53 protein-coding genes (1 of these 53 cut by a window edge) are annotated in these 55,660 nt (G+C 70.2%); 27 read left to right on the forward strand and 26 right to left on the reverse strand.

Annotation, left to right across the window (positions count from 1 at the left end):
* Positions 1-230 precede the first annotated feature (230 nt).
* Positions 231-533, reverse strand: a complete 303-nt coding sequence (locus ACFVH2_RS23175; RefSeq protein ID WP_050066107.1) for a DUF4193 domain-containing protein — start codon at positions 531-533, stop codon at positions 231-233.
* A gap of 464 nt (positions 534-997) precedes the next feature.
* On the opposite strand from ACFVH2_RS23175, the gene cei reads away from it, so the two are divergent.
* A complete protein-coding gene (cei, locus tag ACFVH2_RS23180; protein WP_378427386.1) occupies positions 998-1,693 on the forward strand; it encodes an envelope integrity protein Cei in 696 nt (231 codons plus the stop codon).
* 21 nt (positions 1,694-1,714) lie between these two features.
* On the opposite strand, the gene ACFVH2_RS23185 is transcribed toward cei, so the two are convergent.
* Complete coding sequence (locus ACFVH2_RS23185; RefSeq protein ID WP_378427499.1) at positions 1,715-2,590, reverse strand: inositol monophosphatase family protein; 876 nt, start codon at positions 2,588-2,590, stop codon at positions 1,715-1,717.
* A 116-nt stretch (positions 2,591-2,706) separates the two neighbouring features.
* Between ACFVH2_RS23185 and ppgK the strand changes: the two genes are divergently transcribed.
* Together ppgK and ACFVH2_RS23195 are read left to right on the forward strand one after the other, a co-directional pair.
* Positions 2,707-3,516, forward strand: coding sequence for a polyphosphate--glucose phosphotransferase (ppgK, locus tag ACFVH2_RS23190; RefSeq protein ID WP_378427388.1), 810 nt, complete (start codon positions 2,707-2,709; stop codon positions 3,514-3,516).
* A gap of 119 nt (positions 3,517-3,635) precedes the next feature.
* A complete protein-coding gene (locus tag ACFVH2_RS23195) occupies positions 3,636-5,003 on the forward strand; it encodes an RNA polymerase sigma factor (RefSeq protein WP_378427390.1) in 1,368 nt (455 codons plus the stop codon).
* 65 nt (positions 5,004-5,068) lie between these two features.
* Here the strand turns inward: ACFVH2_RS23195 and ACFVH2_RS23200 are convergent, their stop codons facing one another.
* From ACFVH2_RS23200 to ACFVH2_RS23210, 3 genes are read right to left on the reverse strand one after another with little or no spacing between them, the layout of a single operon-like run.
* Positions 5,069-6,268, reverse strand: coding sequence for a cation:proton antiporter (locus ACFVH2_RS23200; protein ID WP_378427392.1), 1,200 nt, complete (start codon positions 6,266-6,268; stop codon positions 5,069-5,071).
* Between the two features lie 54 nt (positions 6,269-6,322).
* Positions 6,323-6,805 (reverse strand): cation:proton antiporter regulatory subunit, encoded by a 483-nt coding sequence (locus ACFVH2_RS23205; protein WP_378427394.1) that lies wholly within the window; start codon positions 6,803-6,805, stop codon positions 6,323-6,325.
* 39 nt (positions 6,806-6,844) lie between these two features.
* Positions 6,845-7,177 carry a DUF952 domain-containing protein gene (locus ACFVH2_RS23210; RefSeq protein ID WP_378427501.1) on the reverse strand — a complete coding sequence of 111 codons (333 nt, stop codon included), beginning with the start codon at positions 7,175-7,177 and terminating at the stop codon, positions 6,845-6,847.
* 226 nt (positions 7,178-7,403) lie between these two features.
* Between ACFVH2_RS23210 and ACFVH2_RS23215 the strand changes: the two genes are divergently transcribed.
* Positions 7,404-7,604, forward strand: a complete 201-nt coding sequence (locus ACFVH2_RS23215) for a hypothetical protein (RefSeq protein ID WP_378427396.1) — start codon at positions 7,404-7,406, stop codon at positions 7,602-7,604.
* 105 nt (positions 7,605-7,709) lie between these two features.
* Here the strand turns inward: ACFVH2_RS23215 and ACFVH2_RS23220 are convergent, their stop codons facing one another.
* Positions 7,710-9,431 (reverse strand): DEAD/DEAH box helicase, encoded by a 1,722-nt coding sequence (locus ACFVH2_RS23220; RefSeq protein ID WP_378427398.1) that lies wholly within the window; start codon positions 9,429-9,431, stop codon positions 7,710-7,712.
* 414 nt (positions 9,432-9,845) lie between these two features.
* Between ACFVH2_RS23220 and ACFVH2_RS23225 the strand changes: the two genes are divergently transcribed.
* Positions 9,846-10,949: a YihY/virulence factor BrkB family protein gene (locus tag ACFVH2_RS23225; protein WP_378427503.1), complete on the forward strand. Its 1,104-nt coding sequence runs from the start codon at positions 9,846-9,848 to the stop codon at positions 10,947-10,949.
* Here ACFVH2_RS23225 and ACFVH2_RS23230 read toward each other — a convergent pair.
* Positions 10,922-11,158, reverse strand: a complete 237-nt coding sequence (locus tag ACFVH2_RS23230; RefSeq protein WP_378427400.1) for a DUF3039 domain-containing protein — start codon at positions 11,156-11,158, stop codon at positions 10,922-10,924. The genes ACFVH2_RS23225 and ACFVH2_RS23230 overlap by 28 nt on opposite strands.
* 80 nt (positions 11,159-11,238) lie before the next feature.
* On the opposite strand from ACFVH2_RS23230, the gene ACFVH2_RS23235 reads away from it, so the two are divergent.
* The 3 genes from ACFVH2_RS23235 to ACFVH2_RS23245 all read left to right on the forward strand — a co-directional run bounded on the left by ACFVH2_RS23235 (position 11,239) and on the right by ACFVH2_RS23245 (position 14,252).
* Entirely contained in the window at positions 11,239-11,601 is a 363-nt protein-coding gene (locus ACFVH2_RS23235; protein WP_378427402.1) for a DUF3099 domain-containing protein, read from the forward strand.
* 27 nt (positions 11,602-11,628) lie between these two features.
* Positions 11,629-13,122, forward strand: coding sequence for a methyltransferase (locus tag ACFVH2_RS23240; protein ID WP_378427404.1), 1,494 nt, complete (start codon positions 11,629-11,631; stop codon positions 13,120-13,122).
* 158 nt (positions 13,123-13,280) lie between these two features.
* The gene (locus tag ACFVH2_RS23245; RefSeq protein ID WP_378427406.1) at positions 13,281-14,252 is read left to right on the forward strand and encodes a sigma-70 family RNA polymerase sigma factor; all 972 of its coding nucleotides are present in this window, start codon (positions 13,281-13,283) and stop codon (positions 14,250-14,252) included.
* A 141-nt stretch (positions 14,253-14,393) separates the two neighbouring features.
* Here ACFVH2_RS23245 and ACFVH2_RS23250 read toward each other — a convergent pair whose 3' ends face one another.
* Positions 14,394-17,015: a GNAT family N-acetyltransferase gene (locus tag ACFVH2_RS23250; RefSeq protein WP_378427505.1), complete on the reverse strand. Its 2,622-nt coding sequence runs from the start codon at positions 17,013-17,015 to the stop codon at positions 14,394-14,396.
* Between the two features lie 76 nt (positions 17,016-17,091).
* A complete protein-coding gene (locus tag ACFVH2_RS23255; protein ID WP_378427408.1) occupies positions 17,092-18,378 on the reverse strand; it encodes an acetoin utilization protein AcuC in 1,287 nt (428 codons plus the stop codon).
* 137 nt (positions 18,379-18,515) lie between these two features.
* Between ACFVH2_RS23255 and ACFVH2_RS23260 the strand changes: the two genes are divergently transcribed.
* The 3 genes from ACFVH2_RS23260 to ACFVH2_RS23270 all read left to right on the forward strand — a co-directional run bounded on the left by ACFVH2_RS23260 (position 18,516) and on the right by ACFVH2_RS23270 (position 21,356).
* On the forward strand, positions 18,516-19,202 hold the full coding sequence (locus ACFVH2_RS23260; RefSeq protein WP_378427507.1) for an iron dependent repressor, metal binding and dimerization domain protein: 687 nt from the start codon (positions 18,516-18,518) through the stop codon (positions 19,200-19,202).
* Positions 19,203-19,208: 6 nt separating this feature from the next.
* Positions 19,209-20,207, forward strand: coding sequence for a UDP-glucose 4-epimerase GalE (gene galE / locus ACFVH2_RS23265; RefSeq protein ID WP_378427410.1), 999 nt, complete (start codon positions 19,209-19,211; stop codon positions 20,205-20,207).
* 123 nt (positions 20,208-20,330) lie between these two features.
* Entirely contained in the window at positions 20,331-21,356 is a 1,026-nt protein-coding gene (locus tag ACFVH2_RS23270; RefSeq protein ID WP_378427411.1) for a phosphatidylinositol-specific phospholipase C, read from the forward strand.
* A 26-nt stretch (positions 21,357-21,382) separates the two neighbouring features.
* Here the strand turns inward: ACFVH2_RS23270 and ACFVH2_RS23275 are convergent, their stop codons facing one another.
* Positions 21,383-22,450, reverse strand: coding sequence for a DUF4192 domain-containing protein (locus tag ACFVH2_RS23275; protein WP_378427413.1), 1,068 nt, complete (start codon positions 22,448-22,450; stop codon positions 21,383-21,385).
* 114 nt (positions 22,451-22,564) lie between these two features.
* Positions 22,565-23,275, reverse strand: coding sequence for a sensor domain-containing protein (locus ACFVH2_RS23280; RefSeq protein ID WP_378427415.1), 711 nt, complete (start codon positions 23,273-23,275; stop codon positions 22,565-22,567).
* A gap of 251 nt (positions 23,276-23,526) precedes the next feature.
* Here ACFVH2_RS23280 and ACFVH2_RS23285 point away from each other — a divergent pair, with 251 nt between their 5' ends.
* The 4 genes from ACFVH2_RS23285 (at position 23,527) to ACFVH2_RS23300 (ending at position 29,778) form a co-directional block, all read left to right on the forward strand.
* Positions 23,527-24,474, forward strand: coding sequence for a proteasome assembly chaperone family protein (locus tag ACFVH2_RS23285; protein WP_378427417.1), 948 nt, complete (start codon positions 23,527-23,529; stop codon positions 24,472-24,474).
* Positions 24,475-24,587: 113 nt separating this feature from the next.
* Positions 24,588-25,625, forward strand: coding sequence for an alpha/beta fold hydrolase (locus ACFVH2_RS23290; protein WP_378427419.1), 1,038 nt, complete (start codon positions 24,588-24,590; stop codon positions 25,623-25,625).
* Positions 25,626-25,667: 42 nt separating this feature from the next.
* Positions 25,668-28,172, forward strand: coding sequence for a DEAD/DEAH box helicase (locus ACFVH2_RS23295; protein ID WP_378427421.1), 2,505 nt, complete (start codon positions 25,668-25,670; stop codon positions 28,170-28,172).
* A 91-nt stretch (positions 28,173-28,263) separates the two neighbouring features.
* On the forward strand, positions 28,264-29,778 hold the full coding sequence (locus ACFVH2_RS23300) for a multicopper oxidase family protein (RefSeq protein WP_378427423.1): 1,515 nt from the start codon (positions 28,264-28,266) through the stop codon (positions 29,776-29,778).
* An 18-nt stretch (positions 29,779-29,796) separates the two neighbouring features.
* Here the strand turns inward: ACFVH2_RS23300 and ACFVH2_RS23305 are convergent, their stop codons facing one another.
* Together ACFVH2_RS23305 and ACFVH2_RS23310 are read right to left on the reverse strand one after the other, a co-directional pair.
* On the reverse strand, positions 29,797-30,210 hold the full coding sequence (locus ACFVH2_RS23305) for a cupin domain-containing protein (RefSeq protein WP_378427424.1): 414 nt from the start codon (positions 30,208-30,210) through the stop codon (positions 29,797-29,799).
* Positions 30,211-30,239: 29 nt separating this feature from the next.
* Positions 30,240-31,277: a zinc-dependent alcohol dehydrogenase family protein gene (locus ACFVH2_RS23310; protein WP_378427426.1), complete on the reverse strand. Its 1,038-nt coding sequence runs from the start codon at positions 31,275-31,277 to the stop codon at positions 30,240-30,242.
* 154 nt (positions 31,278-31,431) lie between these two features.
* Here ACFVH2_RS23310 and ACFVH2_RS23315 point away from each other — a divergent pair, with 154 nt between their 5' ends.
* Positions 31,432-32,334, forward strand: coding sequence for a helix-turn-helix transcriptional regulator (locus tag ACFVH2_RS23315; RefSeq protein WP_378427428.1), 903 nt, complete (start codon positions 31,432-31,434; stop codon positions 32,332-32,334).
* A gap of 16 nt (positions 32,335-32,350) precedes the next feature.
* Here ACFVH2_RS23315 and ACFVH2_RS23320 read toward each other — a convergent pair whose 3' ends face one another.
* Complete coding sequence (locus tag ACFVH2_RS23320; RefSeq protein ID WP_378427430.1) at positions 32,351-32,788, reverse strand: DUF5997 family protein; 438 nt, start codon at positions 32,786-32,788, stop codon at positions 32,351-32,353.
* A 33-nt stretch (positions 32,789-32,821) separates the two neighbouring features.
* On the opposite strand from ACFVH2_RS23320, the gene ACFVH2_RS23325 reads away from it, so the two are divergent.
* Positions 32,822-33,568: a LysR family substrate-binding domain-containing protein gene (locus ACFVH2_RS23325; protein WP_378427432.1), complete on the forward strand. Its 747-nt coding sequence runs from the start codon at positions 32,822-32,824 to the stop codon at positions 33,566-33,568.
* 1 nt (position 33,569) lies between these two features.
* On the opposite strand, the gene ACFVH2_RS23330 is transcribed toward ACFVH2_RS23325, so the two are convergent.
* Positions 33,570-34,493: a LysR substrate-binding domain-containing protein gene (locus ACFVH2_RS23330; RefSeq protein ID WP_378427434.1), complete on the reverse strand. Its 924-nt coding sequence runs from the start codon at positions 34,491-34,493 to the stop codon at positions 33,570-33,572.
* 206 nt (positions 34,494-34,699) lie between these two features.
* Between ACFVH2_RS23330 and ACFVH2_RS23335 the strand changes: the two genes are divergently transcribed.
* From ACFVH2_RS23335 to ACFVH2_RS23345, 3 genes are all read left to right on the forward strand, one after another.
* The gene (locus ACFVH2_RS23335) at positions 34,700-35,287 is read left to right on the forward strand and encodes a peroxiredoxin (protein ID WP_378427436.1); all 588 of its coding nucleotides are present in this window, start codon (positions 34,700-34,702) and stop codon (positions 35,285-35,287) included.
* A gap of 2 nt (positions 35,288-35,289) precedes the next feature.
* Positions 35,290-35,817: a carboxymuconolactone decarboxylase family protein gene (locus ACFVH2_RS23340; protein WP_378427438.1), complete on the forward strand. Its 528-nt coding sequence runs from the start codon at positions 35,290-35,292 to the stop codon at positions 35,815-35,817.
* 106 nt (positions 35,818-35,923) lie between these two features.
* Entirely contained in the window at positions 35,924-36,598 is a 675-nt protein-coding gene (locus tag ACFVH2_RS23345) for a PhzF family phenazine biosynthesis protein (protein WP_378427440.1), read from the forward strand.
* Here ACFVH2_RS23345 and ACFVH2_RS23350 read toward each other — a convergent pair.
* Positions 36,595-37,470, reverse strand: a complete 876-nt coding sequence (locus tag ACFVH2_RS23350; RefSeq protein WP_378427442.1) for an alpha/beta fold hydrolase — start codon at positions 37,468-37,470, stop codon at positions 36,595-36,597. The genes ACFVH2_RS23345 and ACFVH2_RS23350 overlap by 4 nt on opposite strands.
* Positions 37,471-37,539: 69 nt before the next feature.
* On the opposite strand from ACFVH2_RS23350, the gene ACFVH2_RS23355 reads away from it, so the two are divergent.
* Positions 37,540-38,070, forward strand: a complete 531-nt coding sequence (locus ACFVH2_RS23355) for a MarR family winged helix-turn-helix transcriptional regulator (RefSeq protein WP_378427444.1) — start codon at positions 37,540-37,542, stop codon at positions 38,068-38,070.
* 15 nt (positions 38,071-38,085) lie between these two features.
* Here ACFVH2_RS23355 and ACFVH2_RS23360 read toward each other — a convergent pair whose 3' ends face one another.
* Both ACFVH2_RS23360 and ACFVH2_RS23365 read right to left on the reverse strand, forming a co-directional pair.
* The gene (locus tag ACFVH2_RS23360) at positions 38,086-38,658 is read right to left on the reverse strand and encodes a transglycosylase family protein (RefSeq protein WP_378427446.1); all 573 of its coding nucleotides are present in this window, start codon (positions 38,656-38,658) and stop codon (positions 38,086-38,088) included.
* Between the two features lie 367 nt (positions 38,659-39,025).
* Positions 39,026-39,715 carry a hypothetical protein gene (locus tag ACFVH2_RS23365; protein WP_378427448.1) on the reverse strand — a complete coding sequence of 230 codons (690 nt, stop codon included), beginning with the start codon at positions 39,713-39,715 and terminating at the stop codon, positions 39,026-39,028.
* A 17-nt stretch (positions 39,716-39,732) separates the two neighbouring features.
* On the opposite strand from ACFVH2_RS23365, the gene ACFVH2_RS23370 reads away from it, so the two are divergent.
* Positions 39,733-39,984, forward strand: coding sequence for a hypothetical protein (locus ACFVH2_RS23370; RefSeq protein ID WP_378427450.1), 252 nt, complete (start codon positions 39,733-39,735; stop codon positions 39,982-39,984).
* A gap of 21 nt (positions 39,985-40,005) precedes the next feature.
* Here the strand turns inward: ACFVH2_RS23370 and ACFVH2_RS23375 are convergent, their stop codons facing one another.
* Positions 40,006-41,199 (reverse strand): aspartate aminotransferase family protein, encoded by a 1,194-nt coding sequence (locus ACFVH2_RS23375; protein WP_378427509.1) that lies wholly within the window; start codon positions 41,197-41,199, stop codon positions 40,006-40,008.
* Positions 41,200-41,237: 38 nt separating this feature from the next.
* On the reverse strand, positions 41,238-41,939 hold the full coding sequence (locus ACFVH2_RS23380; RefSeq protein ID WP_378427452.1) for a Pr6Pr family membrane protein: 702 nt from the start codon (positions 41,937-41,939) through the stop codon (positions 41,238-41,240).
* A 73-nt stretch (positions 41,940-42,012) separates the two neighbouring features.
* Here ACFVH2_RS23380 and hrpA point away from each other — a divergent pair, with 73 nt between their 5' ends.
* Positions 42,013-45,921, forward strand: coding sequence for an ATP-dependent RNA helicase HrpA (gene hrpA, locus ACFVH2_RS23385; protein WP_378427454.1), 3,909 nt, complete (start codon positions 42,013-42,015; stop codon positions 45,919-45,921).
* A 53-nt stretch (positions 45,922-45,974) separates the two neighbouring features.
* Here the strand turns inward: hrpA and nrdR are convergent, their stop codons facing one another.
* Complete coding sequence (gene nrdR, locus ACFVH2_RS23390) at positions 45,975-46,463, reverse strand: transcriptional regulator NrdR (protein WP_378427455.1); 489 nt, start codon at positions 46,461-46,463, stop codon at positions 45,975-45,977.
* A gap of 108 nt (positions 46,464-46,571) precedes the next feature.
* Positions 46,572-47,048, reverse strand: a complete 477-nt coding sequence (locus ACFVH2_RS23395; protein WP_378427457.1) for a LysM peptidoglycan-binding domain-containing protein — start codon at positions 47,046-47,048, stop codon at positions 46,572-46,574.
* A 325-nt stretch (positions 47,049-47,373) separates the two neighbouring features.
* On the opposite strand from ACFVH2_RS23395, the gene lexA reads away from it, so the two are divergent.
* Positions 47,374-48,105: a transcriptional repressor LexA gene (gene lexA / locus ACFVH2_RS23400; protein WP_378427459.1), complete on the forward strand. Its 732-nt coding sequence runs from the start codon at positions 47,374-47,376 to the stop codon at positions 48,103-48,105.
* A gap of 64 nt (positions 48,106-48,169) precedes the next feature.
* Here the strand turns inward: lexA and ACFVH2_RS23405 are convergent, their stop codons facing one another.
* Positions 48,170-49,315 (reverse strand): acyl-CoA dehydrogenase family protein, encoded by a 1,146-nt coding sequence (locus tag ACFVH2_RS23405; RefSeq protein WP_378427461.1) that lies wholly within the window; start codon positions 49,313-49,315, stop codon positions 48,170-48,172.
* A gap of 108 nt (positions 49,316-49,423) precedes the next feature.
* Positions 49,424-50,713, reverse strand: a complete 1,290-nt coding sequence (locus ACFVH2_RS23410) for a uracil-xanthine permease family protein (RefSeq protein WP_378427462.1) — start codon at positions 50,711-50,713, stop codon at positions 49,424-49,426.
* Between the two features lie 154 nt (positions 50,714-50,867).
* Here ACFVH2_RS23410 and ACFVH2_RS23415 point away from each other — a divergent pair, with 154 nt between their 5' ends.
* Entirely contained in the window at positions 50,868-51,590 is a 723-nt protein-coding gene (locus tag ACFVH2_RS23415; protein WP_378427464.1) for a pyridoxamine 5'-phosphate oxidase family protein, read from the forward strand.
* Positions 51,591-51,596: 6 nt separating this feature from the next.
* On the opposite strand, the gene ACFVH2_RS23420 is transcribed toward ACFVH2_RS23415, so the two are convergent.
* A complete protein-coding gene (locus ACFVH2_RS23420) occupies positions 51,597-52,607 on the reverse strand; it encodes a PHP domain-containing protein (RefSeq protein WP_378427466.1) in 1,011 nt (336 codons plus the stop codon).
* Positions 52,608-52,655: 48 nt separating this feature from the next.
* Positions 52,656-54,362: a phosphoenolpyruvate--protein phosphotransferase gene (locus ACFVH2_RS23425; RefSeq protein WP_378427468.1), complete on the reverse strand. Its 1,707-nt coding sequence runs from the start codon at positions 54,360-54,362 to the stop codon at positions 52,656-52,658.
* Between the two features lie 143 nt (positions 54,363-54,505).
* On the opposite strand from ACFVH2_RS23425, the gene ACFVH2_RS23430 reads away from it, so the two are divergent.
* Together ACFVH2_RS23430 and ACFVH2_RS23435 are read left to right on the forward strand one after the other, a co-directional pair.
* Complete coding sequence (locus ACFVH2_RS23430; RefSeq protein WP_378427470.1) at positions 54,506-55,267, forward strand: DeoR/GlpR family DNA-binding transcription regulator; 762 nt, start codon at positions 54,506-54,508, stop codon at positions 55,265-55,267.
* On the forward strand, positions 55,264-55,660 hold the 5' portion of the coding sequence (locus tag ACFVH2_RS23435) for a 1-phosphofructokinase family hexose kinase (protein ID WP_378427472.1). Its footprint extends 614 nt past the window's final position; the window shows 397 of its 1,011 coding nt (coding positions 1-397); the start codon lies at positions 55,264-55,266; the stop codon falls past the right edge of the window. Before ACFVH2_RS23430 ends, ACFVH2_RS23435 begins: the two co-directional genes overlap by 4 nt.

The raw sequence follows: 55,660 nt of genomic DNA on the forward strand, positions 1-55,660 counted from the left end.
GTGGTTGTCATGAACCCGCGGCCCGGCCGCGCGGGCCGCCGCGCTCGACCGGACCTCACCTGGTGGACAAACCACTACACAGGCGGGTGCGCGGCCTGCATGCAGGCCGCGCACCGGTGTCTGTAGTGCGGTAGATCAGGGGGCCGGGACCGTGGTCCAGCCGGGTCGGACCCCATCGGACCCGGCCGTACACCGTTCGATCCGCGATCGTTGTTTCGTCGTCGCTGCCGTCAGGCAGCGCAGTCCATGCAGATCATCACGCCGTTGGCGTCGCTGGCGAGCCTGCTCCTGTGATGGACCAGGAAGCAGCTCGAGCAGGTGAACTCGTCGGCCTGCTTCGGCACGACCCGCACCGACAGTTCCTCGCCGGACAGATCGGCACCGGGCAGTTCGAAGGACTCCGCGGTGTCCGACTCGTCGACGTCGACGACCGCGGACTGCGCCTCGTTGCGGCGCGCCTTCAACTCCTCCAGCGAATCCTCCGACACTTCATCGGATTCCGAACGCCTCGGTGCGTCGTAGTCGGTTGCCATCTCGTCTTCCCCTCGTCCTCTCTTGTCAACTGTCCCCGTCCCCACGCCCGGTGGACGCGCCGCCCCATCAGCCGTGTGGCTTCACAACGTGCCAGAGCGCGAAATGGTGCCCGCAAGTTAGCGACGGAAAATATGATCCACACCACATTCTCCGCAACTTGGACACCTCCGGGACTCGCGTTCTGTCACCATCGGGCCGCCAGACAATAGCCGAACTCGGCGAAAATGTCGCTGTCGAATTTGCCGTTCCTCGAAAACCGTCTGACAATCGTCACAAACGTCGGCGCCAACCGAGACATTCCGGGCGTCCGGCCTCAATTTGTCGACGATCGGGCGAGCCCGCCGCGCGACGCGCCCATCCCCTGCCCGAGGCCCGGCACACACGTCTCTAGGCTGTCCTTCTCTACGCTGAGCGCACCTGCGTCAGCAGACCCGCCCCGAACACCGAGAGGTCAGGACGAATCGTGGTTTCACTGATCACCGAGGGTCGCTCCACCGACGACAACGGCCGGCCGTTCCCGCACCGGCGCGTCCTGCCGGTGATCGCGTTGATCTGCGTCCTCGCGGTGCTCGGCGCCGTGGTGTGGTTTCAAATCCTGACCAAGCCCGACAAGCTGTCGGCCCCGGTGGACTGCAATCCACCCTCGACGTCGAAGCCGCTCGACCCGGGCGACCCCGCACCCCAACCATTGGGCACCCCGGTCTCGTCGTCGACACTGCTCGAGGTCGAGCCGGCGCCGCTCGCCGCGACCAAGGTCCGAGTCTTCAACGCGAACGGCGAACGCGGCCAGGCCGTGCACGTGGCGTCCCAGCTCAGCGACTACGGGTTCGCGGCACCGCCGGACGTGCAGGCGGGCAACGACCCCGTCTACGTCGACCAGAACATGCAGTGCCAGGGACAGATCAGATTCGGGGCGAACGGCCTCGCCGCCGCGAGTTCGGTGTGGCTCATCGCACCGTGCGCCCAGCTGATCAAGGACGATCGCACCGACGACACCGTCGACCTCGCGCTCGGCACGTTCTCGCTCGGCGAGCTCAAGCCGAACACCGACGCCGAGGAGGTGCTGGCCTCGCTGAAGAACACCGCGCCCGGCAGCGCCGGCAGCGGCGCCCCGGTCGACCTCGGCCTGCTGAAGGCGGCCCGCACCGTTCGCTGCTGAGGCGACGCCAGGCGGACCGATTCAGTCCGGGATCGGGTCGAGCACGCCCAACTCGGCGAACATCGCGTCGAGTTCGGCCGCGATGCCCGGCGCCGCGGCCACCACCACCGCACCCGCGGCGCTCATCGTGTCCGGGCTCGGCAATCGGAGCACCGCGCCCGCCTCGGCCGCGATCAAGGCGCCGGCCGCCCAGTCCCACGGGCTCAGTCCGTGCTCGAAATGCGCGTCGACCCGACCCGACGCGACCATGCACAGGTCCAGCGCCGCCGACCCGATCCGCCGGATGTCGCGCACCCGCGGCAGCACACCAGCGATGAGCGCCCCCTGCCGGAGCCTGCGGTCACGTCCGTACCCGAAACCGGTGGCCAGCAACGACATCGAGACCTCGGACACCGGGTTGCACCGCAGCCGGTGTGCTCCCCCGACGGCCTCGTGCAGCACGGCGCCGTGACCGCGCGCCGCCGAGTACACGGCACCGGCGGCGACATCGACGACGGCACCGGCGACCGACTCACCGTCGATCTGTGCCGCCACCGAGACCGCGAAGGCGGGCACCCCGTAGAGGAAGTTCACGGTGCCGTCGATGGGGTCGACGATCCATCGCACCCCGTTCGTGCGGCCCGCCTCGCCGCCACCCTCCTCGCCGAGGATCGCGTCGTCGGGTCGCAACCGTCCCAGCAGGGCGCGGATCAGGTCCTCGGTCTCGGTGTCCACCACCGTCACGGGGTCGGTCGGGGTGGACTTCGTCGCGACCGCCTCCCCTGCCGCCGCGCCCGCAGGCCCGCCGTCGCCGACCGGACCGAAGACCTCGGGGCGGCGGGTGGCCACGTGCCGGGCCGCGGCGACGGCGACGGCGACGGCCACCGCGCGCAGTGCGCGTGGGTCGTCCGCCGGCACGTCCGAACCGGTGTCGACGAGATCGCTGAGGGCGGGGTGATTCTCGAAAAGCGGCACGCCCCATGGTGCCTGACGAGATCGCGGCCCGCAGCGCCCCCAGCCACTATCGTGACCGTATGGCGGACTCGACGATCGAACAGTCATCGGAACGCACGGCCGAGACGGCGTCGGGGGCGACGCGCCGGGGCTTCGGCATCGACGTCGGCGGCAGCGGCGTCAAGGGTGGCGTCGTCGACCTCGACACCGGCGCCCTCGTCGGTGAGCGGATCAAGATCCTGACGCCGCAGCCGTCCACCCCGGAGGCCATCGCGGCCACGGTCAGGGAGATCGTCACCCAGGCGCGCTGGGACGGCCCGGTCGGCCTGACGCTGCCGGCGGTGGTGACCGCGGGGGTCGCCCGGACGGCCGCCAACATCGACAAGTCCTGGATCGGCACCGACGCGTGCGCCCTGTTCGGCACCGCCCTCGGCGGCCGGCCGGTGACGGTCCTCAACGACGCCGATGCCGCGGGCATCGCGGAGGACCGGTACGGCGCGGGCAAGGACGTCGACGGCGTCGTCGTCCTGCTGACCTTCGGGACCGGGATCGGTTCCGCGATCCTCAACCACGGCGTGCTGCTGCCGAACACCGAGTTCGGGCACATGGAGGTCAGCGGCCAGGAGGCCGAGCACCGAGCCTCCTCGGCGGCCAAGGAGCGGCACGACTGGTCGTACAAGGAGTGGTCGAAGGAGGTGTCCCGGGTGCTCACCCGGATCGAGGACCTGCTGTGGCCGGACCTGTTCGTCGCGGGCGGCGGAATCAGTCGCAAGGCCGACAAGTGGATCCCGCACCTGACCAATCGGACACCCGTCGTGGCGGCGTCGCTGCGGAACACGGCGGGCATCGTCGGCGCCGCACTCGCCGCTCAGACCAGCATCGGGGCATGAGCACCCTCGGCGATAGTTACAATGGTGAGGCCGACGTCCAAGCCGGCCAAACTCAACTGACCTCTCCGCCGGAATAACTCTGGCGTGACGCCGCACGACTCCGTCACGAAAGGGCGTACGTGGCCGCCACCGAAACAAGTCAGACCGCCGAACCGAGCACCGAATCGGCGGCGACCACCGGCACCGCCCCCGCGAAGAAGGCCGCGGCGAAGAAGGCTCCCGCCAAGAAGACCCCCGCCAAGAAGGCTCCCGCGAAGAAGGCCGTGGCGAAGAAGGCTCCCGCCAAGAAGACCGCGGCGAAGAAGGCCCCGGCCAAGAAGGCCACCAGCAAGGCCGCCGATCCCGACGCGATGGACGAGGGTGTCGACGAAGCCGACATGGCGGACCTCGAGGTCCCCGAAGGCGATCTGACCGACGAGGTCGTCGAGGTCGTCGCCGTCGGCGAGGACGAGGAGGAGACCGCCGCCGAGGAGCCGTCCGAGAAGGACAAGGCCTCCGGCGACTTCGTGTGGGACGAGGAGGAGTCCGAGGCGCTGCGTCAGGCCCGCAAGGACGCCGAGCTCACCGCCTCCGCAGACTCGGTTCGCGCGTACCTCAAGCAGATCGGCAAGGTCGCCCTCCTCAACGCCGAGGAGGAGGTCGAACTCGCCAAGCGCATCGAGGCCGGCCTGTACGCCACGCAGCTGATGGCCGAGCACGCCGAGAAGGGCGAGAAGCTTCCCGTCGCCCAGCGCCGCGACATGAACTGGATCTGCCGCGACGGCAACCGGGCGAAGAACCACCTGCTCGAGGCCAACCTGCGACTCGTGGTCTCGCTGGCCAAGCGCTACACCGGCCGTGGCATGGCGTTCCTGGACCTCATCCAGGAGGGCAACCTCGGCCTGATCCGCGCGGTCGAGAAGTTCGACTACACCAAGGGCTACAAGTTCTCCACGTACGCCACCTGGTGGATCCGCCAGGCCATCACCCGCGCCATGGCCGACCAGGCCCGCACCATCCGCATCCCGGTGCACATGGTCGAGGTCATCAACAAGCTCGGTCGCATCCAGCGCGAGCTGCTCCAGGACCTGGGCCGCGAGCCCACGCCGGAGGAGCTCGCCAAGGAAATGGACATCACGCCGGAGAAGGTGCTGGAGATCCAGCAGTACGCGCGCGAGCCGATTTCTCTCGACCAGACCATCGGCGACGAGGGCGACAGCCAGCTCGGCGACTTCATCGAGGACTCCGAGGCCGTCGTGGCCGTGGACGCGGTGAGCTTCACCCTGCTGCAGGACCAGCTGCAATCGGTGCTCGAGACGCTCTCCGAGCGCGAGGCAGGCGTGGTGCGGCTGCGGTTCGGCCTCACCGACGGCCAGCCGCGCACTTTAGACGAGATCGGCCAGGTCTACGGCGTCACGCGTGAGCGGATCCGGCAGATCGAGTCGAAGACCATGTCGAAGTTGCGGCACCCGTCGCGTTCGCAGGTGCTTCGGGACTACCTGGACTAGTTTCCCGGTTCTCCCCTACCCGGATGCCCCGTCACCGTCTCGGTGGCGGGGCATCCTCCGTCGGGTCACTCCTCGGCGGCGACGGGCGCGGCGCCCGCGGGCGGCGCGGGCCGCAACACCAGCCCGGCCAGCGGCTCGACCACCCGGGCGGCGACCGGTCCGAGCACCGCCATCAGCAGCACGTACGCCGTCGCCAGCGCGGCCAGCTCCCCCTCGACCGCGCCTGCCGAGACGGCAAGCCCCGCGATGACGATGGAGAACTCCCCGCGCGCGACCAGTGCGGCACCGGCGCGGGCCTGGCCCATCCGGGCGACCCGCTGCCGGCGGGCAGCCCAGATACCGGTCAGCATCTTCGTCACCGTCGTGGCCACCGCCAGCAGCACCGCCCACGCGAGCACCGGCGGGATGGTGCCCGGATCGGTGTTCAGCCCGAACACCACGAAGAACATCGCGGCGAACAGGTCCCGCAGCGGCTCGAGGATCTGGGTGGCATTGCGGGCGGTCGAGCCCGAGATCGCGATACCGAGCAGGAAGGCGCCGACGGCGGCCGACACCTGCAGCGCCGAGGCGAATCCCGCCACCAACAACGCCGCGCCGAGCAGCTTGAGCAGGAACACCTCCTTGTCCTTGCTGTCGACGATCGCCGAGACGTGGTGGCCGTACCGCAGCGCCACGAGCAGCACCACCGCAAGGACCAGCAACGAGATCGCCATGGCCTTGAGACCGCCGAACACCCCCACACCGGCGAGGATCGCCGTCAGGATCGGCAGGTAGACGGCCATCGTGAGGTCCTCGAAGACCAGGATCGAGAGCACCACCGGCGTCTCGCGGTTGCCGAGTCGGCCCAGGTCCGCGAGCACCTTCGCGATGATGCCGGACGACGAGATGTAGGTGACGCCCGCCATCACCAGCGCCCCGACCGGACCCCAGCCGAGCATCAGCGCCACCGCGGCGCCGGGCGCGGCATTGAGCACGAGGTCCACCACACCGGCCATCCACGACTTCCGCATCCCGGTGACCAGTTCCGACGCGGTGTACTCGAGCCCGAGGAGCAGGAGCAGGAGCACCACCCCGATCTCGCTGGCCACGTGCCCGAATGCGCCGATGTCACCGAGTTGGATGAAGCCGCCCTCGCCGAAGCAGAGTCCACCGACCAGGTACAGCGGCACCGGCGACATACCGATGCGGCCGGCGAGTCGTCCGAGCACACCGAGGGTGAAGAACACCGCGCCCAGTTCCAGCAGCGCGAGCGCGGTGCTATCCATGAGCGCCTCCGACTGCCGGGTCGGGGCCGCGCCGTGCGCCCGGCGCCGGCCGGGTCATCCGTGGTGCAGGATCTTCGCCGCGCCGTCGAGTCCGTCCGAGGTGCCGACGGCGACCAGCAGATCGCCCTCGGTGAGGTTGAAGTCGGGGTTCGGTGACGGGTACACCTGGCCGGCGCGCATCACCGCGACCACGGAGACACCGGTGCGGGTGCGCATCGCCGTCTCGCCCAGGGTCCGGCCGTCGAACGGCGAGTCCTCGGTGATCGGCAACTGCCGGGTGGTGATACCGGGCAGGTCCCGGTGTTCCTCGCGCAGCTGCGCGACCAGTTGCGGCGCTCCCAGCAGGTTGCCGAGCACCGCCGCCTCGTCGTCGGTGAGCCGCACCGACGCCATGCAGGCGTCGGGGTCGTCCTTCTTGGAGATGATGAGGTCGGTACCACCGTCGCGCAGCGTCACCACGCCCACCCGGCGCCCGGTGGTCAGCTCGAAGTCCTTGCGGACACCGATTCCCGGTAGTGGGGTCACTTCCACGTTCATGTCTCAACGGTAGCGCTGTCACGACTGTCCGGTCGGAGGTCACCGAATCCGAGGGGCGCCGAACGCGCCGTCGGGGCCCGGCCGGTACGGCACGGCCGCGACGACAGCGGCGGCGGGCAGCGGCCCGTACAGATGTGGAAACCGCATCGACGCCGGATCCGTCGGCACTCCGGGTTCCCAGCGGAGTTCGGCGTCGAGCCGGGACGGATCGAGGTACAGCAGCACCAGATCGGTGCGCCCGGCGAAGTGCCTGTTGGCGGGCAGGTGCACCTGGGCGGTCGTCGACAGATGCACGAACCCGTCCGCGGCGAAGGTCTCCGGGACGCGGCGACCGGTCACCCGTGCCCGCTCCCACTGGTCGGCCGTGCACATGTGCACCAAGATCGGATCGCTCACCCCCGCAGGCTATCCGGCATCGGGAACGTGATCTGCGTCACCCGGTTCGCGGTGTTCGTTGTTAGTGAAACCACAAAGAAACGCCGACGGGAACAACTCTCGAATGCCAAACGTCTGACAGAGTGGATCCACCGCGCCATTCCGACGCGGCGGACCAGGCCCCAGGCAACCGGCTCGCACCGGAAGCCAGTACGGAGGAGTCATGCCCGGAACACTGACCAGCCCCCCGTTGACCGCAGCCGACCGGTGCGACCGGTGCGGTGCAGGTGCCCGCGTCCGCGCGGTGCTCACCTCTGGTGGAGAGCTTCTCTTCTGCCAGCACCATGCCAACGAGCACGAGGATCGACTCCGTGAGATGAACGCCACCATCGTGTCCGGCGCCATCGACGACGTGACGATCTAGGCCGTCAGCAAGTACCGGGCGACCCGACCGAGGTCCCCGAGAACGATCGCAGAGAGCCCGCACCGATTCCGGTGCGGGCTCTCCGTCGTCTGCCACGTCCGGCGTCTACCACCGCCGCAGCGTGGCGATCCGCTCCGTGAGCTGTTCCACCGTCGCGATCGCCGTCGGCGGTCCCCCGCACACCCGCCGCAGCTCACCGTGAATCCAGCCGTGCGGCTTTCCGGTGCGGTGATGGTTCATCGCCACCAACCCGTTGAGTTCCTTGCGCAGCTCGGCGAGCTTGGTCGCCGAGGCCACCCGGTCCGCGACCGCGGCCGGCGCGGCCACCGGCGGCGGAGCCTGCTTCTCGAGCTGGCTGGACTGCCGTTCCCGAAGCAGGGCCCGCATCTGGTCGGCATCGAGCAAGCCGGGCAGTCCCAGGTAGTCGGCCTCCTCGTCGCTGCCGGCGAAGGTCGCGGTACCGAACGAGGAGCCGTCGTAGATCACCTGGTCGAGTTCGGCGTCCGCACCGAGCGAGGTGAACGCCTTCTCCTCCTCACCGGCCTCGTCCTTCTGCTTGTTCGCGTCGACCAGCAGCTCGTCGTCGAGACCGTCCTTCTCCCGGTGCGGCTTGCCGAGCACGTGGTCGCGCTGGACCTCGAGCTGGCTGGCCAGGTCGAGCAACACCGGCACGGACGGCACGAAGACGCTCGCGGTCTCGCCCTTCGCCCGCGACCGCACGAACCGGCCGATCGCCTGCGCGAAGTACAGCGGCGTCGAGGCACTGGTCGCGTAGACGCCGACCGCCAGACGCGGGACGTCGACGCCCTCGGACACCATCCGCACCGCCACCATCCACGGGTCGGTGTTCGAGCTGAACTCGGCGATCCGCTTCGAGGCGGTCGGGTCGTCGGACAGGACCACCGTCGGCGGGCGTCCGGTGATCGTCTCGAGGATCTTCGCGTACGCGCGGGCCACCGTCTGATCCGTGGCGATGACCAGACCGCCCGCGTCCGGCATACCGCCGGTCCGCAACTGCGCGAGCCGGGTGTTCGCGGCTGTCAGCACGGCGGGAATCCAGTCGCCACTCGGGTCGAGGGCGGTGCGCCAGGCCCGCGCGGTCTGCTCGGCGTTCAGCGGTTCGCCGAGCCGGGCGCTGAACTCCTCGCCGGCGTTGGTGCGCCAGCGGGCCTCGCCCGAGTAGGCCAGGAACACCACCGGCCGCACGACGCCGTCCGCGAGCGCGTCGGAATAGCCGTAGGCGTGGTCGGCCTTGGACCGCAGCAGTCCCTCACGGTCCGGCTCGTACTGCACGAACGGAATGGCGCTGTCGTCGCTGCGGAACGGCGTTCCGGTCAGCGCCAGGCGCCGGGTGGCCGGGTCGTAGGCCTCCCGGATCGCGTCGCCCCAGCTCTTGGCGTCGCCGCCGTGGTGGATCTCGTCGAGGATCACCAGGGTGCGCCGGTTCTCGGTGCGCACCCGGTGCCGGGCCGGATGCGAGGCCACCTGGGCGTAGGTGACGACGACGCCGTGGTAGTCGGCGGAGGTCTGGCCGGTGGAGTTCGAGAAGTTCGAGTCCAGCGCGATGCCGAGGCGCGCGGCCGACTCGGCCCACTGGTGTTTGAGGTGTTCGGTCGGCGCGACCACCGTCACCTGGTCGACGGTGCGATCGCCGAGCAGCTCGGCTGCGACCCGCAGCGCGAAGGTGGTCTTACCCGCACCCGGGGTGGCCACCGCGAGGAAGTCTCGCGGTTTGGTCGCCAGATACTTCGCGAGGGCGCGGCGCTGCCACGCTCGGAGGGTGGCGACGGGTGCGGGGGGTGTCTGTTCGGAATTACCCGTGAGCACTGTCGCTTCCGCTCCTTACTCGACCGCTGTCGTGGTCCGATACCGTCCGGGCCGCCGGCGCCGCGCACCGATGTGCACGGTCGCTGCGCGGGCTCGCTCCGCCGACGAGCCTAACCCTGAGGGCCGACCTTCTCCGCATCCAGCGACCCGTCGGTGAGCCTTGTCGCAGCGTCGGCCGCGACACAGTTTCGCCGACACGGACACCACGGTGGTGGCGCGGCGCGGGCGGTCAGGGATGCTGGACGCATCATGAGTGAGCCGATCCAGGGGCAGCACGCGGGCGAATCGTCCGCCGTGCCGGTCGGCCAACCCGATGCCGTGCCCGAGCCACCGGTCGACGCGCCCGAGGCCGAATCCGGGCCCGCCACCCCCTCCCGCGCACGCGAATTTCGCCCCCTGCGCACGGCGTGGCGCGTGGTCACCCGCACCGCGGGCAAGGCCTGGGGGGACTCGATCTTCGGCAAGGCCGCGACCGCGGCGTTCTGGCAGACGCTGTCGCTGCCCCCGCTGCTGCTCGGCCTGCTCGGCTCCATCGGATACGTCGGCGGCTGGTTCGGTCCGAACACCGTCAACATCATCGAGTCGAAGATCATCACCTTCAGCCGCACTGCGTTCAGCGAGAACGTGGTCGACCAGATCATCTCGCCGACCGTCAACGACGTGCTCGGCCGCGGCAGACCGGAGATCGTCTCGGCGGGATTCCTGCTCTCGCTGTGGGCGGGGTCGTCGGCGATCTCGACGTTCGTCGACTCGATCGTCGAGGCACACGGGCAGAAGGACGCCCGGCATCCGGTCTGGCAGCGGATCTTCGCCCTGCTGCTGTACGTGATGTTCCTGATCGTGTCGGTGTTCGTGTTGCCGCTGGTCGCGCTCGGACCGACCCTCATCGGCCGGGTGCTGCCGGAGTCCTGGCACGCGGTGGGCTCGCAGGCGGTGGACACGTTCTACTACCCCGCCGTCGGCCTGCTGCTGATCGTCGGGTTGACCACGCTCTACAAGGTCGCCCTGCCCAAGTCGCTGCCGTGGCATCGCCTGCTCGGCGGTTCACTGCTGGCGGGGGTCTTCTTCATGGCGGCCAGCGCCATCCTGCGCCGGTACCTGACCTGGGTCACCGGGACCGGCTACACGTACGGGGCGCTGGCGACGCCGATCGCCTTCCTGCTGTTCACGTTCTTCCTCGGCTTCGCGGTGGTGCTCGGCGCCGAGTTCAACGCGACCATCCAGGAGTTCTGGCCCGCCCGGGCCACCCGAATCGAGCAGATGCGCGAGTGGCTGGCCGCGCAGGCCGCGACCGGCACGCCGGTCACCGCACCGATCGGGACCGTGACGAACCTCACCCGCAGGCTGGCGACGGCGCCGATCCGCATCACCGGTCCGGAGCGAGGTCGACACGAAGCGCCCGAGACCGAGGACACGCCCGAGTTCGACGCGGCACCCGCCGACGACACCGACGACGGGCCGGTGGCGTCATCACCGGCGCCGGCGCGGATTCACTCGCCGGGGCGCAACCCCTCGTAGATCTTCTTGCACTCGGGGCACACCGGCGAACCCGGCTTGGCGGACTTGGTCACGGGGAACACCTCACCGCAGAGGGCAACGACATGGGTGCCCATGACCGCGCTCTCGGCGATCTTGTTCTTCTTCACGTAGTGGAAGAATTTCGGGGCGTCGTCGTCGGTCGACTCGTCGGTCGTGGTGTCGGGACGTTCCTTGGTCACAGTGCTCACCCGTCCATGATGACGCATTCCGGGCTCCTTCGGCGAGACCCGGTAGTGCATTCGCCGACCTCGAGTGGAATGGTGGAGGCATGGCACCAGGTTCGGGATTCCACCACGAAGACGAGTCGGACGACGCGTCCCGGAACCCGATCCTCATCACCGACGCGGCGCAGTCCTTCGAGGAGCAGCAGCGCGCCCGGATCCGCAAGTACACGATCCTGATGGCGATCCGCATCCCCGCCCTCGTGCTCGCCGCCCTCGCGTACGGCGAGTGGCACAACGCCCTCATCAGCCTCGCGATCATCGGTGTGTCCATCCCGCTGCCGTGGATCGCGGTCCTGATCGCCAACGACCGTCCGCCGCGCCGATCCGACGAGCCCCGCCGCTACGACCCCGAGCGGCCGACTCGTCCGGCGATCGATTCACCCGGTCGGCGCACGATCGAGGGCTGAATCCACTCCGCCTGCAAGACTGTCCGCGTGAACCGCGAACTGCTCTCCCTCTGCGGCCCGCTGCGCGAGGCCCTGCATCGAACCGAGTACACCGCCGACGCCCTGCTCGACGCGCTCGGCGACGACGCGCACGCGGCGCTGGGCCGTGGCGAGCCCGTTCCGGTCCGTCGCGCCACCCGCGATGCCGGCGAACTGGGGCTGCTGGCCCGACTGTTCCTGCTCGGCGACGACTGCCCCGTAACCGACGTCGCGGCCGCGCTCGCGCCGGTGGACCTCGACCACGCGGTCGCCGCCGGACTGCTCGAACGCGACGGCGCGCTCGTGCGCGCCGCACTCGACCTGCGGCCGATGGACCTGGGCCGGGGCAACTACTGGGTGCTCTCCGACCTCGACGGCAGCATGCGGCCGCGCACGACGGCACCCGACCACGTGCTCGGGGTGGGCCACGCGTCGCTCTCCCTGCTGCGGGGCACGCCGACCGCCGCCACCGGCTCGGTCCTCGACATCGGCACCGGCTGCGGCATCCAGGCCCTGCACGCGGCCGGCTACGCGCAGTCGGTGACCGCCACCGACATCAACCTGCGCGCCCTCGACCTGTCCGCCGCGACCTTCGCCCTCAACGAGGTCGAGGTCGAACTGCACGCCGGCCCGTGGTTCGAGCCCGTCGCGGGCAGGCGTTTCGACCGCGTGGTCGCGAACCCGCCGTTCGTGGTGGGCCGGGCGCGGGTCGAGCACACCTACCGGGACTCCGGTCTCGACCTCGACGGCGCCAGCGAGCTGATGATCTCCCGGGCGGTCGACCATCTCGAGCCCGGCGGGACCGCCTCGATGCTGGCGTCCTGGCTGCACGTCGACGGCGACGACTGGCGCTCCCGGGTCGCGTCGTGGCTGCCGGCGCACGGGGTGGACGCCTGGATCGTGCAGCGCGACGTCGCCGATCCCGCCCTGTACGTGGGCACCTGGATGCGCGACGCCGGTCTCGACCCGCGGGATCCCGCGACCGCCGCGCAGGCCGAGGCATGGCTGTCGCACTTCGCCGAGAACGACGTCGAGGGCATCGGGTTCGGCTTCGTCTACCTGCGCCGCACCGACGAGGCCAGCGACGTGCTGGCCGAGGACCTGCGGCACGGCTACAGCGATCCTCTCGGCGACGAGGCGCTCGGCTACTTCGACCGGGTCGCGTGGCTGCGCGAGCGTGACGTGCTCGAGAACCAGTTCGTGGTGGCCGCGTCCACCGCGCTCGAACGGGTCTACCTGCCGGGCGACGAGGGCTGGCGCCAGGTGGTCGCGCGGCTGCACCGCGGTGACGGACCCGCCTGGCAGCACGAGGTGGACGACCTGGCCGCGGCGCTGCTGGGCGGAATGCGTGCCGAGGGCCTCGCGTTGAACGAGCTGGTCGAGCTGCTCGCCGCCGCGCACGGCGAGGGCGCCGAGCGGCTCGTCGCGGCATCGGTGCCGCTGGTGCACTCCCTGGTTCGGCACGGGCTGGTGTTGCCTGCCGATCTCGCGCCGGCCGGGTAGTCGCGGGCTCGTTCCCAGCCCGGTGTCTTCTCAGTAACTTCTCAGGACTGCTTTGGCATATGCGCAGGTCAAGCGCATTGTGACGCAGGTCGCCCGGGAACTTTGGCCGGTGGTGTGGCGTTGAGCCATATGAGACACCACCGATGAGGAGGCAGGTCATGACGAGCCCCACGACGACCCACCGAGCGCGTCCCAGCGCCGAGGATCTGGATGCCCAGAGCCCCGCTGCGGACCTGGTCCGCGTCTACCTGAACGGGATCGGCCGCACCGCGCTGCTGACCGCCGCGGACGAGGTCGAGCTCGCGAAGCGGATCGAGGCGGGCCTGTACGCGGCGCATGTGCTCGAGACCGGCAAGCGGCTGACCGCCGCCAAGAAGCGCGACCTGGCGACCGTGATCCGGGAGGGGCAGTCCGCGCGCAGCCACCTACTCGAGGCCAACCTGCGGCTCGTGGTGTCGCTCGCGAAGCGCTACACCGGCCGGGGCATGCCGCTGCTGGACCTGATCCAGGAGGGCAACCTGGGGCTGATCCGCGCGATGGAGAAGTTCGACTACGCCAAGGGCTTCAAGTTCTCGACCTACGCCACCTGGTGGATCCGCCAGGCGATCACCCGCGGCATGGCCGACCAGTCCCGGACCATCCGGCTGCCAGTCCACCTCGTCGAGCAGGTCAACAAGCTGGCCCGGATCAAGCGCGAGCTGCATCAGCAGCTCGGCCGCGAGGCCACCGACGACGAGTTGTCGAGCGAGTCGGGCATCCCGGTCGCGAAGATCGCCGACCTGCTCGACCACAGCCGTGACCCGGTGAGCCTGGACATGCCGGTCGGCAGCGACGAGGAGGCGCCGCTCGGTGACTTCATCGAGGACTCCGAGGCCACCTCGGCGGAGAACGCGGTCATCGCCGGGCTCCTGCACAGCGACATCCGCAGCGTGCTGTCCACGCTCGACGAGCGCGAACAGCAGGTGATCCGGCTGCGGTACGGCCTCGACGACGGCCAGCCCCGCACGCTCGACCAGATCGGCAAGATCTTCGGACTCTCCCGCGAGCGGGTCCGCCAGATAGAGCGCGAGGTGATGGGCAAGCTGCGTCAGGGCGAGCGGGCCGACCGCCTGCGTTCATACGCCAGCTGAACTCGCACCCCGAGCCGGTGGACTGACGGACACCCCGTCCACGGTCCACCCAGCGCGCCGGTCGATCCACCAGGTTCCTCCCCCCCTCAGGAGCCGGATCGGCCGGCGCACTTACGTTCAGCCGCCGTTACCTGCCTCGAACTACCGCAGCCGACGCGGGCCGAGATCGACGGGACTGGGCTCGGGGCCGATACGGACTCGCGCATCGGTGATCTCGGCGCCGGTCGCGCTGGCCAGTACCGGCTCGCACACGAGTTCCCGGACCTCGGGCAGGTCGTCACCGAGCGCGGAGATCCGCTGCACGAGGTCGACGAGCGCGGCCTTGTCGACGGGCGGGGCGCTGCGGTACCCGGACAGCAGCGGCGCGGCCTTCGGGGCGTCGATCAGTTCGGCGGCCTCGTCCTCGGTGAGCGGGAGCACCCGGTAGGCCCGATCGCCGAGCAGCCCGGAGATCAGCCCCCCGAGACCGAACGAGATCAGCGAGCCGAACGACGGGTCGTCCTGCATGCCGACGACGCAGCCGATGCCCTTCGTCGCCATCTTCTGCACGTACAACAGCGGATCCCCGGACGCGGCCGCGAGGTCGCGGTAGGCCCGGCGCACCCCGTCGGCGGTGTCCAGGTCCAGGCGGACACCGCCGAGGTCCGGCCGGTGCCGCCACTGTTCGCGGGTCGCCTTCACGACGACCGGGTAGCCGAGTGCCTCGGCGGCGGCGACCGCCTGTTCCTCGTCGGAGGCCGACGCGAACTGCGCGATACCGACGCCGTAGCAGGCGAGCAGTTCGGCGGCCTCGAAGTCGGTGAGCCAGCGGCCCTCTCCGGCCGCGCCGAGCCAGCCGTGCACGAGGCGCCGGGCGCGGTCGGTGTCGATCTGCTCCGGCCGCACGACATTCGAGGCGGGCTTCTCCCGCCACTGTGCGTACCGCCAGGACCGGGCCAGCGCGAGGGCGGCGCGTTCCGGGCCCGGATAGGAGGGCACCGACCCGCGGGCCGGGTTGCCGTCGGGACCGAGCACGGCAAGCACGTCCGGAATACCTTCGGCGGCAAGGAAGGTCGTGACGATCGGCTTGTCGTAGTCGCGGGCAGCGGCGCGCAACGCCTTCGCGTACGGCTCCGGGTCCATCGCGACCGGCGGGACGAACACCACGATCACCGAGTCCGTCTCGGGATCCTCGATCGCGGCGCTGACGGCCCCGGCGAACTGGTCGGGAGTGGCCTGCGGTCCGAGGTCGACGAGGTCACCGACGACGAGACCTTCGGAGCGGGCGGCGTCGGCGGCGAGCAGTCCGAGTGCGGAGGAGTTCCCGACGACGGCGAGGCGCGGCCCCGCGGGCAGCGGCTGGTAGCCGAACATGACTGCGCAGTCGAAGAGTTGGGCGATCGACCCGACCTGGATGACACCGGCCTGCTCGAACAGGTCGGAGACGATGGAGTCGTCGATCTCGACGCCGGTGGCCTTGAGCGCGGGCGGGACGGCGTGCCGACCGGACTTGACGGCGACGATCGGTTTGGTGCGGGCGACGCGGCGCGCGATCCGGGAGAACTTGCGCGGGTTGCCGAACGACTCCAGGTACAGCAGCACTACCTCGGTCTCGGGGTCGGTGTCCCAGTACTGCAGCAGGTCGTTGCCCGAGACGTCGGCGCGGTTGCCGGCGGAGACGAACGTGGACAGGCCGAGCCGGCGCCGGGCGGCCTCGTCGAGGATCGCGATGCCCAGGGCGCCGGACTGGCAGAAGAACCCGACCTTGCCCGGATGCGGGAGCACCGGGGCCAGCGTCGCGTTCAACTGCACCGCGGGTGTGGTGTTGGCGACACCGAGCGCGTTCGGTCCGACCAGCCGCATGCCGTGCGCGCGGGCGGCGTGCACGAGCCGGCGCTCGGAGGCGACACCGTCGGGGCCGGTCTCGCTGAACCCGGAAGAGAGGACGACGAGCGCCTTGACGCCCTTGGCGAGGCAGTCGTCGAGGACCGCGTCGATCGACTCCGCGGGCACGGCGACCACCGCGAGGTCGACGTCGTCGGGGATGTCGCGGACGGAGGTGTACGCGCGGACTCCGCGCACCGACCGGTGTTCGGCGTTGACCGGGTACACGGGTCCGGTGAAACCGGCGCCGAGCAGGTTCCGGAGCACGGCGTTTCCGACCTTCGCCGGGTCGGAGGACGCGCCGATCACCGCCACCGATTGCGGGCTCAGGAGGTTGCGCACGCTGCGTGCCTCGGTGGCCCGCTCGCGCGCGTTGCGGACCGTCAGCAGCGCCTCGGTGGGATCGATCGCGAACTCGAGCCGCAGCACGCCCCCCTCGAAGCTGCGGCTGACCTGGTACCCCGCCTCCCGGAACACGCTGACCATGTTGCGGTTCTCGGCGAGCACCTCCGCCACGAACATCGTCAGACCGTTCTCCGCGGCCGCGCCCGCGAGATGCTCGAGCAGGATCGGGCCCAGGCCCCGGCCCTGGTGCGCGTCCGCGACGACGAACGCGACCTCCGCCGACTTGCCGTCCCCGACGTCGAGCAGTCGTTCGTACCGCCCCACCGCGATGATCTCGTCCCCGAGGACCGCGACGAAGGCGACCCGGTCGCGGTGGTCGACCGTGGTGAACCGCACCAGATCCCGGTTCGACATGGTTGGGTACGGCCCGAAGTAGCGCAGGTAACGGGTCCGTTCGGACAGCTTGGCGTGGAACGCGACCAGCTTGTCGGCGTCCTCCGGACGGATCGGCCGCAGGTGCACCGCTCCGCCGTCGGCGGCGAGCACGTCCGCCAGCCAGTGCGCGGGGAACGACGGCCCCGGAGTCGATTCGGGAACCGGTGCCTGCGGCGCCGAATCGGGTGCAACGGGTTCAGTCACGGGGGTCCTCCGGGTCCATGCCGAGCAACGGGTAGCACGCCCGGCGGGTCGCGGCGATCGCCGCGTCCACCCGCACGAGCGCGCGGTCGAGGACTTCGGTGCCGGTCTCGGGCGTGCCGCCCGGTCCGTCCCACGGCAGGTAGGTCGCGTCGCCGCCGTCACTCATCGTCGAGGGCAGGTCGACGCTCGGCGCCATCGCGGCGACTCGGTCCCGCCACGGTGCCGGGATCGGCTGTGTGGGAGCGACTTCCCGATCCAGGGCGACGGCGATCAGATGGGTCCAGGCCCGTGGCACCACCCGCACCAGCCCGTACCCGCCACCCCCGACCGCGATCCACCGGCCCTCCGCGTACCGGTCGGCGAGGTCGCGCATGGCGAGGAACGCGGCCCGTTGGCCGTCCACGGTCAGGCTCAGATCGGCCAAGGGGTCCTCGCGATGGCTGTCGACCCCGCACTGGCTGATCACGATCTGCGGCTTGAACGCGGCGACCGCCCCAGGCACGACGGCGTGAAAGGCCCTGAGCCACACCGAGTCCACGGTCCCGGGCAGCACCGGGAGGTTGATCGAGGTGCCCTCCCCCGGACCCGACCCGACCTCACTGGCCCATCCCGTGTTCGGCCACAGCGTCGCGGGATGCTGGTGGATCGAGACGGTCAGCACCCGCGGGTCGCCGAGGAAGGCGTGCTGGACGCCGTCGCCGTGGTGGGCGTCGACGTCGATGTAGGCGATGCGGTCGAACCCGTTGTCCAGCAGCCACGAAATGGCGATGGCCGCGTCGTTGTACACACAGAACCCGGAGGCCCAGTCCGCCATCGCGTGGTGCATCCCACCGCCGATGCTGACCGCCCGACGGGCCCGGCCCGCGGCGATCTCCCGGGCCGCGGCGAGCGAGCCGCCCGCGAGGATCGCACTGGCCTCGTGCATGCGTGGGAAGATCGGGTTGTCCTCGCTGCCGAGGCCGTGCGGAGCCTGGTCGCCCTCGGCGCGAGCGTCGGCGAGACCCTGCACCGGCCCGCCTCCTGCCGCCTTCACCGCGGCGATGTACGCCGGGGTGTGGATGCGCAGCAGGTCGGCATCGCTCGCGGGCTCGGGCCGGACGACCTCCGCCCCCTCGATCAGCCCGAGCCCGCGCGCCAGCGACATCGTCAGGTCGAGGCGGGTGGGATTCATCGGATGGTCGGCGCTCCACCGGTAGTCGAGGTACTCCGGGCTCCACACGACGACCCCGTCGGCGCCGCGGCGTAGACCGCCGGGGCTGGGACTGGACATCACGGTCATGGACTCACGCTACTGGCGGGTGCGGGGAACGCGCGAGCGGCGGACGGTGTTGACGGCTGTGGGGTGGCGCCGCGCGAGTGGCGCGCCGATTCGAGGACACATCTAGGTAGAATCGGGCGAGACGAAGGGGCGTGAGCGTGAAGGATCTGGTCGACACCACGGAGATGTACCTCCGGACGATCTACGACCTTGAAGAAGAAGGCGTTGTTCCGCTGCGCGCTCGGATCGCCGAGCGACTCGAGCAGAGCGGACCGACCGTGAGCCAGACGGTGGCCCGGATGGAGCGCGACGGGCTGCTGCTCGTCGCGGGCGACCGGCACCTGGAGCTGACGGACAAGGGGCGTGACCTGGCGGTCGCCGTGATGCGCAAGCACCGGCTCGCCGAGCGGTTGCTGGTCGACGTGATCGGCCTCGACTGGGACCAGGTACACGCGGAGGCGTGCCGCTGGGAGCACGTGATGAGCGAGGAGGTCGAGCGGCGGCTGGTCGAGGTGCTCGACAACCCGACCACCTCGCCGTACGGCAACCCGATTCCCGGGCTCGCGCAGTTGGGGCTCAAGCGCCCGACGGACAACGGCGAGACGCTGATCCGGCTCACCGACGTGCCCCCGGGCACCCCGACCGCGGTGGTCGTGCGTCGGCTGGCCGAGCATGTGCAGTCCGATCCGGACATCATCGGCCGGCTCCGCGAGGCGGGCGTGGTTCCGGACGCGCGCGTGACCGTGGAGACGAAGCCGGGCTGGGTGACCATCACCGCGTCCGGCCACACCGGTATCGATCTTCCCGAGGAACTGGCCCACGCGGTCCAGGTCAAGAAGATCTAGCGGCGCATGCGACTTCTGGTCACCGGCGGCGCCGGTTATGTGGGCAGCGTGTGTGCGACGGTCCTGGTCGAGCGGGGCCACGAGGTCGTGGTCGTGGACGACCTGTCGACGGGCAACGCCGAGGCCGTCCCGGCGGGCGCGGAGTTCGTCGAGGGCGACGTCGCCGCACTGGCGGGCTCCGTTCTGGGCGACGGCTCGTCCGGTCCCCGCTTCGACGGCGTGCTGCACTTCGCGGCGCAGTCGCTCGTCGGCGAGTCGGTCGTCGAGCCCGAAAAGTACTGGCGCGGAAACGTGGTCACCACGCTCGCGCTGTTGGAGGCGATGCGGACGTCCGGTACCCCGAAGCTGGTGTTCTCGTCGACCGCCGCGACCTACGGCGAACCGGAGCGGACCCCGATCACGGAGGACGACCCGACCCGGCCGACCAATCCGTACGGGGCGACCAAGCTCGCCATCGACCACGCCATCACCTCGTACGCGAACGCGTACGGCCTGGCCGCGACCAGCCTGCGGTACTTCAACGTCGCGGGAGCGTACCGCGGCGCCGGCGAGAACCGCGTCGTGGAAACGCATCTCATCCCGCTGGTGCTCCAGGTGGCACTCGGTCAGCGCGAGCAGATCTCGGTGTTCGGTACCGACTGGCCGACTCCGGACGGCACCGCGGTGCGTGACTACATCCACGTCCTGGATCTGGCCGAGGCACATCTGCTCGCGCTGACGCAGGCGACGTCGGGTGTGCACAGCATCTACAACCTGGGCAGTGGCGCCGGTTTCAGTGTGCGCGAGGTCATTTCGGCATGCCAACGGGTCACCGGGCTGCCGATCGCGGTGCAGGACGCGCCCCGCCGCGCGGGCGATCCCGCGGTCCTGGTGGCGTCGAGCGAGAAGGCGATCGCCGAGCTCGGCTGGCGGCCCGAGCGCACCGACCTGGACGTGATCGTGGCCGACGCGTGGACGTACCTCCAGGAGCTCGGCGACCGCTCGCACGCGGCCCGTCGCGACTGACGGTTCCTTCGCCGAAGCAGTCCGCACGACCGCCGCGCCGTGCGATGCTGCAGGCCGTCCGTCGAGCGATCCGCACGATCGCCGGCGGACGGTCCGCATCCGTCCTCGGCAAAGGTACGTTCCATGGCGCCCTCCCCCACCCGTCGCAGATCCCCGCGCGCCCTCCTGATCGCGGCGCTGCTGCTGGCACCGCTGGCCCTGGTGTCCGCGCCGCAGGCTGCGGCCTCGTCGGCAGGCTCGACCGGATCGGCGGGGTCCTCGGCCGGCGACCGGCTCGCCGGCGCGCACGATCCCGACTGGATGAGGCGGCTGCCCGACGGCGCGAGCCTGGCCTCGCTGTCGATTCCCGGCACCCACGACACCATGACCGCCGGGGCCACGATCGTCTCGCAGACCCAGGACGCCTCCCTCCCCCAGCAGCTGGATGCGGGGGTGCGTGCCCTCGACATCAGGACCCGACACTTCCGAGACGCGTTCTCGATCCACCACGGCCCCGAATACCTGCACGCCAACTTCACCGACGTGGTCCGCGAGGTCGCCGACTTCCTCCGCGCGAATCCGACCGAGACGGTGCTGATGCGGATGAAGAGTGAGTCCACCGAGGCCGAGAACACGCGTTCCTACGAGGACACCCTGGATTGGTACGTCCACGACAATCCTGAAACCCGCGATCTGCTGCGCGAACACCTGTGGACCCCGCCCGCCGGGTACGACGGAGCGATCCCGACCCTCGGCCAGGCCCGCGGCAGGATCGTCATCCTGCAGGACTTCACGGCGACCACCGCGTTCGGACCACAGTGGGGCGGCAGCCGGATGGACATCCAGGACGACTACGTGCTGTCGGGCCTCGCCGACGTCACGCGGAAGTGGGACGAGGCCCGCGCCCAGTTCGACCGCGCCCGCGCCGGAGCACCGAAGACGCTGTACGTCAACCACCTCAGTGCCACCGGCGTACCGGATCCCGGCGCCATCGTGAGTGGTGCGCTCCCGGTCACGATCGCCGACGGCGCGCTCGGCGTCACCGGCATGAACGCGCGGGCACTGGACTACCTGACAGGAGCGGGCCGCGGTCGCACCGGCGTCGTCATGACAGACTTCCCGACCGCGGCCCTGGTGGCGGAGATCATCGCGCACAACGACTTCCGCTGATCGCCCGACGGCCCGCGGCGAGGCGGTCACCATCGCACCCGCGGTGGCATCCGCACGCCGATCTGCGCGGCGATCTCGCGGCCCGTGGTCGCGAGATCGCACACCGACTCGGGCCTGATCCCCTTCTGCAGTGCGTCGTCGAGCAGGGCCGCGAGCCGATGGTCAGGGTTCGCGAGGAGCGCGGCCGCGAAAGCGACCCCGGCCATCGGACCGTCACCCCTGGCGTAGGCGCTGAACCCGAACAGCGCGGCTGCCTCCGCACGGTCGGGGTCCGGGAGCGCCCGGGCCAGCGCGATCCACAACTGCTCGGCGGCGTCGGCCTCGTCGGTGACGGCGAGGCAGAGGAGGGCGTCCCGAACCCGGACGTCGGCAAGTGCAACGGCCAGGTCTGCGATGTCGTCGTCGGTGGGTGCCACCGCCGACGCGAGGTCCGCGATCCGGCCGAGCACGAAGTCGAGCGTCTCGCGCTGCGTCGGCGCCGTGGGCGCGGCGGCCCTGTCGTGGGCGCGGAGGATCAGGGTCACCAGCCGCTGCCGGTCGCGGGCCGGGCCCGGTTCGAGAATCGCCTCCAGTTCCTCCCGAGACCCCCTGATCGCCCTGCCGCAGAGCACCTGCGCGAGCGCCACCGCCGAGGCGTCCGGATCGGGCAGCACGCCTTGTCGCGGGTCGCCGAGCAGGCCTCGCCACCGCCGCCCAGCGGTGACCTCGCCGAGCACGTGTGCGCCGATCATCGGGATGCCGTGCTCGGCGAGGCAGGCCCCGAGTTCGTCGACCAGCGCGTTGTGGGTACCGCGCCGGTTGGTGCGTTCGTCGACGACCACCGCGACGACCGAGTCGACCTGCTCGCGCCCGCACACGAGTGCCATCCGGTCCACCCCCTCACGATCGGCGGGGCCGACTCCGCGGTCCGGCAGATCGTGGCGCATCACCGCCCGCACGACCGACGGTTCGTCGCCGCCGAGGCAGACGACGACGAGCGAGCGGCGCGGACGGAACCCGAGGAGTGCGGGAACTGCCGCGATCAGGTCGCCGGGGTCACTGATCCGGACCGGGCCGTGCGCGTCGGGGATCGGGTCGGGGTGCATGGTTGCCATGCACGAACAGTGCGACGACCCACCGTCACGCCCGCACACCGTTCCTGGGCCGACACGGGCGCCTGTGGATGGACCGGCGACGGTGTCCACAGACCCACGGCGGGCCTGGACAATTCAGGCCGCGCGGACCTTCTGCACCGCTTCGGTGAACACCTGGTCGAGCGTCGCCGAGTCCGGCTTGCCCGCGCCGAACGACATGTACGTCGCCGACACCCGCACGTCCGCGACCTGCCCGACGAGGGTGAGCATCGACTGCTTCACCTCGGCGCCGGCCTCGCCGGAGGTGACCGTCTGCCGCATCGCCATCGTGCCGTCCGCGGCGATCGGCGGACCGGGCAGAATCTTGGTGGTGACGTGAGCTGTCGCGCCGTCCTTGGTGGTGGTCACGTCGAGGCACTGCCCTATCTCCGCGGTCCTGGTCGCGAGCGGGCGGTCGACTCGGGTCAGTTCGACGGTGACCGTGGCCCGCTTGTCGTTGTCGGTGCCGACGATCATCGCGGTGGAGTCCGGTCCGTAGTCCTGGGTGGGCGGCTTGCAGCCGGCCGGATCCACCTTGGCGCCCGCGGGGATGCCGCCCAGGTCCGCGGCGGCCTGCGCGACGGCCTGGGGTGAGAGCACAATCGCCTGGTAGGGGGGCGGGAAGTCGGCGGGGGTCAGCAGCATCGAGTCCAGCGACGCGGCGATCCGGGCGCTCGTCCCCTCCGCCGACGCGGCAGGCTCCGCGACACCGGACACCGACGACGAACACCCGGCCAGCGACAGGGTGAGCGCGGCGAGACCGGCGACCAGGGTGCGGCGTTTCAACGTCAGTCCTCCAGTGCTCACAGGGCGTACCTCCCCCACTGTGCCACCACGCCGGCCAGGGCCACCGCAGGCCGGGTCCAGGTGTCGCCTCCCGGCTCCGGGAACTTCCGCACCGGCCTGGCCGTTTCGCTGTCGGCGCAATCATCACGGATCGGGAATGAACGCCGCCGCATGCCATGTTTTCCCAGTAACGGGCATGGGTGTGACGGGGTGCACGCCTCCTCGGCCGGTGAGGGACACTGGACGGGAACGAAGTATGCGAAGGGGTCACGATGGACGATCAGTCGAGGATGTACGAGCTCGAGTTCCCGGCGCCGCAGGTCTCTGCGAGCGACGGACGCGGGCCGGTACTCGTGCACGGGCTGGAAGGTTTCTCCGACGCCGGGCACGCGGTCAAGCTCGCCACCACCCACCTGCGTGAGAGCCTCGAATCCGAACTGGTCGCGTCGTTCGCGGTCGACGAGCTGATCGACTACCGCTCGCGTCGACCGACGATGACCTTCAAGGCCGACCACTTCTCCGACTACGACGAGCCGGAGCTCGCCCTCTATGCGCTCAAAGACACGGCCGGAACGCCGTTCCTGCTGCTCGCGGGGCTCGAACCCGACCTGAAGTGGGAGCGGTTCACCACCGCGGTGCGACTACTCGCGGAGCAGCTGGGGGTGCGCCGGACCATCTCGCTCGGCGCGATCCCGATGGCCGTGCCGCACACCCGACCGCTCGGGGTGACCGCCCACTCGTCCAACAAGGACCTGATCGGGGAGAACCAGAGCTGGTCGGGCGAACTGCAGATTCCGGGCAGCGCCTCGGCCCTGCTCGAGCTGCGGATGGCCCAGCACGGACACGAGTCGATGGGGTACTCGGTGCACGTGCCGCACTACCTCGCGCAGGCCGACTACCCGGCCGCGGCGGAGACCCTGCTCGAGAATCTCGGCGAGATCGCCGATCTGGAGCTGCCGCTGGCAGCCCTCGGCGAGGCCGCCGCCCGGGTGCGCGAACAGGTGGACGCGCAGATCACCGGGAACGACGAGGTCCAGTCCGTCGTGCAGGCGCTCGAGCGCCAGTACGACAGCTACGTCGCGGCGCAGGAGCAGCAGTCCACACTGCTGGCCGGCGATGCGGAACTCCCCAGCGGCGACGAACTCGGTGCGGAGTTCGAGAAGTTCCTGGCGGAGCTCGGCCAGGAGGGCAAGGACGGCGGTACCGAGCAGGGTCAGTGATTCCGTTTTACAGTTACCCCGCGCGGAGGGAACCCGAACTATACGATCGTCCAAATCATTAGCTCGGTGGGTCGGTCCGAGGACAGTCGGACCGACCGGCGACAGGAGTCGACATGAGTGCAGGACGAAAGCGCACCTTGCGCACGGTGCCCGACACCGAACCTCGCCTCGTCTTCCGGACCGTCCACGGCTACCGCAGGGCGGTCCGCGTCGCCGGTGACGGTCCGCCGCTGCTGCTCATCCACGGAATCGGGGACAACTCCTCGACGTGGAACGAGGTCATCCCCCACCTCGCGAAGAACTTCACCGTCATCGCGCCCGACCTGCTCGGACACGGACGATCGGACAAGCCGCGCGCCGACTACTCGATCGCCGCGTACGCGAACGGCATGCGGGACCTGCTCACGGTGTTCGGCTTCGACCGGGCCACCGTGGTCGGACATTCCCTCGGCGGCGGGGTGGCGCTGCAGTTCGCGTACCAGTTCCCGCAGATGGTCGAGCGCCTGATCCTGGTCGCTCCGGGCGGGGTCACCAAGGACGTCAACCCGGCACTGCGGTTCGCGGCACTGCCGGTGGCCAACCAGGCGCTGCGGCTGCTGCAGGTCCCGGGCTGTACGCAGGCGCTCGCACTCGCCGGCAAGGTCGTCGACCAGCTCTACCGCGGCCCGTTCAAGTCGATCGCGATCTTCCACGACGCCCCCGACCTGGTGCGGGTACTCAGTGACCTGCCCGACCCGACGGCGCGCGAGGCGTTCCTGCGCACCCTGCGCGCGGTGGTCGACTGGCGGGGCCAGGTGGTCACCATGCTCGACCGCTGTTATCTCACCGCGCGGCTCCCGGTCCAGATCATCTGGGGCGAGCGCGACGCGGTCATCCCGGTCAGCCACGCCTATCTCGCGCACTCGGCGCTGCCGGACTCGCGGCTGGAGATCTTCGAGGGCAGCGGTCACTTCCCGTTCCACGACGATCCGATCCGCTTCCTGCGGGTCGTCGAGGAGTTCATCGCCTCGACCACGCCGATGGAGTTCGACCCGGCCGCCTGGCGGCAGATGCTCATCGACGGTGTCGGCGAGGCACAGATCACCGGTACCACGGACACCCGCGAGGCCGTCCTGGGCGCGATGGGGGCGGACGAGCGCAGCGCCACCTGACCGCAGGCGCAGCAGGTCGGACATTTCACATAGCCTGTATCGGTGCTCCTCACCGATCTCGTCCCCGCCAGCCCCGATGCCGACTCGCTCTTCGACGCCTTCGCCGGGTGGGCGAGCGATCGAGGCCTGACGCTGTATCCCGCGCAGGAGGAGTCGCTGATCGAGGTCGTCTCCGGGGCGAACGTCATCCTGTCCACCCCGACCGGGTCCGGGAAGTCGATGGTGGCGATCGGCGCGCACTTCGCGGCGCTGGCACAGGGGCGACGCACCTTCTACACCGCTCCGATCAAGGCGCTCGTGAGCGAGAAGTTCTTCGCCCTCTGCGAGGTGTTCGGCGCGGAGAACGTCGGCATGATGACCGGCGACGCCTCGGTGAACTCGTCCGCCCCGATCGTCTGCGCGACCGCCGAGATCGTCGCGAACCTGGCGCTGCGCCAGGGCGCGGACTCCGACATCGGCCAGGTGGTGATGGACGAGTTCCACTACTACTCCGAGCCGGACCGCGGCTGGGCCTGGCAGGTCCCGCTGATCGAACTGCCGCACGCCCAGTTCCTGCTGATGTCCGCGACGCTCGGCGACGTGTCGTTCTTCCAGCAGGACCTGACCCGCCGGACCGGCCGGCCGACGACGGTGGTCGGCGGGACGGAAAGGCCGGTGCCGCTCACCTTCTCGTACGCGAAGACGCCGATCGGCGAGACGATCGAGGAGCTGGCGACCACCAACCAGTCCCCTGTCTACGTCGTGCACTTCACCCAGGCCGCGGCACTCGAGCGGGCGCAGGCGTTGACCAGCGTGAACATGTCCTCCAAGGACGAGAAGGCCGCGATCGCCGAGGCGCTCGGCGGGTTCCGGTTCACCACCGGGTTCGGAAAGACCCTGTCCCGCTTGGTGCGTCACGGCATCGGCGTCCACCACGCCGGGATGCTGCCCAAGTACCGGCGGCTGATCGAGAAGCTCGCCCAGGACGGTCTGCTCAAGGTCATCTGCGGCACCGACACCCTCGGCGTCGGCATCAACGTGCCGATCCGCACGGTGCTGCTGACCGGACTGACCAAGTACGACGGCACCCGCACCCGGCACCTGCGGGCGCGCGAGTTCCATCAGATCGCGGGCCGCGCCGGCCGCGCGGGCTATGACACCATGGGCACCGTCGTCGTGCAGGCACCGGAGCACGAGATCGAGAACTACCGGATGGTCGCGAAGGCGGGTGACGATCCGAAGAAGCTCAAGAAGATTCAGCGCAAGAAGGCTCCGGAGGGCTTCGTCTCGTGGGGCGAACCCACCTTCGAGCGCCTCGTCGCCGCGTCGCCGGAACAGCTCGTGTCCCGCTTCCGGGTGTCGAACTCGATGCTGCTCAACGTGATCGCGCGTCCCGGCAACTGCTTCGACGCGATGCGACACCTGCTCGAGGACTCCCACGAGTCGCGCCCGCAGCAACGCAAGCACATCCTGCGGGCGATCGCGTTGTACCGCGGGCTGCTGCAGGCTGGTGTCGTCGAACAGCTCGACGCCCCCGACGCGGACGGTTCGTGGGCGCGGCTGACGGTGGACCTGCAGCAGAACTTCGCGCTGAACCAGCCGCTGTCGCCCTTCGCGCTGGCGGCGATCGAACTGCTCGACGCCGAGGCCGTCACCTACGCGCTCGACGTGGTGTCGGTGATTGAGTCGACGCTCGACGACCCACGTCAGATCCTGATGGCCCAGCAGCACGCGGCCCGCGGCGAGGCGGTGCAGCAGATGAAGGCCGACGGCATCGAGTACGAGGAGCGGATGGAGCTACTCGAGGAGGTCACCTGGCCGAAGCCGTTGGAGGAGTTGCTCTTCCCGGCGTTCGAGACGTACCGCGGCGGGCATCCGTGGGTGGCGGAGTTCGCCCTGTCACCGAAGTCGGTGGTGCGGGACATGGTGGAGAAGGCGATGACGTTCGCCGAGCTGGTCAGCCACTACGGACTGGCCCGCTCCGAGGGCCTGGTGCTGCGCTACCTGGCCGACGCCTACCGGGCGCTGCGGCAGACGGTGCCCGACGCCGCGCGCACCGAGGAGCTCGAGGACATCACCGAGTGGCTGGGCGAGCTGATCCGCCAGGTGGACTCGTCGCTGCTCGACGAGTGGGAGCAGCTGACCAACCCGGGCGCGGAGTCCGACGACCAGCAGATCGCGTTCGGCGCCGACATCCCGCGCCCCGTCTCTGCGAACACCCGCGCGTTCACCGTGATGATCCGCAACGCCATGTTCAAGCGAGTCGAGTTGGCGTCCCGTCGGCGGTGGGACCTGCTCGCCGAGCTCGGCGACGGGTTGGACGCGGACGACTGGGCCGACCTCATGGAGCTGTACTTCGACGAGTACGACGAGGTCGGCACCGGCCCGGACGCCCGTGGGCCGCAACTGTTCAGCGTGTCGGTCGAACCGGAGCTGTGGCGGGTACGCCAGACCCTCGCCGACCCCGCCGGCGACCACGGCTGGGCGCTGCTGGCCGAGGTCAACCTCGCCGAGTCGGACGCGGCGGGCGAGGTGGTCTTCGACGAGTTCGAGGTCGTCGAGGGGTAGGCAGTGGTCCCGCGCACGAATCGGCGATCGGCCGGCCGGGCCCAGCGGCGTAACATCTGTTCGGGACGCCAGTCCGTCGAGAGGCCGGAGGATGCCGGATCGAGACACGTGGACGAGACCGCAGCAGGAGCCGCTTCTCGACGGCTTGTCCCGCCGACGATTCCTGCAGCTGGGCCTGGGCGCCACCGCGGTCGGCCTGGTCGCAGCGTGTTCCTCGTCTCCTGACGTCACCCCGGCCGCAGGTGCGGTGGGTCCGGATTCGAGACAGGTGCGCGACTTCGCCGCCGCACAGGAACGACGCTTCCCCGGGGGACGGCAGGTCGCTCAGACCTTCGTCGCGGCTCCGACCGAGGTGGACATCGGCGGCACGCGCACTGCCGCCTGGCTCTACAACGGACAGCTGCCCGGCCCGATCCTGCGCGCGAACGTCGGGGACCGGATCCAGGTGCGGTTGCGCAACGAGCTGCCCGATCCGACCACCGTGCACTGGCACGGACTCGCCATCCGCAACGACATGGACGGCGTGCCGGACATCACCCAACCCCCGGTCGGTGCCGGCGCCGAGTTCGTCTACGAGTTCGTCCCGCCCGACCCGGGCACCTACTGGTACCACACGCACGGCGACCTGCAGCGCGGCCGCGGACTGTACGGCGCGCTGATCGTCGACGATCCCCACGCCCACTCCGACTACGACGCCGATCTCGTCGTGGTGCTCTCCGACTGGCTGACCGATCGGACGCCGCAGCAGGCGTTCGACCGATTGCGCGGCGGGGCAATGGAATCGGCCCCGATGACCTCGACCGCACTCGGCGGGGATGCCGGAGACGTGCGTTACCCGGTGTATCTGCTGGGAGGCAGACCGCCCGGCGACCCGACCGTGTTCACCGCGAGGCCGGGTCAGCGCGCCCGGGTGCGACTGATCAACGCCTCCGACGACACGGCGTTTCGGGTCGCGCTCGGTGGGCACCGACTCACCGTCACCGACTCCGACGGGTTCCCGGTCGAGCCGGTCGACACCGACTCCGTGCTGTTGGGGATGGGCGAGCGCTACGACGCGGCGGTCACCCTGCAGGACGGCGCGTTCCCGCTGGTGGCCGCCGCCGAGGGCAAGGGCGGGCAGGCGTTCGCGGTGGTCCGCACCGGATCCGGCGCCGCTCCCGACCCCACCGTCTCCCCCGACGAGCTCCGTGCGGCGCCGCTCACGGTCGCCGGCCTGCGCGCCACCGCGGCGGTCCGGCTGCCGAACCGGAACCCGGACGTGACGCTGGGCGCCTCGCTCGGTGGGACGATGAACACCTACACCTGGACGGTCAACGACGAGGCCTACCCGAAGTACACCCCGCTCGAGGTGCACTCCGGGGAGCGGGCGCGGATCGTCTACTCCAACACGTCGACGATGTACCACCCCATGCATCTGCACGGACACACCTTCGCGGTCGCCCGGCCCGACGGCACCGGTCCACGCAAGGACACGGTCATCGTGCTGCCCGGGCAGACCATCGCCACCGATCTCGACACCGACAATCCCGGGCAGTGGATAACCCACTGCCACAACGACTACCACCTCGCCGCGGGGATGGCGACCATCGTCTCGTACCAGGCCTGACCCGAGTCCGGCGTGGCCTCAGCGCGTTCCGGCACGCGGGCCGTTGTACTCGGCGTCGGTGACCTTCGCACCCCAGCTGGTCTCGGTGCCGCCGTCGCCAGGTCCCTCCCACAGCGCGAGGTGGGTCATGAAGCGGTCCGGCGCCGCGCCGTGCCAGTGCTCCTCGCCGGCTGGGGTGTAGATCGTGTCGCCGGGGTGGGCCTCGACGACCGCGCCACCACGGGCCTGCACGAGGCAGATCCCGGAGACGACATGCAGGGTCTGCCCCAAGGCGTGCGAATGCCAGTCGGTCCGCGCGCACGGGGCGAAGCGAACCATGTTGGCGCGCATCCGGGACGGTTCGGTTCCCGCGTAGATGACGTCCCACCAGACGTCGCCGGTGAACCAGTCTCCGGGCGCCTTGGCTGTGGGCTGCTGCTTCAGAATTTCCATCGGGGCCTCCTTCGTTTCGACCGTCGCCGCTACGGGCGAACGAGCACCTTGAGCGCCTCGCGGTCGTCCATCGCGCGGTATCCCGCGGGCACCTCGTCCAGGCCGACGGTGCGGTCGAACACCCTGCCCGGCTGGATCTTTCCGTCCAGCACGTCGGGCAGCAGTTCCTCGATGTAGGCGCGCACCGGGGCCGGACCGCCGGTGAGAGTGACGTTCGGCCCGAACAGGCTGCCGAATCCGATCGGCGCCGTCTCGTACTGGGGCACGCCGACGCGACTGACGACGCCGCCGGGCCGGACCACGCCGATCGCCTGTTCGTAGGCGGGCAGGTGACCGACGGCCTCGAGCACGACGTGGGTACCGTCGCCGCCGGTGAGGTCCCGAACCTTGGCGATGCCTTCCTCGCCTCGCGCAGCGACGACGTCGGTGGCACCGAACTCGACGCCGAGATCCGTTCGGGCCCGGTGCCGGCCCATCAGGATGATCCGCTGCGCGCCGAGCCGCTTGGCCGACAACACCGCCATCAGCCCCACCGCGCCGTCCCCGACGACGGTGACCGTGGTGCGCTCGTTCACGCCGCCCTTGACCGCGGCGTGATAGCCGGTGCCGAGCACGTCGGACAGGGTCAACAGCGACGGCAGCAGCGCGGAGTCCTCGCCCACCGGCGCCGTGACCAGGGTGCCGTCGGCCAACGGCACCCGCACCGCCTCGGCCTGACCGCCGCCGATCCCGTTCGACGCCCAGAACCCGCCGCGCCGGCAGGAGGTGTGCAGGCCCTCCCGACAGAAGTCACACGTCCCGTCCGACCAGGCGAACGGGGCGATGACGAGGTCACCCCTCGTCAGGGTCGACACCTCGCTGCCGATCTCCTCCACGACGCCGACGAACTCGTGGCCCATCGGTGACCCCTCCGGAGTCGGCGGCATGTTGTGGTAAGGGTGAAGGTCGGACCCGCAGACGCAGGCCCGCACCACGCGCACGATCGCGTCCGTCGGCTGCTGCAGGGTGGGGTCCGGCACGTTCTCGACTCGCACGTCGCCTGCGCCGTACATGATGGTTGCCCGCATGATGTCCCTTCGTCGCCTCGTGGTGTCGATCCCCGCCTCGCGGCGACCGGCTGCCTTCGAGTCAACGTCGCGGCACGGTGCTGCGGGAGTGCCTGCCGTTCCAGGTAACGCCAGTACCCCCCTCGCCGGTGTCGGCGCCAGTACCGTGAAGGGCATGGACCGCCGGGCCGAGATTCGTGAATTCCTCAGCTCCCGCCGCGCCCGCATCACCCCGGATCAGGCCGGCCTGCCCGCCTACGGAGGCAATCGCCGCGTCAAGGGACTGCGCCGCGAGGAGGTCGCGTTGCTCGCCGGCGTCAGCATCGACTACTACGTCCGCATGGAACGCGGCAACCTCACCGGAACGTCCGACAGCGTGCTCGAAAGCCTTTCCAGGGCACTACAACTCGACGACGCCGAGCGCGACCACCTGTTCGATCTCGCGCGCGCCGCCGGCCCCGCCCCGTCGCCACGGCGTTCCGCGGCGAAGGGCGGCGTGAGCCCAGCGGTCCAGCAGGTGCTCGACGCGATCACCGACGCCCCCGCGTGGGTCCGCAACGCCCGCCACGACATGCTGGCCGCCAACCGGATGGCGCGCGCGTTGTACGCGCCGCTGCTGGCGGACCCGCGCCGGCCGGCGAACACCGCCCGGTTCATCTACCTGGACCCCGCCTCCCAGGACTTCTTCGTCGACTGGGACCGGGCCGCCGACGACATCGCCGCAATGCTGAGGTCCGAGGCGGGCAAGAACCCGCACGACAAGGCGCTGACCGAACTCATCGGTGAACTGGCCACCCGCAGCGAGGTGTTCCGCAGTCGATGGGCCAAGCACAACGTGCGCTTCCACCGCACCGGGATCAAGCGGCTACGTCATCCGGTCGTCGGCGACCTCGACCTGAACTTCGAGGCGATGGAGTTCCCGGCAATCCCCGGGTTGACGCTGCTGGTCTACACCGCCCCGGCGGGCACCCCGACCGCGGACTCGCTCAGGCTCCTCGGCAGTTGGGCCGCGACTCAGGACCGTCCCGACCGCGCGATCGACACCGAGGGGTCGCCGCCACCGTCGCCCGGACGGTGACGGCTCGACGCGAGGGTCAGTCCGCGTTCGGGTGGTGAATCGGCTTCGCGAACCGCTCCCGGCGGTTCGACTGCTCACGCTTGGCCGCCTGCTGCTCCCGAATCCGCTTCTCGTCCTTGCGGACCTCCACCAGCGAGGCGCGCTCGGCGCGCAGCCAGTCCGGCTGATCGGCGAGCAGTGCGTCGATCTGACCGGTGGTCAGGGCGTCGGTGACGCCGCCGCGGGCGAGGCCCGCGATGGAGACGCCCAGCTTGTCGGCGACGACGTTCTTCGGGTGCGGGCCGTCGGCGCGCAGATCCTGCAGCCACTGCGGCGGGTCGGAGCGCAGCTCCGCGAGCTCCTCGCGGGTGACGACCCCGTCCCGGAACTCGGCGGGGGTCGCCTCGAGGTACACGTCCAGCTTCTTCGCGGCCGTGGCCGGCTTCATCGTCTGGGGTGTCTTCTGCGCACTCATGGGTCCCAGCCTAACGAGCGGTAGCCTGACCGAATGACCGAGCCCGCTGCACCCGCCCCGTTCCGGCTCGCGTACGTCCCCGGGGTGACCCCATCGAAGTGGGTGCGGATCTGGAAGGAACGGCTGCCCGAGGTTCCGCTCGAACTCACCACGACGACGGCGGCCGACGCCGCGGCAGTGCTGCGCGAGGGCGCCGCCGACGCGGGACTGGTGCGGCTGCCCGTCGACCGGACCGGGCTCAGTGTGATCGCGCTGTACGCCGAGACGCCGGTGGTGGTGGTGCCGAAGGACCACCTGGTCACCGCGGCGGATGCGGTCACGCTCGCCGACCTGGCCACCGAGGTCGTGCTCCACCCCCTCGACGACGCGCTGGACTGGGACGCACTGCCGGGCCGGCCCGCGGCGCAGCGACCCGACACCACCGCGGACGCGATCGAACTCGTCGCCGCGGGCATCGGGGTGCTGGTGGTCCCGCAGTCGCTGGCCCGCCTGCACCACCGCAAGGACCTCACCTATCGGACGGTCACGGATGCGCCGGAGTCCCCGGTCGCGCTGGCCTGGCCGGAGGACGCGACCACCGAACTGGTGGAGGAGTTCGTCGGCATCGTGCGCGGACGTACCGCGAACAGCTCCCGGGGCCGCGGTGCCGACGAGCCGGCGCCGAAGCGCACGGCGGCACAGAAAACCGCCGCCAAGCAGGCACGCGCCGGGCGGTCGGGCACCCCCGATCGTCGAACCCCCAAGGGCGGCAAGCGGTCCGGGGGCCGCGGCAGGCGCTGATTCACCCCTGCGGCGTGCCCGGCGCCACGGACTTCACCAGCTCCGCCAGCCGCCCGAACTTCTCCGCCCGGCCGCTCGACGCCCGGAAGACCAGCCCGATGGTGCGACCCGGCGCCGGTGCGGCGAACCGCGCGGTCTCGAGGTCGCCGCGGGCGGTCTCGACCGCCACCGCCGATTCCGGCACCAGGGTCACGCCGAGTCCGCCCGCGACGCACTGCACCACGGTGGTCAGGGAGGTGGCCCGGGTGTCGCCGGAGACGGGGTGCGCGTCCACCGACCGGCACAGGTCGAGGGTCTGATCGCGCAGGCAGTGTCCTTCGTCGAGCAGCAGCAGCGGCAGCTCGTCCAGCACGTCGAGGCCCAGGTCGGTGCGACCGGCAAGCTCGTGCCCGGTCGGCACGACTACCACGAACTCCTCTGTGTACAAAGGTATTTCGACCATCCCCGGCGCCTCGGACGGCAGCGCCAGGACCGCGACGTCGAGCGCCCCGGCGCGCAGCGCCTCGAGCAGTCGGGCGGTCTGGTCCTCGACCACCTGCGGCGTCACCGCCGGCATCTCGACACGCAGCGCGGGCAGCAGCGTCGGCAGCACGTACGGAGCGACGGTCGGGATCAGTCCGATCCGCAACGCGCCGGCGAGGGCGTCACCGACGCCGGCCGCGGTGGCGACGAACCCGTCCGCCGCCTCGGCGATCACCTTCGCCTGCGCGAGCAGTGCGGAACCGGCGGGCGTCACGAGCACCCGCCGGGTGCTGCGCTCGATCAGCTGCACCCCGAGGCCGTTCTCGAGTGCGGCCAGGGCCTGCGAGAGTGTGGATTGGCTCACACTCAATCGCGCTGCAGCCGTGCCGAAGTGGCGATACTCGGCGACCGCGACGAAGGCACGCAGCTGTGAGAGTGTCGGCTGATAAGTCTGATCGGACATACTTATCAGTATAGTGACATCTATCGCCTTTACCTTTTGAAAGGTTTCGGGCACTATGGAGTCGTACCAAGGAACGCCGGTCGCGGAGCTACTCGAGTCAGCCCGCACGACCCGTTCGGCGGTATCCCGACAATCCAGCGTTCGCCCGCCAGGCGGCGCTGTGCGCGAAGAGATTTCCAAGTCACCAACCAGGAGGACGACACAACATGGCTCTGCTGACCATCGGCGACCAGTTCCCGGCGTACAACCTCACGGCCGTCATCGGCGGCGACCTGTCCAAGGTCGACGCCCAGCAGCCCGACGACTACTTCACCACCGTCACCAGCGACGACTACGCCGGCAAGTGGCGCGTCGTCTTCTTCTGGCCGAAGGACTTCACCTTCGTCTGCCCGACCGAGATCGCCGCCTTCGGCAAGCTCAACGAGGAGTTCGCGGACCGCGACGCGCAGGTGCTCGGCGCCTCCGTCGACAACGAGTTCGTGCACTTCCAGTGGCGCGCCCAGCACGAGGACCTCAAGACCCTCCCCTTCCCGATGCTCTCGGACCTCAAGCGTGAGCTGGCCGAGGCCACCGGCGTCCTCAACGCCGACGGCGTCGCGGACCGCGCCACCTTCATCATCGACCCGAACAACGAGATCCAGTTCGTGTCCGTCACCGCCGGGTCCGTCGGCCGCAACGTCGACGAGGTCCTGCGCGTCCTCGACGCCCTGCAGTCCGACGAGCTGTGCGCCTGCAACTGGAAGAAGGGCGACCCGACCATCGACGCGGGCGCGCTGATGTCCGAGGGCGTCTGACCATGTCCGTCGAGAACCTGAAGAACTCCCTCCCGGAGTACGCCAAGGACCTCAAGCTCAACCTGAGCTCGCTGTCTCGTTCGACCGAACTGAACGAGCAGCAGCTCTGGGGCACCTTCCTCGCCTGCGCGGCCGCCACCAGGTCGGCGACCGTGCTCCGCGAGATCGCGGAGGAGGCTGCGGACGTTCTCTCCGCGGAGGCCTACAACGCCGCCCTCGGTGCCGCGTCGATCATGGGCATGAACAACGTCGCCTACCGCGCGAAGAGCTTCCTCGGCGACGAGTTCGCTCAGGTGCGAATGGGCCTGCGGATGAACATCATCGGCAGCCCCGGCGTCGAGAAGGCCGACTTCGAGCTCTGGTCCCTGGCCGTGTCCACCATCAACGGTTGCCACGACTGCACCGCCGCGCACGACGCCGTCGTGCGCAAGGAGGGGCTCACCAAGGAGCAGGTCTGGGAGTCCGTCAAGGTCGCCGCGACCCTGCAGGGCGTGGCCCAGGCGATCGTCGCCGCCGAGACCCTCGCGTAAGTACGCAGCTTCGCTGCCTGTGCGCGCCGTGCACCCCCGTCGGGGTACACGGCGCGCACAGCCGTTTCCGGGGTCCGGCCGTTGCGTACAGCGGTATCGTTCCCACATGAGCATCGAGGTAGCCGTCGTCCGGGTGTTCACCGATCCCGATGGGCGGCACGGCAATCCACTCGGCATAGTCGACGCCGCCCTGGTCGCGCCGCCGGATCGACAACAGCTCGCCACCGACCTCGGATTCAGCGAGACCGTCTTCGTGGACCTGCCCGAGCCCCGCGCGACCGTGGCGACCGCCCGGATCTTCACCCCGGCCACCGAACTCCCGTTCGCCGGTCATCCGACCGTCGGGCTGTCGTGGTGGTTGCGCGAGCGCGGACTGCCGGTCGACACCCTCGAGGTGCCCGCGGGTCCGGTCGCCACCAGGGTCGAGACCGGGACGACCTGGGTGCGCGCGAAGGCGGACTGGGCACCCGAGTTCGTCTTCCACGCGGCGCCCGATTCGGCCGCCGTGCAGGCGACCCGCGCCGCCGCCTTCGAGGACGGTCCGCACTACGTGTGGGCCTGGGCCGGCGAGGGCGCGATCCGCTCTCGGATGTTCGCTCCGTCCCTGGGCGTCGCCGAGGACGAGGCGACCGGTGCCGCCGCGGTCCGGATCACCGACCACCTGCGGCGGAACCTGCACATCACGCAGGGACGCGGCTCGCACATTCTCACCCGCTACTCCCCCGACGGCTGGATCGAGGTCGGTGGCCGGGTCCACCCGCAGGACTCCGTGCGGGTCTAGACGTCGAGCGCATCTAGCAGGGCCGCATTCACCTCCGCGGCCGGGCTCATCGGCATCGTGTGGTGGGTGGCCCCGTCGATCACGCGGGTCCGCAGTCCCGGCGCTGCCGCCGCGATCGCCGTCGCCACTCGCGCGCTGTCGTGCACCTTGCTCCGACCCGCGAGAATCACCGACGTCTCCGCCCGCAGACCGGCGAGCGCTGCCCGGGTCGGACGCTTCGGGACCACCGTCTTCGACTTGGGGAACGACGCCGCCCCACAGGCGATCAGGTCCAGCCAGCTCGCGTCGACCTCGAGGTGCCCCGTCTCCCACCCGACGAGGTCGCGTTCACGCTTCTCGGTCGGCTCGAGTAGCAACGGAACGGCGCGGGCCAGGTACCCCGGGCGCATCCCCGCGAAACACGAGTTCGGGTCGAGCAGAACCAGTTTCCGCACCCGGGCCTGGCGGTCGAGGGCGTAGGCGAGCGCGATCATCGCTCCGTACGAGTGGGCGACGATGCTGAACGTCTCCAGGCCTGCACCGTTCGCGACCGTGTCGAGCCAGTCCAGCAGGTCGTCGACGGTTCGAATCGCCCGTCCGCCCGCGACACTTCTACCCGCGTCACCCATCAGATCGACCGCGACGACACGGTACCGGTCGGCGAGCGCCCCGACGTTCTCGAACCACACGGCCGAGGTCGCACCGCCCCCCGGCAACAGCAGGACCGGCGGGGCGCCCACCGGGCCGCAGACGTTGACCCTGGTCGTGCCGAACTCCGACTCCAGGTCGCGGCTGACCACGTCGGCAGGCCACTTCTCCAACACGCGGTCGTATTTCCGGAAGAACTCGATCCCCATCGGGCTGGCCGCGAAGTCGAGCACCGACAGCGACATCCTGACTCCTCACCGCTCATAGTTCGATAGATCGAGATACTAGATCAATCGAGACAGTATGGTGTCGGGATGGGAATCGAGGATCACCGACCCGGCCAGTCCGCCGACGTGGTGCACCGGCTGCGCGCGCTGACGGTCGATCTGCACCTGCTCGGTGCGGAGTTCGCCCGAGCCAACGACCTGCACCCCACCGACATCCGCGCACTGATCTGCCTCCTCGACGCCGAGCGTCGAGACCACCCCGCGACTCCGGGGCTACTGCGGCAGGAACTCCGCCTCAACTCGGCATCCGTCACCGCGGTGATCGACCGCCTCGAACGGGCAGGACACGTCCGCCGCCAACGGGACCCCGGGGACCGGAGAAGGGTCTTGATCGAGGTCACTCCGGCGGCAGTCGAACTCGGGCAAGCCTTCTTCGGCCCGACTATCGCACGCGCGACTGCCGCCATCGACGGCTACAGCACTCACGAGATGCTCACGGTGCTCAGGTTTTTGACGGACATGCAGCACGCCGTCGAAACCACGCGAGGGGCCCCGGCGGCGAACAACTCGCCTCCAGGGCCCCTCGGCCGCGTGTCCCCCGAGGGGGACGGCACCTGAATTGATCAGACTCGGTCAGAGCGCGAGCGCCTGACCGGGGAAGATCAGGTCGATGTTCTGCACCTGCGAGGCCAGCTTCGACAGGTCGACGCCGTGGTCGGCGGCGATCTTCGAGAGGGTGTCGCCGAGCTGGACGACATAGGTCGACGCGCCGAGGGTCTGGACCGGCGCGGACGCGGCGACCTGCGAGGCGGCCTGCTGGACCGGCGTCTCGGCCGGGGCCTGCGCGACGGGCTCGGACACGTCCGAGGCGCCGGAGGTCAGGTACTGACCGCACACCGGCCACGCGCCGACGCCCTGGCCCGCGAGCACGTTCTCCGCGACACGGATCTGCTCGGCCTTGCTGGCGTTGCTGGCGCTGCCGGAGCCGCCGTAGGCGTTCCAGGTGCTCTGGGTGAACTGCAGGCCGCCGTAGAAGCCGTTGCCGGTGTTGGTGGACCAGTTGCCGCTGCTCTCGCAGTTCGCGACGCCGTCCCAGTTGTGGCCGGCCGCGGAGGCGGTCCCGGTGCTCATCGCGAAGGGAATGGCGACCAAAGCGCCGGTGGCGACGACGGCGCCGACGGCGCGCTTGATGGTGAAGCTGTTCATTCGGGTAGATCCTCTCCATTCCCGCCGGCATCCTGGAACTCGGGCGACGCTGTGCGTCGGCCGCGCTAGTGAATCCGTTCCGCTCCCGCCCCGAAGGATTTCGGGAGTCCGGACCGCGGGGCAGGATCGGGCGGTGGCGGGCCGGCGTGGCCCGGTCGTTTCGGGCCGAGGACGACCGTAGGCGATTGTCACGAGATGGTCACGGGGCGGCGTGTCGCCGAGACATTCCGTGACCGGCGACCTATTTACGGCGTCAACCCAGCGCACCGCGGCGATTCCCCGCGAACCGTACCTCGCGGTCTGCGTACAAAAGTGTGACGACCGACACGGCCGAAAAGTGGCCCCGGTCACCAGATAATGCGGGAGATCAGCCCCTCGGAGCGAGCCCAGCAGCCAGATCCGACTCGCTGAGCACTACCTCGATCTCGCCGCCCAGCCGAACGCCCTCGACCAACGGAAGGCGATCGCCACTCCAGAACCGCCCGGGGTCGTACCAGTTGGTCTTCCGGCGCTCGGTCAGCAGCCCCATCGCCTCGTACGTCCGAGCGACCACCTCGGCGCAGTACGCGCTCTCGAGCCCCGCGGCCTGCTCCGCGTCGCGCCGCGTACGCAGGGACGGAAGCCTGCCACCGAACCAGCGGGAGGCGAGTTTCGCGGTGGACGGGAACGGAGTCCCGTCCAGTCGCGCAATGGTGCGCATCAGCTCGTCCTCCTGGCCGCGGGTGACCGGGCGGTCGAGTTGCCGCAACCACCCGCGCTGGCCATACCTGGCGCCCCACACCTGCACGGCCGCCCGGAGGTCGTGCAGCTGCACCCCGCGCTGGAACCGGCCGGTCCACATGTCCTGCAACGAGTGCCCGAGTTCGGCGTGCCACATCAGCGGCGGCATGTCGTCGAGCACCACCGACATGCCCACGTGATTGACAGGACTGTTGGTCAGCGTCTGGATGGCCCGGTCGGCGCCGGAGTGTCCGCGGAAGATCCAGATGTCGCCGGTTCGGGTGGCGTCCACCGCCACGTCCAGGCTCACCTGCGATTCGTGCATCCGCCGACTCATGCACCTAGCCTAATTCCATGCGACTCAACGCCAGTGCACTGTGGAAGCTGGTCGGACTCGCCGGTGTGGTCGGCGTGGCCGCGACCGGCGCGCTGGCCGTCCGCGCCGACCGCAAACGCCGCGCGTACACCCCCGACGAGGTCCGCTCGCGGCTGCACGCACGATTCGCGCAGGCGACCACCGCCGCAGACGCGCCGAGGGTGGATCTCACTCCCGTGAAACCCACCCTCGTGCAACGCTTCTCGCGCCCGCTGCGACGCAGGCGTTGAAGGAGGCTGTGCGCGGAGCCCCTAGCCCAGCGCGGCGGCGATGCCCGCCGCCATCTCGGCGACCTGCTCGTCGGTCATCACGAAGGACGGCGAGATCTGCATCGCTCCGACACCCGCGGCGCGACCCGAGATGCCGTGCTCGCGCAGCGTCTTCACGAAGGGCAACGCCTCGGCCGGATCGGCCAGCTGGATCGCGGCGACCGCCCCGATCCCGCTGCGCACCTCCTGCACCCGCGGATGATCGGCCAGCGGCGAAAGGTGCTCGTGCAGCGAACGTTCCAGTCGCGCGGACTCGGCGAGCAGGTTCTCCCGCTCGAGGATGTCCAGGTTCGCCATGGCGGCGGCGGCCGCGCCGGCGTGGCCGCCGTAGGTGTAGCCGTGGCGCCACCAGACCCCGCCGGCGAAGAACGGCTCCGCCACCCGCGGCGCGATGAACACCGCACCCATCGGGACGTAGCCCGACGTCAGGCCCTTGGCGGTGGTGACCATGTCGGGCTGCAGGTCGAACCGCGTGGACGCGAACCAGGAGCCGCCGATCCGCCCGAAGCCGGTCACGACCTCGTCCACGACGAACAGGATGTCGTGGTCGCGGCAGATCTCCCGCACCTCGGTCAGGTAGCCCTCGGGCGGCAGGTAGATCCCGCCCGCGCCGATGATCGGCTCGCAGAAGAACGCTGCGATCGAATCGGCGCCCTCGCGCTCGATCAGCTCGAGCAGGCTCTTGGCGTTGTCCCACTCCACCGTCCGCGCGTCCGGCATCAGCTCGCCGTACCCCTCCCGGTTGACCGGGATGCCGGCCAGCGCGGTGCCCGCGACGTGCATGCCGTGGTAGGCCTTCTGCCGGCCGACCACGATCTTCTTGCCCGGCTTGCCCATCTCGTGCCAGTAGCGGCGGGCCAGTTTCGCGGCGGAGTCCACCGAGTCCGACCCACCGGAGGTGAAGAAGATCTTGCTGCCGGGCACCGGGGCGATGGCGGCGAGCCGCTCGGCCAGCGCGAGGGTGGTCTCGGGGGCGAAGTCGCCGAAGTTGGAGAAGTGCGCGATGGTCGACAACTGCTTGGCGACGGCATCGGCGATCTCGGTGCGGCCGTGCCCGACGTTGGTGAACCACAGCCCGGCGGTCGCGTCGAGATAGCGGGTGCCCTGCTCGTCCCAGATGTAGGCGCCCTCACCGCGGCTGACGACGAACGGACCGTCGCCGCTCACCGCGCCCATGTCCGCAAATCCGTGCCACAGTGCCTGGCTGTTCGTGCTCACGCCTCGACCTCGCTCTCGCCGCTCTCGATCTCGTCCGGTGTCAACGGACGCTTGTCGCTACCGTATCGCCAGCGCCGGGCGAGCCTGCCCGCGGCATTGACCGCCAGCGCCATGAGCACGAACGCGACCAGGAGAACGACCAGCCCGATCGCCATCTGCAGGTAGCCCTGGGTACGGGGATCGATGAACGGGTACGGGTACCAGTCGACGACGGGACCCCGGGTGAGGGTGTACACGCCGTACACGAGCGGGAACCACAGCCAGGTGACGGCCTGCCGGTCGGTGATCCGCACCCGGGGTGGATTGAGCACCCAGTCCGCCAGCAGGACGAGGGGTAGATACCGGTGCATCGTGTCGTTGATCCACTTGTCGTTCAAGGTGACGTCGATGTTCGCGAGCAGAACCGCGTAGATGATTCCCGTGATGACCATGTAGAGCGTGGCGGCACCGCGGAAGAGCTGCCACCGGGTGGACTGCGGGTCGACGAGTCCGCCGACGAGCAGGGCGACGACCCCGAGCACATTGCTCAGCACCGTGAAGTAGCTGAAGTAGTTCGACGTGGAGAAGGAGTCGACGTCGATGTTCCGCAAGGGGATCCACGCGAGTGCGACGATCCCGAAGATCGCGATTGCAACGCGCAGTGCGCGATAGATCGGAGGGGTGTGGGCGCGAACCGCGGTCTGGGTGATAGCCGTCACCCGCAGATGTTCGCACGCGGTGGGCTCGGCCAGCGGTATTTGGGTGGCGACGCTTCGGTACCCTGGACCGAGCATGTCCACCACATCATCGGCCGATCTGCCCGCCGTCGACCGGCGCGAGCTCAAGCGACGGCTCACCGACCTCACCCTCCGCGACGAGCACCGGCTCCGACGACGGCTGGACCGCGCCAGGACGCCCGAGGACCTCGCCGCCGTCGCCGCGGAACTGCCCCGCGCGCAGGCGCGGATCGCCACGCGCCGAGCGCAGGTCCCGACGACGAGCTACCCGGAGGCACTGCCGGTCAGTGCCCGCCGCGACGACATCGCCGCCGCCATCGAATCGCACCAGGTCGTGATCGTCGCCGGCGAGACGGGTTCCGGCAAGACCACCCAGATCCCCAAGATCTGCCTCGACCTCGGCCGCGGCGTCCGCGGACTGATCGGGCACACCCAGCCGCGTCGACTCGCCGCCCGGACGGTCGCCGAGCGGATCGCCGAGGAGCTCGACACCCCGCTCGGCGAGAGCGTCGGCTACACGGTCCGCTTCACCGACCAGGTATCCGACGGCACCCTGGTCAAGCTCATGACCGACGGCATCCTGCTCGCCGAGATCCAGCGCGACCGACTGCTCCGCCGCTACGACACCCTGATCATCGACGAGGCGCACGAGCGCAGCCTCAACATCGACTTCATCCTCGGGTACCTCAAGCAGCTGCTGCCCCGTCGACCCGACCTCAAGGTGATCATCACCTCGGCCACGATCGATCCGGAACGCTTCGCCGAACACTTCGCCGTCGACGGGGTGCCCGCGCCGATCGTCGAGGTGTCGGGCCGCACCTTCCCCGTGGAGATGCGGTACCGGCCGCTGACCGTGCACGTCGGAGAGCAGACCTTCGACCGCGACCCCGTCGACGCCGTCGGCGAGGCGGTCGAGGAACTGCTCGCGGCAGGCGACGGCGACATCCTGGTGTTCCTGTCCGGTGAACGCGAGATCCGCGACACCGCAGACGCGTTGCACGAACGCAAGATTCGCGGGCTCGACATACTGCCGCTGTACGCGCGACTGTCCGCCGCCGAGCAGCACCGAGTGTTCGAGAAGCACACCGGCCGGCGAGTGGTGCTGTCCACCAACGTCGCCGAGACCTCCCTGACCGTGCCCGGCATCCGCTACGTGATCGACCCCGGCACCGCCCGCATCTCCCGGTACTCGGTGCGCACCAAGGTGCAACGGCTGCCGATCGAGGAGATCTCGCAGGCCTCTGCCCGCCAGCGCGCGGGACGCTGCGGCCGCGTCGCCGACGGCATCTGCATCCGGCTGTACTCGGAGGAGGACTTCGAGTCGCGACCGGAGTTCACCGAACCGGAGATCCTGCGCACCAACCTGGCCTCGGTGGTACTGCAGATGACCGCACTCGGCCTCGGCGACATCGCCGCCTTCCCGTTCGTGCAGCCGCCCGACCCGCGGGCCGTGCGCGACGGCGTCGCCCTGCTCGAGGAACTCGGCGCGATCGAGCCCGCGGGCAAGGACGGCGTCGCCGAACTGACCGCCGTCGGACGCGAGCTCGCCCAACTGCCGGTGGACCCACGGATGGCCCGGATGCTCGCGCACGCGCACGCCACCGGCTGCCTGCGCGAGACGCTCGTCATCGTCTCGGCACTGTCCATCCAGGACGTCCGCGAGCGGCCCGCCGAACACCAGCAGGCCGCCGACGAGAAGCACGCCCGCTTCGCCACCCCGGGCTCGGACTTCCTCGCCTACCTGAAGCTGTGGGACTACCTGCGCGAGCAGCGCCGGGAGCTGTCGTCGAACCAGTTCCGGAAGATGTGCAAGACCGAGTTCCTGCACTGGCTGCGGATCCGGGAATGGCAGGACCTGCACGGCCAGCTCGCACAGATCACCCGGAGTCTCGGCTGGAGCGTGGCCGACACGGACGCCGCACCGGACTCGGTCCACCAGGCGCTGCTGTCGGGACTGCTCTCGCACATCGGCCTGCGCGAGGGCGACAAGCGCGACTTCCTCGGCGCCCGCGGTGCCCGGTTCGCGGTCTTCCCCGGCTCCTCGCTGTTCAAGAAGCCGCCGCGCTGGGTGATGGCCGCCGAACTCGTGGAGACCTCCCGGCTGTGGGGCCGGATGGCGGCGGGCATCGAACCCGAGTGGGCCGAGAAGCTCGCCCCGCACCTGGTCAAACGGACGTACTCGGAGCCGCACTGGTCGACCAAGCGCGCCTGCGCGATGGCGTACGAGCGGGTGACGCTCTACGGCATCCCACTGGTCGCCAAGCGGGCGGTCACCTACAGTGCCATCGATCCGGAGGCCTCCCGCGAGCTGTTCATCCGCCACGCGCTGGTGCAGGGCGAATGGCAGACCCAGCACCAGTTCTTCCACCGCAACCGGGCACTGCTCGACGACGTCGAGGAGATGGAGACCCGCGCCCGCCGCCGCGACATCCTCGTCGACGACGAGACCCTGTACGAGTTCTACGACCAGCGGGTCGGCGCGGAGGCGGTGTCCGCCAGGCACTTCGACACCTGGTGGAAGAAGGCCCGACGGGCCGATCCGGAGCTGCTGACGTTCACCGCCGCGCAGGTCGTGAACCCGGACGCGGCCGGCGTGCTGGGCGGGGACTACCCGAACACCTGGCGCCAGGGCGACATCTCGTTCCCGCTGACCTACCAGTTCGAGCCGGGCACCGAGGACGACGGCGTGACCGCACGGATTCCGGTCGCGGTGCTGGCCCAGCTGCGCTCCGTCGGGTTCGACTGGCTGGTGCCGGGCATGCGCGAGGAGTTGGTCACCGCACTGATCAAGTCGCTGCCGAAGTCGCTGCGGCGCACCGTGGTTCCGGCACCCGACTTCGCGAAGGCGGCACTGTCGGTGGTCAAGCCGCGCACCGAACCGCTCACCGTGGCGATGGCACGCGAGCTCACCCGGATGGCGGGAACCCCGATCGCGCCCGCCGACTTCGACCCCTCGGCGCTGCCCGAACACCTGCGGATGACCTTCGTCGCGGTCGATCCCGGCGGGAAGGTCCTCGGCCGCAACAAGAGCCTCGACGCGCTGCGGGCCCAGCAGTCCTCGCGGGTCGCCGCGGCTGTGTCCAAGGCGACCTCGACCACCGAGCGCCCCGCCGCGACGGTGTGGACCTCCGAGACCCTCGGCTCGCTGCCGGAGTCGGTCTCGCGCAACCTCGGCGGGCAGAAGGTCGTCGGGTATCCGGCCCTGGTCGCGGAGCCGGGCGGCGTCGCCGTGCGGGTGCTCAGCACACCGGCGCAGCAGCGGCGGGCGATGCGCGAGGGCACCCGTGCGCTGCTGCTGCGCGCGATCCCGACGCCGACGAAGTCCGCCGTCGGCGGGCTCGGCACCCGGGACCGGTTGGCGCTGAGCCAGAATCCGCACGGCAGCGTCGAGGCCCTGGTCGAGGACTGCCGCGCGTGCGCGGTCGACGAACTGATGGATGCGCACGGCGGTCCGTCCCGTACCCCCGAGGGATACGAGAAGCTGCAGGCCGCGGTGCGTGCCGATCTCCCCCGACAGGTCGCGGTCCTGGTGCGTCTGGTGGTTCCCGTGCTGGCGCGCACCCAGCAGTTGCGGGTCCTGCTCGACCGGACCGGTGGCGAGGCCGCGGACGACGTGCGTGAGCAGTTGGACTCGCTGGTGTACCCGGGATTCGTCGCGGACACGGGCTCATCGCGCCTGCGCGAGTTGCCCCGCTACCTCGACGCCGCGATCAAGCGACTCGAAGCCCTGCCCGGCTCGGCGATGCGCGACCGGCAGTCACTGACCGTGCTCGACGGCGTCTACGAGGACTACGGACGGCTGCTCTCCCGGCTCGACGAGCGGCGGCACCACGACCCCGACGTGGACGCCGTGCGCTGGATGATCGAGGAACTGCGGGTCGGGCTGTTCGCACAGTCGCTGGGCACCCCGTATCCGGTGTCGGACAAGCGGGTTCGCAAGGCGATCGCGGCCATCACCCGGTAGGGCGTCACTCGGCAGACGTTCACCCGGTACGCGTCTGCCCGGCGGGCCGCCCGTCAGGCGGGGTTGTCGCCTCGTGCCTCCGCGGCGGCGACGTCCTCGCGGTGCACGCGCAGGTCCTTGATCTCCCGTTCGAAGTCCTCCGCGGAGCTGAACGAGCGGTACACCGAGGCGAACCGGAGGTAGGCGACCTCGTCGAGGTCACGAAGCGGACCCAGGATCGCCAGGCCGACCTCGTTGCTGGGGATCTCCGCGGACCCGCCGGCACGGACCGTCTCCTCGACCTTCTGGGCGAGCTTGTAGAGCGAGTCGTCGTCCACCGACCGACCCTGGCAGGCACGCCGCACCCCGCGGACCACCTTCTCGCGGCTGAACGGCTCGGTGACACCGCTGCGCTTGACCACCGACAACACGGCGGTCTCAACGGTGGTGAAACGCCGACCGCACTCGGGACAGGATCGCCGGCGGCGAATCGCCTGACCCTCGTCTGCCTCCCTGGAGTCAACGACGCGCGAATCTGGATGCCGGCAGAACGGGCAATGCATGGCGAGTCCTTCGTCTGAACCGAGGTGCCCGACTAGTCCACTGGATGTGGCGGGGCCAACAAGGTTCGAGAATACCGCCGCGCGACGCGCCGCTGCGCGTATCCCCACTCAGCCCACCGGCACCACGAGCGATTGACCCGGCTGCAGCCCGGCGCCACCGAGGGCATTGAGGTCGACGATCCGCTCGACCACCTGGCTGACGGGGTACTCCGGCGCAACCCGAGCAGCGATCTCGCTCAGCGACTCGCCCCCGCGCACCTGCACGACCTCGGTGCGGCCGGGAACGGCCTGCGGGTTCGAGCGCAACTGCGCGACTCCGAGCAGGCCGACCACGACCAGCGCCGTTAGCAGCACCCCGACGACCGTCGATCCGAATCCGCCGTCGCGCCGCTCCACCCCGTGCGGGGCACGCGAGACCGCGATCCGCGCCCGGCCGTACTCGAGCGGCCTGCCGCCGGGCCTGCGATCGGCCACCTGCCGTCGGACCGGCCGCAGGTCGCCGACCCGCTGCGACGCCATCCGCCGACGCTCCACCTCGTCGCGACCGCCGGAGTACGCGTAGCCACTGTCCATCGCAACGCTCATCAGAACCTCCTCGATGTTCCCGGGAGTCGGTGCTCGCGGGGAGCACTCCCGACTCCCGGATACCTGCCAAGTCCGGGTGTTCGATCAGGCGTTCGAAAGAACGCATGTTCGATTTCTACCACGCCGGTCCGACAAAGTCTCGTGTTGCGCCGACTTGCGTCGAACAGATGTTTGATACGCACGGGTTTTCGAGCTAGATTCGTGGAAGAAGCCACACCAGTCACACCAGCAGCACCGGACAACCCAGCCAGCAACCAGACAGCGCATTCGACGACGCGGCGTCCGACCACCGCGGCGCGTGTGAAGAGACCTCAGGAGGCTCTCCATGAAGGACGACAGCTCCAGCGACGACTCGGCGGCCGTTCGCGGCACCGCCGACCTCACGGCGGGGCTCACGGATCGACAGCGCCGGGTCCTGGACGTGATCCGCGCGTCGGTCAGCGAACGCGGGTACCCGCCGAGCATCCGCGAGATCGGCGACGCCGTCGGACTGACGTCGACCTCGTCGGTGGCTCACCAGTTGCGCACCCTCGAACGGAAGGGCTTCCTGCGCCGCGACCCCAATCGTCCTCGCGCCGTGGACGTTCGCGGCCTCGACGACGGCGTGGCCGCCGCGGACACCGAGGCCGGTTTCGAGCAGGCTGCTGCCGCGGGCGCGGACACCACGGACAGTCAGCTTCCGAAGCCGACCTTCGTGCCGGTCCTGGGCCGGATCGCGGCGGGCGGACCGATCCTCGCCGAGGAGGCCGTCGAAGACGTGTTCCCGCTCCCCCGCGAACTCGTCGGCCAGGGGTCGCTGTTCCTGCTCAAGGTCGTCGGCCAGTCGATGATCGACGCGGCCATCTGCGACGGCGACTGGGTGGTCGTGCGCCAGCAGTCCGTCGCCGACAACGGCGACATCGTCGCCGCCATGATCGACGGGGAGGCGACGGTGAAGACCTTCAAGCGGACCAAGGGCGAGGTCTGGCTGATGCCGCACAACCCGGTGTTCGAACCCATCCCGGGCAACGACGCAGCGATCCTCGGCAAGGTCGTCACGGTGATCCGCAAGATCTGAGCGGGCCGGGCACACGAAACGGGCCGCGGCGGGATTTCCGCGGCGGCCCGTTCGCACGTCTCGGTCAGCCGAGGTTCAGGCCCCGGCCGATGATCTCCTTCATGATCTCCGTGGTGCCGCCGTAGATCGTCTGAACACGAGAGTCCATGTAGGCCTTGGCGATCGGGTACTCGCGCATGTAGCCGTAGCCGCCGTGCAGCTGCAGGCACCGGTCGATCAGCTTGACCTGCTGCTCGGTGGTCCACCACTTGGCCATGGCGGCCTCCTGGACGGTGAGCTTCCCGTCGTTGAGCTGTTCGATGAACTTGTCCACCATGATCCGCACCGCGGTGGTCTCGGTCGCCAGCTCGGCGAGCACGAAACGGGTGTTCTGGAAGCTGCCGATCGACTTGCCGAACGCCTTCCGGTCGCGGCAGTACTGGATCGTCATGTCCAGGCAGGACTCCATCGCGGCGGCCGCGACGACGGCGATCGACATGCGCTCCTGCGGCAGGTTCTGCATCAGGTAGATGAAGCCCATGCCCTCCTCGCCGAGGAGGTTCTTGCCGGGCACCCGGACGTCGGTGAAGCTCAGTTCCGCGGTGTCCTGCGCCTTGAGGCCGATCTTGTCGAGGTTGCGGCCGCGTTCGAAGCCCTCCATGCCCCGCTCGACGACGAGCAGCGAGAAGCCCTGCGCACCCTTCTCGGGATCGGTGCACGCCACCACGACCACCAGGTCGGCGTTGATGCCGTTGGTGATGAAGGTCTTGGAGCCGTTGAGGATCCAGTCGTCGCCGTCCTTGACCGCCCGCGTCTTGATGTTCTGCAGGTCGGAGCCGGTGCCGGGCTCGGTCATCGCGATGGCGGTGATGATCTCGCCCGAGCAGAACCCGGGCAGCCAGCGCTGCTTCTGCTCCTCGTCGGCCAACTTGAGCAGGTACGGCGCGACCACGTCGTTGTGCAGCATGAATCCGACACCGCTGAAGCCACCGCGGGTGGTCTCCTCGGTGATGACGGCGTTGTAGCGGAAGTCCTCGACCCCGCCGCCGCCGTACTCCTCCGGCACGGCCATGCCGAGGAAGCCCTGCGCACCCGCCTTCTTCCAGACCTCGCGATCGACGATGTTCGCCTCTTCCCACTTGTCGTGGTTGGGGGCGACCTCCTGCTCGAGGAACTTGCGGTAGGACTCACGGAAGAGAAGGTGTTCGGGCTCGAAAATCGTGCGTTCCATCAATGCTCCTGTGTGATCGACGTACCTGCTTTCACGCTATGCCGCAGCGCTGGAGCGGTGTATGACCCGAACGATCGCAAAGTGTGACCCGGCGCGCACCGGGGAGCGTCACCTGCGCAGTCGTGCCAGCGCCCGCATCAGCGGGTACCCGACCAGGATCCCGACCGAGCCCCACGCGATGCCGCCGAGTTCGACGGAACCGACGGCGAGCGTGAGGTTGCCGATGCCGGCGACGATCGCGGCGGCCACCACGGTCAGGTTCACCGGGTCGGTGAAGTCGACCTTCGCCTCGGTCCAGATCCGAACCCCGAGAATGCCGATCAGGCCGTAGAGCACGAGCGTCGCGCCACCGATGACGCCGTCCGGCACGGTGAACACCAGTGCGCCGAACTTCGGCGAGAACGCCAGCACGATCGCCGTCGCGGCGGCGACCCAGTAGGCGGCGGTCGAGTACACCCGCGTCGCCGCCATGACGCCGATGTTCTCCGCATAGGTGGTGGTGCCGGAGCCGCCGCCTGCCCCCGCGAGGGTGGTCGCGAGCCCGTCCGCGAACAGCGCGTCGCCCGCGACGTCGTCGAGCGAACGCCCGGTCATCGCCGCGACCGCCTTGACGTGGCCGACGTTCTCCGCGATCAGCACGATCACGACCGGAAGCGCGAGCGCGATGGCCGACCACTGGAACGTCGGACCGCGCAGGTGCGGCACCCCGATCCACGCGGCCTCGCGCAACGCGTCGAGGCGGTCGGTGGCCAGTGCCCCGGTGACGGCGGCGAACACCCAGCCGACCACCACGCCGACCAGGATGCCGAGGCGTCCGAGCAGCCCGGGACCGACGGCGGTGACGACGAGGATCGCGACCAGGGTCACCGCGGCGACCAGGGGCTGCGCCTCGAACGACCCGACCGCCGCCGGAGCCAGGTTCAACCCGATCAGCATGACGACGGCGCCGGTCACGACCGGCGGCATCACCGCGTCGAGCACCCGGGCCCCGGCGAGTTTGACCAGGACACCCACGAGCATCAGGACGACACCGACCGCGAGGACCGCGCCGAGCTGCGCCGCCGGGCCGTCCGCCGCGGACGCGGTGAGCGGGGCGATGAACGCGAACGACGAGCCGAGGTAGCTCGGCACCCGGCCGCGGGTGATCAGGAGGAACAGCACGGTCCCGATGCCGGAGAACAGCAACGTGGTGGTGACCGGGAAGCCGGTGATGGTCGGGACCAGCAGCGTGGCCCCGAACATGGCGATCACGTGCTGCATGCCGATTCCGACGGTGCGGGGCCAGCTCAGCCGTTCCTCGGGGGCCACCACGGCGCCGTCGGCGATCGCCTTGCCGTTGCCGTGCAGGACCCAGCCGAACCCGGCGGCCTTGGTTGCGGTCGTCTCTCGCTTCGTCACGGAGGCTCATGGTAGGCCGTGGCGAGGGTTCTCGACCCGCCGACGTGGTCGCACCGGGTGCGTGGGCAGGATCCGCTGCGGCGTACCGGCCACCCGGCTAGCGTTACCGCATCGTCCGACCAAGGCGGGCGTGTCCCAAGTGCATAGGAGTCCCATGACAATTCGTGACACCGTGGGGAGTGTCGGCGAACATGAGCTGCAGGACGAGTACGGAACCACCGAGCGCGCGGCCCGGTTCTACTCGGATCAGGTTCTCGCCCACCTGAATCCGACGATGATCAACTTCGCGAGCAGGCAGGAGATGGCGTTCGTCGCGACCGCCGACTCCCGCGGCGAGTGCGACTCGACGTTCCGGGCGGGCGCCCCCGGTTTCATGCACGTCATCGATCCGCACACCCTCGCCTATCCCGAGTACCGTGGCAACGGCGTGATGGCCAGCCTCGGCAACATTCGGGAGAACCCACACGTCGGGATCCTCATGATCGACTTCGTCCACGATCTGATCGGCCTGCACGTCAACGGGACCGCCCGGATCGTCGAGGACGGCGACCTGCGCGCGCAGGTGCCGGACCTGCCCGAGGACCACGGCACCGGCCGCACGCCCGAACGCTGGGTGGTGGTGGATGTGGAGGAGGCGTACATCCACTGCCGCAAGCACATTCCGCAGATGGCGCCGGTGGCGCGCAACCGGTCCTGGGGCACCGACGACGTCCGCCGCAAGGGCGGGGACTACTTCGACGCCAAGGCGACGCCGCGCACGGTACCCGCCCGGCCGAAGAAGACGGTGAAAGCGAAGCAGCCCGCGCCACGCAAGGCCAGGAAGCCCAGGAGGGCCGCGACGCGGGTCCCGCCCGAACAGGTCATGGCCGAGCCGTAGCCAGGGCTACTCGCGCGTCCAGGCGAGCAGTTCGTCGACCGGCCAGGTGTTGATCACCCGGTCCGCCGGAACACCGGAGGCCTGGGCCCGTTCGCAGCCGTAACCCTGGAAGTCGAGCTGGCCCGGTGCGTGCGCGTCGGTGTCGATGGAGAACAGCACACCGCGTTCGAGGGCCGTCGCGATCAGCCGGGCAGGCGGGTCGCGGCGTTCGGGTCTGCTGTTGATCTCGACGGCGGTGCCGAACTGCTTGCATGCCTCGAACACGACCTCGGCGTTGAACGCCGACTCCGGCCGCGTCCCGCGCCTGCCCTCCACGAGCCGGCCGGTGCAGTGACCCAGCACGTCCACGTTCGGGTCCGCCACCGCCCGCACCATCCGTCGGGTCATCGCATCGGACTCCATCGCGAGCTTGGAATGCACACTGGCGACGACGATGTCGAGCTCGGCGAGCAGGCCGGGATCCTGATCCAGCGTTCCGTCGTCGAGGATGTCGACCTCGATCCCGGTGAGGATGCGGAACGGCGCGAGCTCGGAGTTCAGTTCCGCGACGACGTCGAGCTGGCGGCGCAACCGCTCGGCGGACAGCCCGTTGGCGACCGTCAGCCGCGGGGAATGATCGGTCAGGGCGCAGTACTCGTGCCCGATCAGCGCCGCGCGCCGCATCATCTCGGCGATCGGACTGCCGCCGTCCGACCAGTCCGAGTGGGTGTGCAGGTCCCCGCGCAGCGCGGCCAGCAGTTCGCGGCCGCCCTCCCCGATCCGCTGGGCCTTCGACTTGACCTCGGTCAGGTACGCGGGCACCTCCCCGGCCCAGGCCTGCGCGATGACCGCGGCGGTCTTGGGCCCGACTCCGCTGAGCGCCGTCCAGGTGTCGGTCCGCCCGAGCCGATCGCGCTGCTCCGGCGAGAGCGCCTCGACGACGTCGGCGGCCCGTCGATACGCCTTGACCCGGTGGGTTTCGGCGCGGGCACGCTCGAGCCAGAAGGCGATCTCGCGCAACGCCTCGACCGGGTCCATGGCTTCATCGTGGGCCATCACGCCGGGCCGTGCCACCGCATCGGGCCGCTACCCGCGCAGAATCTCCGCCGCCCGCGTTCGCGCGGTGTGCGGATCCGCCGCTCCCAGCGCCGCGTCCGCCGCGCGGCGGCAGGCGTCCAGGTCGACCTCGGACAGTGCGCTCCCGGTGGCCGCGATCGCCGATGCCGCCATGGACAACGAGGCGACGCCGACACCCGCCAACACGCACGCGAGCAGCGGGTCGGCCGCCGCCTCGCCGCACACCCCGACGGCCTTGCCCGCCCGGGACCCGTCGGCGACCGTGCGGGCCACCAACGCCAGGACCGCCGGCTGCCACGGGTCGGTCAGCGCCGCCAGCGGCGCCGACAACCGATCCGCGGCCATCGTGTACTGGGTCAGGTCGTTGGTCCCGAGCGACAGGAAGTCGACGTGCTCGAGGATCCGGTCGGCCATCAGGGCCGCGGCCGGGATCTCCACCATCACACCGGGCACCAGGGACCGGGCCCGGGCAGCGGTCGCGAACTCGGCGGCCTCCGCTGCCGTCGCGATCATCGGGGCCATCACCAGCACCGACGCCGGGCTGTCCAGTGCGGCCAGCGCGATGGCGTCGAGCTGCCGGTCCAGGATCCCGGGGTTCGCCGCGGCGATCCGGTAGCCGCGCACGCCCAGGGCCGGGTTGGGTTCGTCGACCGGCCCGGCGAAGCGCAACGGCTTGTCCGATCCGGCGTCGAGGGTCCGCACCACGACCTTGCCGCCGGCGAACGCGTCGAACACCTCGCGATAGATCAGGGCCTGCTCCTCCACGGTCGGTTCGGTGTCCCGGTCCAGGAACGCCAGCTCGGTCCGCAGCAACCCGACTCCCTCGGCCGCCGACGACGCCGCGGCACGGGCGCTCGCGCCGTCCTGCACGTTCGCCAGCACCGCCACCGGGTGGCCGTCGCGGGTGCGTCCGGGGCCCGTCCACGACTCGGTTCGGCGTCGGACCTCCGCGGCGTGGGCGGCTGCGGCAACCGCCCGTTCGGGTGCGGGCTCGACCTCCACGAGTCCGGCCTCGCCGTCGACCAGCACCACCGCGCCCGGCTCGACCGCGTCCAGTCCGGCGACGGCCACCACGCAGGGAATGCCGAGCTGGCGAGCGATGATCGCGGTGTGGCTGGTCGGACCGCCGAGTGTGGTCGCGATGGCGAGGACCCGGGCCGGATCGAGGACGGCCGTGTCGGCCGGAGCGAGGTCCGTCGCCAGCAGCACCGACGGGACCTCCGGAGTGGGGATGCCCGGCTCGGGCGCGCCGGCGAGTTCGGCCAGCACCCGGTCCCGCACGTCCAGCAGGTCTGTCACCCGCTCTGCCATCAGCCCGCCCAGCTTGGTGAATGCAGCGACGAACTGCTCGGTCGCCGCGGCGACCGCGGACTCGGCGCGCTCGCCCCCGTCGACCAACGACCCGGCCGCGCCCAGCCACCCGCGGTCCGTAGCCATCGCCGCGGTGGCGCGCAACACCTCGGCGCCCGCCCCGGCGACCGCGTCGGCGCGCGCCAGCAGCCGGGTGGACACCGTTTCGGCGGCCGCCAGGAATCGTTCCTTCTCCGCCGGACGGTCGGCCGCGGGCAGGTCGGCGCGCCGAGCGGGGACCGGCGGTCGCGCGCCGGGCCTGATCACCGGCCCGTACCCGGCTCCGGGTACCACGGGCGTCCCCGCGAGCACCCCCGGACGGCCGTCCACCTGCGGCGTTGCATCGCCCACGTTGGATCCCGACATGCTCACTCCTCGGTTCGAACCCACGCTGCCTCCCGCATCACTCGACACAGGCACTGTGCCGAGGATTACTCGAAACCCTTGACATGTCAACACACTCAGGCGTAAAACAACATAAATCAACATTTATTCGGGCAGGAGGCCACATGTACGCGGAAGAGCGGCAACAGGCGATCGCGGGCCTGATCGGCCAGCGCGGTCGCGTCTCGGTCACCGACCTGGCGGACGCCTACCAGGTGACCACCGAGACGGTCCGACGCGATCTCGCTGCTCTCGACCGACTCGGACTCATCCGCCGGGTCCACGGCGGGGCGGTCTCCGCGTCCGCGATCACCATCGGCGAAACGGGTCTCGGCGAGCGCGAACACAGCCACGCGCAGGCCAAGGACCGGATCGCCGCTGCCGCCCTGGCCTACCTGCCCGGCCAGGGCGGCAGCATCGCCCTCGACGCGGGCACCACCACGGTCCGGATGGCGCCACTGCTGCCCACCGACCGGGACCTGACGGTCGTCACGAACTCGATTCCGATCGCCGCGAGGTGCGCCGGCCAACACAGCCTGCAGGTGCTCGGCGGCCGAGTCCGCGGCGTCACCCAGGCGGTGGTCGGCGACCAGGCCGTCACGACTCTGGCCGGCCTGCGGGTGGACGTCGCGTTCCTCGGCACCAACGCCCTGACCGCCGGACACGGGCTGTCCACGCCCGACCTCGACGAAGCGGCCGTCAAGCGGGCGATGGTGCGCTGCGCGAACCTCGTGGTCGTGGTGACCGATTCGAGCAAGATCGGACGTGAGGACCTGGTGAGCTTCGCGCCGCTCGACGGCGTCGACGTCCTGGTCACCGACGCGGACCTCGAACCGCGAGACCGTGCCGAGTTCGAGGGCCACGGCGTCGAGGTGGTCGTCGCATGATTCTCACCCTGACTGCGAACCCGAGCCTGGACTGCACCGTCGACTTGGCCGAGCCGCTCGAGCGTGGATCGGTGCATCGCGCCACCGCAACCACCAGCGACCCCGGCGGCAAGGGCGTCAACGTGGCCAGGGTGGTCGCCGGAGCGCACTGCCCCACCGCCACGATCCTGCCCGCCCCCGCCGACGACCCCCTGGTCACCGCTCTGGTCGACCGCGGCGTCCACCACTACCTCGTGCCCACCACGGCCGCGGTCCGGAGCAACCTCACCATCACCGAACCCGACGGCACCACCACCAAGATCAACGAGCCCGGGCACCCGCTCGACGGGGCACAGCTGGACGCGATGGCGCGGTTGCTCGCCGAGCACGCCGTCAGCGCACGCTGGGTGGCAC

It is taken from the genome of Rhodococcus sp. NPDC127527 (genome assembly GCF_042672245.1).
Taxonomy (GTDB): Bacteria; Actinomycetota; Actinomycetes; order Mycobacteriales; family Mycobacteriaceae; genus Rhodococcus_G.

Bases quoted from the DNA above. Each gene is read 5' to 3' on its own strand.
- ACFVH2_RS23175 (WP_050066107.1), bottom strand. From the start codon at position 533: ATGGCAACCGACTACGACGCACCGAGGCGTTCGGAATCCGATGAAGTG.
- ppgK (WP_378427388.1), top strand. From the start codon at position 2,707: ATGGCGGACTCGACGATCGAACAGTCATCGGAACGCACGGCCGAGACG.
- ACFVH2_RS23200 (WP_378427392.1), bottom strand. From the start codon at position 6,268: ATGGATAGCACCGCGCTCGCGCTGCTGGAACTGGGCGCGGTGTTCTTC.
- ACFVH2_RS23205 (WP_378427394.1), bottom strand. From the start codon at position 6,805: ATGAACGTGGAAGTGACCCCACTACCGGGAATCGGTGTCCGCAAGGAC.
- ACFVH2_RS23210 (WP_378427501.1), bottom strand. From the start codon at position 7,177: ATGTGCACGGCCGACCAGTGGGAGCGGGCACGGGTGACCGGTCGCCGC.
- ACFVH2_RS23215 (WP_378427396.1), top strand. From the start codon at position 7,404: ATGCCCGGAACACTGACCAGCCCCCCGTTGACCGCAGCCGACCGGTGC.
- ACFVH2_RS23235 (WP_378427402.1), top strand. From the start codon at position 11,239: ATGGCACCAGGTTCGGGATTCCACCACGAAGACGAGTCGGACGACGCG.
- ACFVH2_RS23245 (WP_378427406.1), top strand. From the start codon at position 13,281: ATGACGAGCCCCACGACGACCCACCGAGCGCGTCCCAGCGCCGAGGAT.
- ACFVH2_RS23255 (WP_378427408.1), bottom strand. From the start codon at position 18,378: ATGACCGTGATGTCCAGTCCCAGCCCCGGCGGTCTACGCCGCGGCGCC.
- galE (WP_378427410.1), top strand. From the start codon at position 19,209: ATGCGACTTCTGGTCACCGGCGGCGCCGGTTATGTGGGCAGCGTGTGT.
- ACFVH2_RS23270 (WP_378427411.1), top strand. From the start codon at position 20,331: ATGGCGCCCTCCCCCACCCGTCGCAGATCCCCGCGCGCCCTCCTGATC.
- ACFVH2_RS23275 (WP_378427413.1), bottom strand. From the start codon at position 22,450: ATGGCAACCATGCACCCCGACCCGATCCCCGACGCGCACGGCCCGGTC.
- ACFVH2_RS23285 (WP_378427417.1), top strand. From the start codon at position 23,527: ATGGACGATCAGTCGAGGATGTACGAGCTCGAGTTCCCGGCGCCGCAG.
- ACFVH2_RS23290 (WP_378427419.1), top strand. From the start codon at position 24,588: ATGAGTGCAGGACGAAAGCGCACCTTGCGCACGGTGCCCGACACCGAA.
- ACFVH2_RS23300 (WP_378427423.1), top strand. From the start codon at position 28,264: ATGCCGGATCGAGACACGTGGACGAGACCGCAGCAGGAGCCGCTTCTC.
- ACFVH2_RS23305 (WP_378427424.1), bottom strand. From the start codon at position 30,210: ATGGAAATTCTGAAGCAGCAGCCCACAGCCAAGGCGCCCGGAGACTGG.
- ACFVH2_RS23310 (WP_378427426.1), bottom strand. From the start codon at position 31,277: ATGCGGGCAACCATCATGTACGGCGCAGGCGACGTGCGAGTCGAGAAC.
- ACFVH2_RS23315 (WP_378427428.1), top strand. From the start codon at position 31,432: ATGGACCGCCGGGCCGAGATTCGTGAATTCCTCAGCTCCCGCCGCGCC.
- ACFVH2_RS23320 (WP_378427430.1), bottom strand. From the start codon at position 32,788: ATGAGTGCGCAGAAGACACCCCAGACGATGAAGCCGGCCACGGCCGCG.
- ACFVH2_RS23325 (WP_378427432.1), top strand. From the start codon at position 32,822: ATGACCGAGCCCGCTGCACCCGCCCCGTTCCGGCTCGCGTACGTCCCC.
- ACFVH2_RS23330 (WP_378427434.1), bottom strand. From the start codon at position 34,493: ATGTCCGATCAGACTTATCAGCCGACACTCTCACAGCTGCGTGCCTTC.
- ACFVH2_RS23335 (WP_378427436.1), top strand. From the start codon at position 34,700: ATGGCTCTGCTGACCATCGGCGACCAGTTCCCGGCGTACAACCTCACG.
- ACFVH2_RS23340 (WP_378427438.1), top strand. From the start codon at position 35,290: ATGTCCGTCGAGAACCTGAAGAACTCCCTCCCGGAGTACGCCAAGGAC.
- ACFVH2_RS23345 (WP_378427440.1), top strand. From the start codon at position 35,924: ATGAGCATCGAGGTAGCCGTCGTCCGGGTGTTCACCGATCCCGATGGG.
- ACFVH2_RS23350 (WP_378427442.1), bottom strand. From the start codon at position 37,470: ATGTCGCTGTCGGTGCTCGACTTCGCGGCCAGCCCGATGGGGATCGAG.
- ACFVH2_RS23355 (WP_378427444.1), top strand. From the start codon at position 37,540: ATGGGAATCGAGGATCACCGACCCGGCCAGTCCGCCGACGTGGTGCAC.
- ACFVH2_RS23360 (WP_378427446.1), bottom strand. From the start codon at position 38,658: ATGAACAGCTTCACCATCAAGCGCGCCGTCGGCGCCGTCGTCGCCACC.
- ACFVH2_RS23365 (WP_378427448.1), bottom strand. From the start codon at position 39,715: ATGAGTCGGCGGATGCACGAATCGCAGGTGAGCCTGGACGTGGCGGTG.
- ACFVH2_RS23370 (WP_378427450.1), top strand. From the start codon at position 39,733: ATGCGACTCAACGCCAGTGCACTGTGGAAGCTGGTCGGACTCGCCGGT.
- ACFVH2_RS23375 (WP_378427509.1), bottom strand. From the start codon at position 41,199: ATGGGCGCGGTGAGCGGCGACGGTCCGTTCGTCGTCAGCCGCGGTGAG.
- hrpA (WP_378427454.1), top strand. From the start codon at position 42,013: ATGTCCACCACATCATCGGCCGATCTGCCCGCCGTCGACCGGCGCGAG.
- nrdR (WP_378427455.1), bottom strand. From the start codon at position 46,463: ATGCATTGCCCGTTCTGCCGGCATCCAGATTCGCGCGTCGTTGACTCC.
- ACFVH2_RS23395 (WP_378427457.1), bottom strand. From the start codon at position 47,048: ATGAGCGTTGCGATGGACAGTGGCTACGCGTACTCCGGCGGTCGCGAC.
- lexA (WP_378427459.1), top strand. From the start codon at position 47,374: ATGAAGGACGACAGCTCCAGCGACGACTCGGCGGCCGTTCGCGGCACC.
- ACFVH2_RS23405 (WP_378427461.1), bottom strand. From the start codon at position 49,315: ATGGAACGCACGATTTTCGAGCCCGAACACCTTCTCTTCCGTGAGTCC.
- ACFVH2_RS23415 (WP_378427464.1), top strand. From the start codon at position 50,868: ATGACAATTCGTGACACCGTGGGGAGTGTCGGCGAACATGAGCTGCAG.
- ACFVH2_RS23420 (WP_378427466.1), bottom strand. From the start codon at position 52,607: ATGGACCCGGTCGAGGCGTTGCGCGAGATCGCCTTCTGGCTCGAGCGT.
- ACFVH2_RS23425 (WP_378427468.1), bottom strand. From the start codon at position 54,362: ATGTCGGGATCCAACGTGGGCGATGCAACGCCGCAGGTGGACGGCCGT.
- ACFVH2_RS23430 (WP_378427470.1), top strand. From the start codon at position 54,506: ATGTACGCGGAAGAGCGGCAACAGGCGATCGCGGGCCTGATCGGCCAG.